This window comes from Micromonospora sp. NPDC047740, from assembly GCF_043204735.1.
Taxonomy (GTDB): domain Bacteria; phylum Actinomycetota; class Actinomycetes; order Mycobacteriales; family Micromonosporaceae; genus Micromonospora.
This window is the reverse complement of sequence record NZ_JBIDCT010000017.1, coordinates 112,249-169,919: the sequence shown is the minus strand read 5'-3', so window position 1 is coordinate 169,919 and position 57,671 is coordinate 112,249. Positions and strand designations below refer to the sequence as shown.

The 57,671-nt window shown below is 73.1% G+C and carries 44 protein-coding genes, 4 pseudogenes and 1 riboswitch (2 of these 49 only partly in view); of the genes and pseudogenes, 25 read left to right on the top strand and 23 right to left on the bottom strand.

Annotation, left to right across the window (positions count from 1 at the left end):
• The 3 genes in view from ACGF4F_RS28315 to ACGF4F_RS28305 are tightly spaced (each overlapping or abutting the next) and all read right to left on the bottom strand, a layout consistent with a single transcriptional unit that may run on beyond the window.
• A protein-coding gene (locus ACGF4F_RS28315; RefSeq protein WP_393081980.1) for an HAD-IIIA family hydrolase crosses the window boundary here: on the bottom strand, positions 1–1,493 show its 5' portion. It extends 154 nt beyond the left edge of the window; 1,493 of the gene's 1,647 nt are visible here — the first part of the coding sequence; its start codon is at positions 1,491–1,493; the stop codon falls past the left edge of the window.
• Entirely contained in the window at positions 1,490–2,521 is a 1,032-nt protein-coding gene (locus ACGF4F_RS28310; protein WP_393081977.1) for a glycosyltransferase family 2 protein, read from the bottom strand. The genes ACGF4F_RS28315 and ACGF4F_RS28310 overlap by 4 nt, the downstream gene beginning before the upstream one ends.
• Positions 2,518–4,170 carry a carbamoyltransferase gene (locus tag ACGF4F_RS28305; protein ID WP_393081974.1) on the bottom strand — a complete coding sequence of 551 codons (1,653 nt, stop codon included), beginning with the start codon at positions 4,168–4,170 and terminating at the stop codon, positions 2,518–2,520. Before ACGF4F_RS28305 ends, ACGF4F_RS28310 begins: the two co-directional genes overlap by 4 nt.
• Positions 4,171–4,375: 205 nt before the next feature.
• Between ACGF4F_RS28305 and ACGF4F_RS28300 the strand changes: the two genes are divergently transcribed.
• Positions 4,376–4,618, top strand: coding sequence for a LuxR family transcriptional regulator (locus ACGF4F_RS28300; protein ID WP_393081971.1), 243 nt, complete (start codon positions 4,376–4,378; stop codon positions 4,616–4,618).
• Positions 4,615–5,387: pseudogene (locus ACGF4F_RS28295) on the top strand (YwiC-like family protein). The gene ACGF4F_RS28300 and the pseudogene ACGF4F_RS28295 overlap by 4 nt, the downstream one beginning before the upstream one ends.
• Positions 5,388–5,782: 395 nt before the next feature.
• On the opposite strand, the gene ACGF4F_RS28290 reads toward ACGF4F_RS28295, so the two are convergent.
• Positions 5,783–6,994, bottom strand: coding sequence for a globin domain-containing protein (locus ACGF4F_RS28290; RefSeq protein ID WP_393081968.1), 1,212 nt, complete (start codon positions 6,992–6,994; stop codon positions 5,783–5,785).
• A gap of 161 nt (positions 6,995–7,155) precedes the next feature.
• Here ACGF4F_RS28290 and ACGF4F_RS28285 point away from each other — a divergent pair, with 161 nt between their 5' ends.
• The 5 genes and pseudogenes from ACGF4F_RS28285 to ACGF4F_RS28265 form a co-directional block, all read left to right on the top strand.
• The gene (locus ACGF4F_RS28285; RefSeq protein WP_393081965.1) at positions 7,156–7,608 is read left to right on the top strand and encodes an RrF2 family transcriptional regulator; all 453 of its coding nucleotides are present in this window, start codon (positions 7,156–7,158) and stop codon (positions 7,606–7,608) included.
• A gap of 276 nt (positions 7,609–7,884) precedes the next feature.
• On the top strand, positions 7,885–9,942 hold the full coding sequence (locus tag ACGF4F_RS28280; protein ID WP_393081962.1) for a type IIA DNA topoisomerase subunit B: 2,058 nt from the start codon (positions 7,885–7,887) through the stop codon (positions 9,940–9,942).
• Between the two features lie 33 nt (positions 9,943–9,975).
• A pseudogene (locus ACGF4F_RS28275) lies at positions 9,976–10,383 on the top strand (DNA gyrase subunit A); the annotation flags it as partial.
• Positions 10,384–10,395: 12 nt separating this feature from the next.
• Positions 10,396–11,277 (top strand): annotated as a pseudogene (locus ACGF4F_RS28270) (LAGLIDADG family homing endonuclease); the annotation flags it as partial.
• Positions 11,278–11,670: 393 nt separating this feature from the next.
• Positions 11,671–13,752: pseudogene (locus ACGF4F_RS28265) on the top strand (DNA gyrase subunit A); the annotation flags it as partial.
• 153 nt (positions 13,753–13,905) lie between these two features.
• On the opposite strand, the gene ACGF4F_RS28260 reads toward ACGF4F_RS28265, so the two are convergent.
• A complete protein-coding gene (locus ACGF4F_RS28260) occupies positions 13,906–15,252 on the bottom strand; it encodes a uracil-xanthine permease family protein (RefSeq protein WP_393081959.1) in 1,347 nt (448 codons plus the stop codon).
• Between the two features lie 144 nt (positions 15,253–15,396).
• Positions 15,397–16,032: an alpha-ketoglutarate-dependent dioxygenase AlkB gene (locus ACGF4F_RS28255; RefSeq protein ID WP_357441411.1), complete on the bottom strand. Its 636-nt coding sequence runs from the start codon at positions 16,030–16,032 to the stop codon at positions 15,397–15,399.
• A 236-nt stretch (positions 16,033–16,268) separates the two neighbouring features.
• Between ACGF4F_RS28255 and ACGF4F_RS28250 the strand changes: the two genes are divergently transcribed.
• From ACGF4F_RS28250 to ACGF4F_RS28230, 5 genes are all read left to right on the top strand, one after another.
• A complete protein-coding gene (locus ACGF4F_RS28250) occupies positions 16,269–17,432 on the top strand; it encodes an acyltransferase family protein (protein WP_393081956.1) in 1,164 nt (387 codons plus the stop codon).
• Between the two features lie 121 nt (positions 17,433–17,553).
• On the top strand, positions 17,554–18,048 hold the full coding sequence (locus tag ACGF4F_RS28245; RefSeq protein ID WP_393081953.1) for a hypothetical protein: 495 nt from the start codon (positions 17,554–17,556) through the stop codon (positions 18,046–18,048).
• Positions 18,049–18,189: 141 nt separating this feature from the next.
• Positions 18,190–18,975 carry a hypothetical protein gene (locus ACGF4F_RS28240; RefSeq protein WP_393081950.1) on the top strand — a complete coding sequence of 262 codons (786 nt, stop codon included), beginning with the start codon at positions 18,190–18,192 and terminating at the stop codon, positions 18,973–18,975.
• Between the two features lie 289 nt (positions 18,976–19,264).
• Positions 19,265–19,406: riboswitch (cyclic di-AMP (ydaO/yuaA leader) on the top strand.
• A 201-nt stretch (positions 19,407–19,607) separates the two neighbouring features.
• On the top strand, positions 19,608–20,465 hold the full coding sequence (locus ACGF4F_RS28235; RefSeq protein ID WP_357441405.1) for a C39 family peptidase: 858 nt from the start codon (positions 19,608–19,610) through the stop codon (positions 20,463–20,465).
• A 103-nt stretch (positions 20,466–20,568) separates the two neighbouring features.
• Positions 20,569–21,336: an alpha/beta hydrolase gene (locus ACGF4F_RS28230; protein WP_357441403.1), complete on the top strand. Its 768-nt coding sequence runs from the start codon at positions 20,569–20,571 to the stop codon at positions 21,334–21,336.
• Positions 21,337–21,384: 48 nt separating this feature from the next.
• On the opposite strand, the gene ACGF4F_RS28225 is transcribed toward ACGF4F_RS28230, so the two are convergent.
• From ACGF4F_RS28225 to ACGF4F_RS28205, 5 genes are all read right to left on the bottom strand, one after another.
• Entirely contained in the window at positions 21,385–22,317 is a 933-nt protein-coding gene (locus tag ACGF4F_RS28225; protein WP_393081946.1) for a peptidoglycan-binding protein, read from the bottom strand.
• 208 nt (positions 22,318–22,525) lie between these two features.
• On the bottom strand, positions 22,526–24,241 hold the full coding sequence (locus tag ACGF4F_RS28220) for a CDP-glycerol glycerophosphotransferase family protein (RefSeq protein WP_393081944.1): 1,716 nt from the start codon (positions 24,239–24,241) through the stop codon (positions 22,526–22,528).
• A gap of 2 nt (positions 24,242–24,243) precedes the next feature.
• Positions 24,244–25,779, bottom strand: a complete 1,536-nt coding sequence (locus ACGF4F_RS28215) for a D-ribitol-5-phosphate cytidylyltransferase (protein WP_393081941.1) — start codon at positions 25,777–25,779, stop codon at positions 24,244–24,246.
• 104 nt (positions 25,780–25,883) lie between these two features.
• Positions 25,884–26,699: an ABC transporter ATP-binding protein gene (locus tag ACGF4F_RS28210; protein ID WP_073839662.1), complete on the bottom strand. Its 816-nt coding sequence runs from the start codon at positions 26,697–26,699 to the stop codon at positions 25,884–25,886.
• Positions 26,692–27,588, bottom strand: a complete 897-nt coding sequence (locus ACGF4F_RS28205) for an ABC transporter permease (RefSeq protein WP_357441394.1) — start codon at positions 27,586–27,588, stop codon at positions 26,692–26,694. The genes ACGF4F_RS28210 and ACGF4F_RS28205 overlap by 8 nt, the downstream gene beginning before the upstream one ends.
• A gap of 193 nt (positions 27,589–27,781) precedes the next feature.
• On the opposite strand from ACGF4F_RS28205, the gene ACGF4F_RS28200 reads away from it, so the two are divergent.
• The 4 genes from ACGF4F_RS28200 (at position 27,782) to ACGF4F_RS28185 (ending at position 33,353) form a co-directional block, all read left to right on the top strand.
• Positions 27,782–28,417, top strand: a complete 636-nt coding sequence (locus tag ACGF4F_RS28200) for a TetR/AcrR family transcriptional regulator (RefSeq protein WP_357441431.1) — start codon at positions 27,782–27,784, stop codon at positions 28,415–28,417.
• Between the two features lie 85 nt (positions 28,418–28,502).
• Positions 28,503–29,612: a DegT/DnrJ/EryC1/StrS family aminotransferase gene (locus ACGF4F_RS28195; protein WP_357441392.1), complete on the top strand. Its 1,110-nt coding sequence runs from the start codon at positions 28,503–28,505 to the stop codon at positions 29,610–29,612.
• Positions 29,609–30,637, top strand: coding sequence for a Gfo/Idh/MocA family oxidoreductase (locus ACGF4F_RS28190; RefSeq protein ID WP_357441391.1), 1,029 nt, complete (start codon positions 29,609–29,611; stop codon positions 30,635–30,637). The genes ACGF4F_RS28195 and ACGF4F_RS28190 overlap by 4 nt, the downstream gene beginning before the upstream one ends.
• A gap of 88 nt (positions 30,638–30,725) precedes the next feature.
• Positions 30,726–33,353 (top strand): glycosyltransferase, encoded by a 2,628-nt coding sequence (locus ACGF4F_RS28185; protein ID WP_393081936.1) that lies wholly within the window; start codon positions 30,726–30,728, stop codon positions 33,351–33,353.
• A gap of 82 nt (positions 33,354–33,435) precedes the next feature.
• On the opposite strand, the gene ACGF4F_RS28180 is transcribed toward ACGF4F_RS28185, so the two are convergent.
• The 6 genes from ACGF4F_RS28180 to ACGF4F_RS28155 form a co-directional block, all read right to left on the bottom strand.
• Entirely contained in the window at positions 33,436–33,972 is a 537-nt protein-coding gene (locus ACGF4F_RS28180; RefSeq protein WP_357441387.1) for a hypothetical protein, read from the bottom strand.
• On the bottom strand, positions 33,965–35,206 hold the full coding sequence (locus ACGF4F_RS28175) for a glycosyltransferase family 4 protein (protein WP_393081932.1): 1,242 nt from the start codon (positions 35,204–35,206) through the stop codon (positions 33,965–33,967). Before ACGF4F_RS28175 ends, ACGF4F_RS28180 begins: the two co-directional genes overlap by 8 nt.
• Before the next feature lie 35 nt (positions 35,207–35,241).
• Positions 35,242–36,327 carry a non-hydrolyzing UDP-N-acetylglucosamine 2-epimerase gene (gene wecB, locus ACGF4F_RS28170; RefSeq protein WP_393081929.1) on the bottom strand — a complete coding sequence of 362 codons (1,086 nt, stop codon included), beginning with the start codon at positions 36,325–36,327 and terminating at the stop codon, positions 35,242–35,244.
• A 109-nt stretch (positions 36,328–36,436) separates the two neighbouring features.
• The gene (locus ACGF4F_RS28165) at positions 36,437–37,210 is read right to left on the bottom strand and encodes a hypothetical protein (RefSeq protein WP_393081926.1); all 774 of its coding nucleotides are present in this window, start codon (positions 37,208–37,210) and stop codon (positions 36,437–36,439) included.
• Between the two features lie 11 nt (positions 37,211–37,221).
• Positions 37,222–37,863 (bottom strand): class I SAM-dependent methyltransferase, encoded by a 642-nt coding sequence (locus tag ACGF4F_RS28160; RefSeq protein WP_393081923.1) that lies wholly within the window; start codon positions 37,861–37,863, stop codon positions 37,222–37,224.
• Between the two features lie 31 nt (positions 37,864–37,894).
• A complete protein-coding gene (locus ACGF4F_RS28155) occupies positions 37,895–39,061 on the bottom strand; it encodes an acyltransferase family protein (protein WP_357441376.1) in 1,167 nt (388 codons plus the stop codon).
• A gap of 153 nt (positions 39,062–39,214) precedes the next feature.
• On the opposite strand from ACGF4F_RS28155, the gene ACGF4F_RS28150 reads away from it, so the two are divergent.
• The 5 genes from ACGF4F_RS28150 (at position 39,215) to ACGF4F_RS28130 (ending at position 47,362) form a co-directional block, all read left to right on the top strand.
• Complete coding sequence (locus ACGF4F_RS28150; protein WP_393081920.1) at positions 39,215–40,843, top strand: glycosyltransferase family 4 protein; 1,629 nt, start codon at positions 39,215–39,217, stop codon at positions 40,841–40,843.
• Positions 40,840–42,399, top strand: coding sequence for a glycosyltransferase family 2 protein (locus ACGF4F_RS28145; RefSeq protein ID WP_393081917.1), 1,560 nt, complete (start codon positions 40,840–40,842; stop codon positions 42,397–42,399). Before ACGF4F_RS28150 ends, ACGF4F_RS28145 begins: the two co-directional genes overlap by 4 nt.
• Before the next feature lie 2 nt (positions 42,400–42,401).
• The gene (locus ACGF4F_RS28140) at positions 42,402–43,685 is read left to right on the top strand and encodes a nucleotide sugar dehydrogenase (RefSeq protein ID WP_357441372.1); all 1,284 of its coding nucleotides are present in this window, start codon (positions 42,402–42,404) and stop codon (positions 43,683–43,685) included.
• A gap of 117 nt (positions 43,686–43,802) precedes the next feature.
• The gene (locus ACGF4F_RS28135) at positions 43,803–45,176 is read left to right on the top strand and encodes a glycosyltransferase (RefSeq protein WP_393081914.1); all 1,374 of its coding nucleotides are present in this window, start codon (positions 43,803–43,805) and stop codon (positions 45,174–45,176) included.
• Positions 45,173–47,362, top strand: coding sequence for a glycosyltransferase (locus ACGF4F_RS28130; protein WP_393081911.1), 2,190 nt, complete (start codon positions 45,173–45,175; stop codon positions 47,360–47,362). The genes ACGF4F_RS28135 and ACGF4F_RS28130 overlap by 4 nt, the downstream gene beginning before the upstream one ends.
• Before the next feature lie 50 nt (positions 47,363–47,412).
• On the opposite strand, the gene ACGF4F_RS28125 is transcribed toward ACGF4F_RS28130, so the two are convergent.
• Both ACGF4F_RS28125 and ACGF4F_RS28120 read right to left on the bottom strand, forming a co-directional pair.
• Positions 47,413–47,955, bottom strand: coding sequence for an acyltransferase (locus tag ACGF4F_RS28125; protein ID WP_393081908.1), 543 nt, complete (start codon positions 47,953–47,955; stop codon positions 47,413–47,415).
• A 241-nt stretch (positions 47,956–48,196) separates the two neighbouring features.
• A complete protein-coding gene (locus ACGF4F_RS28120) occupies positions 48,197–49,462 on the bottom strand; it encodes a glycosyltransferase family 39 protein (RefSeq protein ID WP_393081905.1) in 1,266 nt (421 codons plus the stop codon).
• Between the two features lie 83 nt (positions 49,463–49,545).
• Here ACGF4F_RS28120 and ACGF4F_RS28115 point away from each other — a divergent pair, with 83 nt between their 5' ends.
• Both ACGF4F_RS28115 and ACGF4F_RS28110 read left to right on the top strand, forming a co-directional pair.
• The gene (locus ACGF4F_RS28115; protein ID WP_357441366.1) at positions 49,546–50,238 is read left to right on the top strand and encodes a response regulator transcription factor; all 693 of its coding nucleotides are present in this window, start codon (positions 49,546–49,548) and stop codon (positions 50,236–50,238) included.
• Positions 50,239–50,248: 10 nt separating this feature from the next.
• Complete coding sequence (locus ACGF4F_RS28110; RefSeq protein WP_393081902.1) at positions 50,249–51,697, top strand: sensor histidine kinase; 1,449 nt, start codon at positions 50,249–50,251, stop codon at positions 51,695–51,697.
• A gap of 24 nt (positions 51,698–51,721) precedes the next feature.
• Here ACGF4F_RS28110 and ACGF4F_RS28105 read toward each other — a convergent pair whose 3' ends face one another.
• The 4 genes from ACGF4F_RS28105 to ACGF4F_RS28090 form a co-directional block, all read right to left on the bottom strand.
• Positions 51,722–52,684, bottom strand: coding sequence for a TAXI family TRAP transporter solute-binding subunit (locus tag ACGF4F_RS28105; RefSeq protein ID WP_393081899.1), 963 nt, complete (start codon positions 52,682–52,684; stop codon positions 51,722–51,724).
• A 126-nt stretch (positions 52,685–52,810) separates the two neighbouring features.
• Positions 52,811–53,476 (bottom strand): hypothetical protein, encoded by a 666-nt coding sequence (locus ACGF4F_RS28100; protein WP_387277491.1) that lies wholly within the window; start codon positions 53,474–53,476, stop codon positions 52,811–52,813.
• A 95-nt stretch (positions 53,477–53,571) separates the two neighbouring features.
• Complete coding sequence (gene yaaA / locus ACGF4F_RS28095) at positions 53,572–54,369, bottom strand: peroxide stress protein YaaA (RefSeq protein ID WP_357441360.1); 798 nt, start codon at positions 54,367–54,369, stop codon at positions 53,572–53,574.
• Positions 54,370–54,391: 22 nt separating this feature from the next.
• Positions 54,392–56,002 carry a hypothetical protein gene (locus ACGF4F_RS28090; protein WP_393081895.1) on the bottom strand — a complete coding sequence of 537 codons (1,611 nt, stop codon included), beginning with the start codon at positions 56,000–56,002 and terminating at the stop codon, positions 54,392–54,394.
• A 129-nt stretch (positions 56,003–56,131) separates the two neighbouring features.
• Here ACGF4F_RS28090 and ACGF4F_RS28085 point away from each other — a divergent pair, with 129 nt between their 5' ends.
• Positions 56,132–57,172 carry an App1 family protein gene (locus ACGF4F_RS28085; RefSeq protein WP_393081892.1) on the top strand — a complete coding sequence of 347 codons (1,041 nt, stop codon included), beginning with the start codon at positions 56,132–56,134 and terminating at the stop codon, positions 57,170–57,172.
• A 370-nt stretch (positions 57,173–57,542) separates the two neighbouring features.
• A protein-coding gene (locus tag ACGF4F_RS28080) for an acyltransferase family protein (protein ID WP_393081889.1) crosses the window boundary here: on the top strand, positions 57,543–57,671 show its beginning. Its footprint extends 1,020 nt past the window's final position; 129 of the gene's 1,149 nt are visible here — the first part of the coding sequence; the start codon lies at positions 57,543–57,545; its stop codon lies beyond the right edge, outside the window.

Below are 57,671 nucleotides of genomic sequence, written 5' to 3'. Positions count from 1 at the left end.
GGTCCCCACTGTCCGAACGGGACGGTGGGGGCGAAGAGGCTGACCACCGGGGTACCCACGGCCGCGGCGAGATGAGCCGGCCCGGTGTTGCCGACCACCAGGCAGCGGGCGCCGGCGATGATCCGGACGAGCCCGGTGAGGTCCGTCGTCCCGCCGACGTCCACGCCGCCGGCGGCGGCCACCCGCGCGGTCAGGTCCCGCTCGTCCGGCCCGCCGGTGACGACGACCCGGCGCCCGTCGGCGACCAGGGCGGCCACGATCTCGGCGCAGCGATCCGCCGGGCAGGCCCGGGCCGGCACCGACGAGCCGGGGTGCACCACCACGTAGTCGTCGGTCGGTGCGGGGACCCGGTGGTCCGGCGCGGATTCCGTCCCGGTCGGTGGCTCCAGGTCGTCCCGCAGTCGTAGTCCCGGTTCGTCGTCGGTGGGGAGGGTGTATCCGGCGGCGGCGGCGAGGGAGAGGGCTCGTTCGGGTTCGGGTATGCCGGTGGGGACGTGGTGGCGGATGTTGAGCAGGGTGCCGGGGTAGTCGTCGCTGATGGCGCTGATGTGGGGTATGCCGGCGATGCGTAGGAGCAGGGCGAGGGGTAGGGGGGATTGGTGGAAGGAGGTGAAGATGATTGCTTCGTCGGCGTGGGTGGTGGTGAGTCGGGTGGTGAGGTGGTGCATGTCGTGGGGGTCGACGGGTTGGGGGTTGGCGTCGATCCAGGGCAGTGGCCATTCGATGATTTCGTCGATGCCGGGTAGCAGGTCGGCGGCTGCGCGGCCTTGTGGTCCGCAGAGCAGTACGACGCGGTCGGCGCCGGCTGCGACGGCGCGGATGCCGGGGCCGGTGACCAGCACGTCCCCGGCCGCGTCGCTGCGCACCACGAGGACCGTCCCGGCCCGCCCGGCGCGGGGCGCGACCGGCCGGATCGCCCGCATCCGGCGCAGGATCTCGTCCACCGCGGCGGGCAGGTCCCGGGCCACGGTCGGCGCCTCGGTGACCTCCTCCGGGTGGGTGACCGGGGTGGGGACCAGGATGCCGGTCGCCCCGGCGGCGAGCGCGGCCGTCATGTCCCGGCCGATGTCGCCGACCAGCACGCACCGGGTCGGCGTGGTGCCGAGCGCCCGGGCGGCGGCGTGCACCAGACCCGGCGCCGGCTTGCGGCAGCCGCAGCCGTCGGTGTCCTCGTGCGGGCAGATCTGCCAGTCGTCGAAGGGGCCGAGCAGTTCCTCCACCCGGGCGTTGACGGCGCGCATCTGCCGCTCGGTGAAGTAGCCCCGGGCCAGGCCGGACTGGTTGCTGACCACGGCCAGGCGCAGCCCGGCCCCGCGCAACCGGTCCAGCGCCTCCCGCGCGCCGGGCACCGGGCGGACCTTCTCCGGGTCGCCGTTGTAGGGCACGTCCTCGACGAGCGTGCCGTCCCGATCCAGCAGCACCGCGTCGAACAGGGCGGGACCGGGCGGCGTGTTGGCCGCCCAGTTGCCCGAGGCAAGCGAAGGGAACGTCATCGTCCCGCCTCGGGTCCGTCCGCCGTGACGATCGCTCCGGCGGGCTGCGAGCGGGCGTGCCACCAGCCGCGTACCCAGTGGACGACCGCGAGTGGCGGGATGAGCGCGCTGGTCGCCAGCATGGTGACGACCTCGTTGCGGGCGCGCGGGCCGGGCGCGATGCGGACCCGGGCGAAGTCGGCGGTGCCGGCCGCCCAGGCCAGTCCGGCGACGAGGGCGGCCGCTCCGAGGCCGCGCCGCCGGGCGCCGGGACGGGCCACTGCGTGCAGCACGGTGGCGACCAGCGCGACCGCGCCGGACGTGGCGACCGCGACGTGCCCGGGGCGCCGGCCCGGGGGCAGGTCGAGCGCGGTCCGCCAGTTCGGGCCGTACAACCGGCGCAGCAGCGCGTCGTCGGCGTTGCCGCGCTGGGTGCGCAGGCTCACCCAGCGCCCCTCGGGGCGTACCGGATGGGTGACCCGGCGCTGGCCGCGGACCAGGTCCCGGCCGGCCAGCCGGACCCGGTGGGCCAGTTCGGCGTCCTCCCGATAGGCCCGGGGGAAGCGCTCGTCGAACCCGCCGACGGCCGCGAGGGCGGCCCGGCGGTAGGCCATGTCGGCGGTGATCCACCTGCCCTCGGCCAGGCCGGCGGTGGCGCGTTCCCAGTCGGTGGGGCGGCGGTCCGCGGGCAGCGGCACGGTTACCACGCCCTGCACCCCGCCGATCCGGCCGGGCACCGCGAGGTCGGCGCGCAGCCGCCGGGCCCAGTCCGGGGCCGGCACCACGTCGTCGTCCAGGAAGACCACCCACTCGCCGCGGGCGGCCCGCCAGCCCAGGTTGCGGGCCGCCGCCGGGCCCGCGCCACGACCGGTCAGCACCTTCGTGTACGCCGCCAGCGCCCCCGGCACGGCCAGTTCCCCGGTCTCGTCGCGCCGGTCGTCGACCAGCAGCAGTTCGGCCCCGGGCAGGTCGCCGAGCTGACCGGCGAGGGTGTCCAGCAGCACGGCCAGGCTGGACCGGCCGAGCGTAGGCACCACCACGCTGATCACCGGCCACCGCCCAGCGCCCGGCGGTGCACCGCGAACGGACCGAGGGCGAGCAGGTCCACCGGCGCGGAGCCGAACAGCTCCAGCGCCTCCCGTGGGGTGTCCACCATCGGCCGCCCGGCGGTGTTCAGCGAGGTGTTGACCACCACCGGCAGCCCGGTGCGCCGCTCGAACTCGGCCAGCAGTTCGGCCACCAGTGGCTCGGTGTCGGCGTGCACGGTCTGTACCCGGGCGGTGCCGTCGACGTGGGTGACCGCCGGGATGCGGTCCCGCCACTGCGCCTTCACCCGGTGCACGAAGAGCATGTACGGGCTGGGGTAGACGCCCTCGAAGAGCTCCGCGAAGCGGTCCGCGCGGACCATCGGGGCGATCGGCCGGAACTGTTCCCGGCCTTTGACGTCGTTCATCCGGCGGGTGGTGTCCGGGTCGCCGGGGTGGGCGAGCAGGGACCGGTGGCCCAGCGCCCGCGGGCCGTATTCGCTGCGCCCCTGGTACCAGGCGACGATGCCGTTGTCGGCGAGCACCCGGGCCGCCTCTGCGGCGATCGACGCCGGCCGGCGGTACGGCAGCGCCGCCCGCCGCAGCTCGGCCTCCAGTTCCTCGTCCGACCAGCCGCGGCCCAGGTCCACCCCGGCGATCGGAGTGGACCGGTCGCCCAACTCACCGGCCACGTGCAGGGCCGCGCCCAGCGCGGTGCCCGCGTCGCCGGCCGCCGGCTGCACCCAGACGTCCCGGAACGGCCCCTCGGCGGCGAGCCGGGCGTTGGCCACGCAGTTCAGCGCCACCCCGCCGGCCAGGGCCAGGGTGCCAGCGCCGCCGGCGGCGTCGTACAGCCAGCGGGACAGGTCGAGGACGACCTCCTCCAGCCGGGCCTGCACGCTGGCGGCGAGGTCGGCGTGGTCGTCGGTCATCTCGCCGTCGGCGGTGCGCGCCTTGGCCATGCCGGCCCAGTCGATCCGTTCGACGTGGAACCCGCCGTCGTCGGTGACCCGGACCAGCTCACGGAGCATGCCCAGATGCGTCGGCCGGCCGTACGAGGCGAGCGCCATCACCTTGTACTCGTCGCTGGAGTGCAGGAAGCCGAGGTGCCGGGTCAGGTCCTCGTACAGCAGGCCGAGCGAGTGCGGGAGTTGTTGGGCGTACAGGGATGACAGCCGTCCGTCGCGGTAGACGCCGGCCAGGTGGCTGGCCACCTCGCCGCGCCCGTCGAGCACCAGCACCGCGGTGTCGTCGCCGGCCGGCGGGGCGGCCAGCCCGGCGGAGGCGGCGTGCGCCACGTGGTGCGGCACGAACCGCACCTTCTCCGGGTCGAGCCCGGGCAGGGCGGCGGCGAGGAACTGCGGGGCCTGCTTGGCGTAGTCGACCCGCAGCCAGTCCCACGGGTCGTCGAGGCCCAACTCGGTCGCGTCCCGGCAGAGTCCGGGGTCGAAGGAGTACGCGACCGCGTCGAGGCTGTCGACGTCGATCCCGGCGCTGGTCAGACACCAGGCGGCGGACAGCTCGGGCAGCTCCCAGGCGGCGAAGGGCACCGGGCGCTTGCCGTGCTTACGGCGGCTGAACCGCTCCTCTTCGGCAGCGGCCACCACCCTGCCGTCGACCACGAGGGCAGCTGCGGGGTCGTGGAAGATCGCGTTGATTCCGAGGACGCGCATGGGAAGTCCCCTACCCCCGCGAACACTGCCTAACCTGAGATCATCGACTTCTCCAGGGGAGTTCGATGTCACCTGTGGAGTCTCGGATCAGTGACCAAAGTCCCTGGTTGACGGCGTAGGAGGGGGTCAAACTGGGCAGAGACGTGTGGCCGGCTCCGGTTTGTGGCCCGCCTCGTCCGAACTGACCTTCGGGAGGTGACCGGTTGTGTCGACGTCATCGCTGCCCGCGCTGGCCGAGGAGCAACTCACGCTGGCTCGCGCAACCGGCAGCGGGCGCAGCGCCCGGACGATCCACGGCGGTGCCGACACGCCGCTGCGGCAGACCCTGGTCGCCCAGGACCGGTCCTGGCCCGGCGAGACGGGGGACCTACTGGTGATCCCGGACCCCCGGCACGCGCTGCACGCCGACGAGGATTCCGTGGTGCTGCTCACGGTGGCCCGCGGATGAGCATCGCGCCGCCCGCCGCAGCCAGACCGGGGGCCGCCGGCCGGCAGCGGGGTCGCCGGCACCGCTGGCTGCCGCCGCAGCACGGCGCCTGGGCCATGCTGCTCCTCCCGTACGCCACGGCGGTCTGCGTCACCGGGCTCCGGTGGCCGCACCTGCCGCTGCTCGGCGCCTGGCTGGCCGGCTACCTCTCTCCTACTACGCCCTGCTGGTCGTGAAGACCGGCCGCGCCGACCCGGTACGCCCCTAGCTGCTGCTCTACGGCGCCGCGGCCGCGCTGCTGGTCACGCCGGTACTGCTGGCCCGGCCCGCGGTCCTCGGCTACGCCCCGCTCTACGCCCTGCTCGCGGCCGTCAACATCGGGTACGCCCGGCAGCGTCGCGAGCGGGCCCTGCTCAACGATCTCGCCTCGGTGGCGCAGAGCGTGCTCATGGTGTTCGTGGTGGCCACCGTCGCCGGAGTCCCGCCCGCCGGGCTGGCCGGGGTGGCGGGCGCCGTCGCCGCGTATCTGGTCGGCACGGTGCTCTACGTCAAGACGATGATCCGGGAGCGGGAGAGCGTCGGCTACCGGTGGGCGTCCGGGGCGTACCACCTCGCGGCGGTCGTGGTGGCGGTGGCCTACTGGGGCCCGGCGGTGGCGGGGATCTTCGCGCTGCTGCTGCTTCGCGCGGCGCTGCTGCCGGGCCGGCGGTTGGTCCCGGTCCGGGTCGGGCTGGTCGAGCTGGTCGGCTCGCTGCTGGCGTTCGCCGCCGTGGTCGGGCACTGGGCCTGACGGCCGGCAGGTCGGGCACCCGCCTGGCGTGCTGCCGACAACTGTGGGTGACACGCCTCCGCGGAAACTTGATGTCACCCAGCGTGACCCCAGCGCGTGGCGCCCCCGTGGGCCCTGATCTGGCCGCAATCTCCTGACCAGCGAAAATCCGTGCGCTAGCTCCGGTGCCGAAACATCCCCCACCCGGCTTTGCTCTGCAGCCATAGACGCAGCAGCGAACCATGAGTGACTGCTGCGTCCGTGGCTGCAGAGCAAAGGGCGCGGGCCGGTGGTTGCGGGAGGCCAGCTGTGGTCACTTAGCGTGACCGTGGCCACGCCGGTCGGGGTCGGCATGGCGAGGGGCCGGTGCCGGGCATCGCCCCGGCACCGGCCCCCGGTCTTCGGACCCGTGCGGCTCAGCCGTGCAGCATCCCCGGGCCGAACACCTCGTAGGCGATCCGCTCCGCCGGCACGCCCCGGCGCAGCAGTGCGCCGCGGACCAGGGTCATGAACGGCACCGGCCCGCAGAGATGCACGTACGCCCCGGGGGCCAACGGAATCCGCGCCGGATCGACGAGACCGCTGGCGACCTCCGCCTTCAGCCCGGCCAGCTCACCGTCGGCGGCATCCTCGTACCACAGGCGCACCGACAGGTTCGGCAACTGCTCCTGGAGCCCGGGCAGTTCGTGGCGCAACGCGTGCGCGGCGCCGGCCCGGTCGGCGTGCACCAGCACCACCTCGCGCTCGGGCGCGACGGCGGCCAGATGCGCCAGGGCGGCCATCGAAGGAGTGAGTCCGATGCCGGCGCTGACCAGCAGCAGCGGGGCCTCGTCGCCGACCGCGCTGACCTCGCCGAACGGCGGGCTCAGCCGCAGCGTGTCGCCCGCCTCCACCCGCTCGTGCAGGTAGCTGGACACCATGCCGTCGGGCGCGCCTGCGGTGCCGGACACCCGCTTCACGGTGATCCGCCAGTGCTCGGCGCCGGACCGGCCGGAGAGGCTATATTGCCGGATCTGCTGTCCCCGGCCGCCGTCGAGGTCCACCGCGACCGAGACGTACTGGCCCGGGGTGAAGCCGGGCATCGGGCCGCCGTCGGCCGGGACCAGGGTGAACGAGACCACGTCGGCGGTCTCCCGGGTCGTCTCCGCCACCCGCCACGGCCGCCACACCGAGTCGTGCTCCGTCACCCCGGCGACCGTGTAGAGCCGGGCCTCCCGGGCGATCAGCTCGCAAGCCAGCAGCCAGTAGACCTCGTCCCAGGCCGCCGCGACCTCGGGGGTCACCGCGTCGCCGAGCACCTCGCCGACCGCGGCGAGCAGGTGCCGCCCGACGATCGGGTACTGGGTGGCGGTGATGCCGAGCGCGGCGTGCTTGTGGGCGACCCGGTCCATGATCGGCCCCCACGGCACCGTGCTACCCCCGATCAGGTGCTCGGCGTACGCGACCACGGCGGCGGCGAGCGCGGCCTTCTGCTGCCCGGTGGCCTGGTTGCCTCGGTTGAAGATGTCCAGCAGCTCCGGGTGGGCGTCGAACATCCGCTGGTAGAACCGGCCGGTGATCGCCTCACCGTGGGCCTGCACGGCGGGCAGGGTCGCCGCCACCACCGCTGCTGAGGATTCCGAGAGCACGACTACTCCTTCGGACAGGGATTGGGTCGCGCCCAACTGAACAGGAATCTGGGATTCCGCTTCAGGGTCGAAGGTCCCGGACGGGAAATGATCCAGGTCACCCGCCGGCTCCGGCTGGTCGGCCCGTGCCGGGTCGTCCGGTGGCTGGCTAGGGTCGGGTGGTGAAGCTCAACCGGTCGACGGACATGGCCCTGCGGATCGCCATGCTCACGGCCGCGTCTCCGGCCCGGACGACCGTGGAGGAGCTCGCCACCCGGCTCGCGCTGCCCCGCAGCCACGTCGCCAAGGTCGTGCAGCGGTTGCAGCGGCTCGGGGTGCTGGTGACCACCCGCGGTCGCTCCGGCGGGGTGGCCTTCGCCGAGCAGGCCGGCGAGTTGACCGTCGGGCTGGTGGTCCGGGCTTTCGAGGGGGACGGCGAAGTGGTCTCCTGCGAGCAGCCGGCCTGCCCGCTGGTCGCCGGCTGCCGGCTCCGCGGTGAACTGCGCCGGGCCCAGGCCGCCTTCCTCGCCGTGCTCGACGGGGTACGCCTCGGCGACCTGGTGGACGGCTCCGCCAGCCAGATCCTGCTCAGCCTCGGGGCGCCGCCCGCCCGCAACGCGAGCCTCGGGTCGTAGCTCCCGGTGAGCACCGATCGGCCGGATCGCCCTCGGCCGATCGTTCGGGGAAGACAACCGGCAGGTCAAGCGGTTGTGCTGCACGGACGCCTCCTCGCCTCCGGACGCCCACGCCCGGGCGGTGGCAGAGACCCCGGACGCGGCCAAACCGGACGCCGCACCCACCCGGTGCCACGGCTCTGTCGGATCGCCGGGCTAGGCTCGCTGCGGCGCGCCGCGCGAGGCGATCAAGCCGGTGAGCGGCACCACACCGCCGAGACCTGGGAGTACGACCAGTTGACCGCACAGCCTGAGACCCTGTACGGGGCCGACGACCTGACGCACCTGGAGGGGCTGGACGCTGTCCGCAAGCGCCCCGGCATGTACATCGGCTCGACCGACAGCCGTGGCGTGGGTCACCTCGTCAACGAGATCCTCGACAACTCCACCGACGAGGGTGTCGCGGGTCACGCCACCAAGATCGACGTGATCCTGCACGCCGACGGCTCGGTGCAGGTCGACGACGACGGGCGGGGCATCCCCACCGACGTGCACGCCAAGTCCGGCATCTCCGGCGTCGAGCTGGTGCTGACCCGGCTGCACGCGGGCGGCAAGTTCGGCGGCTCGGGCTACAAGACCTCCGGCGGGCTGCACGGCGTGGGCGCCTCCGCGGTCAACGCGCTCTCCCGGCGGTTCGACGTCACGGTCTGCCGCGGCGGCAAGATCCACTCGATGTCGTTCCGGCACGGCGTACCCGGGATCTTCGACGGGGACGGCCCGGACGCGGCGTTCACGCCCGGCCCCGGCCTGCAGATCGTCGGCGCGATGAAGCGCCGCCAGCCGACCGGCACCTCGATCCGTTGGTGGCACGACCCGCGCTACTTCGAGACCGGCGCGACGCTGGACACCGAGGCGGTCCGGCTCAAGCTGCGCAACACCGCCTTCCTCGTCCCCGGCGTGGCATACCGGCTGCGCGACGAGACGGGGGAGGAGGTCGTCGAGGAGAGCTTCCACTTCCCCAACGGCCTCACCGACATGGTGGAATACCTCGCCCCGGCCGGCGACCGCCCGGTCTCCGGCACGCTGCTGGTCACCGGCGAGGGGACCTACCGGGAGAACGCCGCCGACGCCAACGGCGTGATGCAGTCCAACGTGCAGCGCCGGGCCGAGGTCGAGGTCGCGTTCCGCTGGGGCACCGGCTACGAGCGCACCGTCGAATGCTTCACCAACACCATCCGCAACGCGCACGGCGGCACCCACCGCAAGGGCTTCGAGCGGGCCCTGGCGCGTACCCTCGCCGAGGCCGCCCGCAACACCCGCGGCCTGCTCAAGCCCAAGGAGGACGCGCCCACCCTGGACGACGTCCTGGAGGGCATGACCGCGGTGGTGCACGTGCGGATCCCGGAGCCGCAGTTCACCTCGCAGACCAAGGACGAGCTCTCCACCGCCGGCATCACCAAGGTGCTGCAGGGCCTGGTCGAGCAGCACCTCAAGGCCTGGCTGGAGGACCGGAAGACCAAGGCCGAGGCCCGGACGGTGCTGCAGAAGATCGTCGACGCGGCGCGGGTGCGGCTCACCCAGAAGCAGCAGAAGGACGCCGCCCGGCGTAAGACCGCGCTGGAGGGCGCGTCGATGCCGGCCAAGCTGGTCGATTGCCGGGCCACCGGGGTGGACCGCAGCGAGCTGTTCATCGTGGAGGGCGACAGCGCCCTCGGCACCAGCCGGATGGCCCGCTCCTCCGAATACCAGGCCCTGCTGCCCATCCGCGGCAAGATCCTCAACGTGCAGAAGGCCAACCTCCAGCAGGTGCTGGACAACGCCGAGTGCGCGGCGATCGTGCAGGTGCTCGGCGCCGGCTCCGGGCGTACCTTCGACCTGTCGGCGATGCGTTACGGCCGGGTCCTCATCATGGCCGACGCGGACGTCGACGGCGCGCACATCCGTACCCTGCTGATCACGCTCTTCGCCCGGTACATGCGACCGCTGATCGAGGCCGGGCGGCTCTACGCGGCCATGCCACCCCTGCACAAGATCACTACCAAGGGGCGCAACCCGCAGACCATCTACACCTACACCCAGGCCGAGATGGAGGCGACGGTCCGCAAGCTGGAGAAGGCCGGCAAGCAGATCGTCACCCCGATCCCGCGCTTCAAGGGCCTCGGCGAGATGGACGCCGACGAGCTCTGGGAGACCACCATGAACCCGGCCACCCGAGCGGTCCGCCGGATCACCCTCGACGACGTCGAGGCCGCCGAGCAGATCCTCGAACTGCTCATGGGGGAGAAGGTCGAACCCCGCCGCAACTGGCTCATCGACTCGGCCGACCGGGTCGACCGCGAAGCCATCGACGCCTGACCACCGGGTTCGTTTCGGAAGGAAAGCTGAACCATGGCACGCCGTAGGGACGACCGCGCCCGCGCCGACCTGTCCGCGTTCGACCAGGCCGGTGCGCGGGTCTTCGACAACCCGCTGATCACCGAGGTCTCCGACTCCTACCTGGAGTACGCCTTCTCGGTCATCCACTCCCGCGCCCTGCCCGACGCGCGGGACGGCCTCAAGCCGGTGCACCGGCGCATCCTCTGGTCGATGTACGAGCAGGGCCACCGCCCCGACCGGGGGCATGTGAAGTCTGCCCGAATTGTCGGGGATGTGATGGGTAAGTACCATCCGCACGGCGACGCCGCGATCTACGACGCGATGGTCCGCCTTGCCCAGGACTTCTCGCTCAACGCCCCGCTCATCGATGGGCATGGAAACTTTGGAAGCCCAGACGATGGACCGGCCGCGGCGCGTTACTGCGTCACAGGTGACACTCGTATCCGTCTCGCCGATGGCACCAGTCCCCGCATCGAAGACCTTGTGTCACTTCCGTCGGACAGTGAGGCGGATGCCGACTTCGAGGTAGTTGACAAGGATGGAAAGTCTGTCCATGTCAACAAGGTCTTTAACTCCGGCGTGCATCCGACGATTCGGATTACGACGGAGGCGGGCTTCTCGCTTCGCGGTAGCGAGAATCATCTCGTGCTCTGCCTGGAAGCGCCGATGGGCGTCCCCGTCTTTCAGTGGCGACGCCTCGATGAAGTCGCCGCCGGCACGGTTGTCTGTGTCGCGCGCAACGCCTGGGCCCAGGTGATCCCGGCCGCCCGCGAGTACATGTTGGGTGTTCTCGGTGGCGCGTGGGCCTCTGAAGGCTTCGCAAGCGGCTCTCGCGCCGGCTTCAGCAACACTGACGAGCATTTCTTCGGGGAAGTTCTGCACGCATACGACCAGGTCGTCGGCGGCCGGCGCTATGTGAGCGAGCGGCACACCCGCCGGGATCGTAAGCGTATCCAGGAACTGGATGTCCAGGACTTCGCCGGCGGTATGGAAGCCTTCCGGGCGAGTCCTCTGGCCGAGTTCATCGGCCACCAGGCGCGAGAGAAGTTCGTACCCCAGTTCGTCTGGAACGGCGGATGGGGAGTGAAGCGCGCTTTCCTGATGGCCCTCTTCGAGGGTGACGGCGGGGTCCGGGTCGCGAACAGCAGCTTCACGATTCAGTACACCAGCTATAGCGAACGACTAACTCGGGAAGTTCAGGAGCTGCTGGCGGAGTTCGGCGTCATCGCCTGTCGGCGTCAATACACGCGTCCCAGTGGTTCCGTGGAGCACCGACTGGTTGTTTCCGGTCTTCGAAACATCAAGGCTTTCGCCAACCGGGTCGGCTTCCTCCGCACGAAGCAGGCAGTGTTGAACCAGGTGTTGGGGCATGCGCCGCTGCGTCCACATCGCCTTAGCCAGGATCACGTCCCATTCGTCGCTGACTACGTGCGCAGCGCCCTCGACTTCGACCGCAGAGGCAGCGGACCGAAGTGGCTGACGCAGCACAACTTCGACCGCGTCGAACGGTGGGAGACCGAACGGCTCCGCATCATCGATCGGATCAAGGACACCGAGATCCTCGCGACCATCCTTCCGATCATGGACTCCGGGTATCGATTCGAGCAGATTGCCGAAGTGACGCGTGAGGAGCCAGCAGAGGTCTACTCGGTCCGGGTCGAGTCCGCTGATCACTCCTTCCTGGCCGGTGGCTTCGTCAACCACAACACCGAGGCCCGGATGTCCCGGGAGGCGATGCTGCTCGTCGGCGAGCTGGGCGAGGACACGGTCGACGTCGAGCCCAACTACGACGGCTCGCTCACCCAGCCCACCGTGCTGCCGGCAGCTTTCCCCAACCTGCTGGTCAACGGCGCGTCCGGGATCGCGGTCGGCATGGCCACCAACATGATCCCGCACAACCTGGGCGAGGTCGTCCAGGCGGCCCGTTGGCTGATCAACCACCCGGACGCCACGCTGGACAAACTCATGGAGTTCGTCCCCGGCCCGGACCTGCCGACCGGCGGGCTGCTGCTCGGCCTGGACGAGGTGCGCCGGGCGTACGAGACCGGCCGGGGCGTGGTGCGGATGCGCGGCCGGGTGGAGATCGGCCCGCTCGAGGGCAGCCGCGGCCGGCAGGCCATCACGGTCACCGAGCTGCCCTACGGCGTCGGTGCGGAGAAGGTCATCGCGGCCATCACCAACGAGGTCAACAAGACCAAGCGGCTCTCCGGCATCGCCGACGTCAAGGACCTCACCGACCGGGAGAACGGCACCCGTCTGGTCGTCGAGTGCAAGGTCGGGGTCAACCCGCAGGCGCTGCTCGCCGACCTCTACCGGCTCACCCCGCTGGAACAGTCCTTCGGCGTGAACAACCTGGTCCTGGTGGACGGCCAGCCGCAGACCCTGGGGCTCAAGGAGCTGCTGGACGTCTTCCTCGCCCACCGGTACGAGGTGGTGACCCGGCGCAGCGCGTACCGCAAGCGCAAGCGCGAGGAGCGGCTGCACCTGGTCGACGGTCTGCTGATCGCCCTGCTCGACATCGACAAGGTGGTCAAGCTGATCCGGGCCAGCGAGGACGCCCAGGCCGCCAAGGACGGCCTGATGCAGAAGTTCAAGCTCTCCGAGATCCAGGCGACCTACATCCTGGACACCCCGCTGCGGCGCCTCACCAAGTACGACCGGCTGGAGCTGGAGGCCGAGCAGGAGAAGCTGCGCGCCGAGATCGCCGAGCTGTCGAAGATCCTCGACGACCCGAAGGTGCTGCGGAAGCTCGTCTCCGACGAGCTGGCCGCCGTGGTCAAGCAGTTCGGCGCCGAGCGCCGCACCACCCTGGTCGACGGGGACCTCAAGGAGGTGCTGGCCGCCTCCGTACCGGCCGGGCCGCTGGAGGTCGCCGACGACCCGTGCCAGGTGATCCTCTCCGCCACCGGGCTGGTCGCCCGGACCGCGGCCGAGTCGGAGGAGGCCACCGAGGGGCGCCGGCGCAGCGGCCGGGTCAAGCACGACGCGGTACGCGCCGTCGTCTCTTCCACCGCGCGGGGCCGGGTGCTCCTGGTCACCAGCGCCGGGCGGGCCTTCAAGATCGACGTACTGCCGCTGCCGGTGCTGCCCGAGCAGTCCGGCACGGTGTCGCTGCGCGGCGGCATGTCCGCGGCCGAGCTGGCGCCGCTGGAGCCGGGGGAGACCGTGGTGGGGCTGGCGCCGCTCGGCCCGTCCGCCGAGGGATCGCCCGGCCTGGCGCTGGGCACCCGGCAGGGCGTGATCAAGGTCTGCGCGCCCGAGTGGCCGGTCCGCTCGGACGAGTTCGAGGTGATCTCCCTGCGCGACGGCGACGAGGTGGTCGGGGCGACCTGGCTCACCGACGGCGCCGAGACGCTGGCGTTCGTCTCCTCGGAGGCGTCACTGCTGCGCTTCGCCGCGTCGCTGGTGCGCCCGCAGGGCATCAAGGGCGGCGGCATGGCCGGCATCAACCTGCCGGCCGGGGCGACGGTCGTCTTCTTCGGCGCGGTCCGCACCGACGATCCGGGGCACGGGGAGCCGATGGTGGTCACCTCGACCGGCGCCACGGTGAAGGTGACGCCGCTCAAGGCGTACCCGGCGAAGGGGCGGGCGACCGGCGGGGTGCGCGCGCAGCGGTTCCTCAAGGGCGAGGTGGACCTGGCGGTGGCCTGGGTCGGTCCGCGTCCGGTCGGCGCGACCGCCACCGGCGATCCGGTGGAACTGCCCCCGGCGGACCCCCGCCGCGACGGTTCCGGCTTCGCGGTCATGCTCGGCCCCACCGTCGTCGGCCACCAGATCGAACGCGACTGACCAGGCACCGCGGCAGGGCCGGCGGCTCACGCCGCCGGCCCTGCCGTGTTTCCCCCGTCCCGCGTGTTGATCATGAGGTTGGCGGTCCCGAAACGGACATCTCGCCCAGCCAACCTGATGATCACCGGGGTGGTCTCGGGGGCGGGGGAACGGTCAGAGTTCGGGTTCGGGGGCGGGGCGGGATTCCGGCGTGGTGCCGCGGAGGCGGGCGATGAGGCGCATGCCGTGGTAGATGGCCAGGGCAGCGGCGGTGCCGAGGGCGATGCCGCTGAACGACAGGTCGCCGGCGATGAGGGTGTAGTTGGCCGCCCCGATGATCACCGCAACGGCGGCGGTCATCAGGTTGACCGGGTCGTGGAAGTCGACCCGGTTCTCGATCCAGATCCGCGCGCCGAGGATGGCGATCAGGCCGTAGAGGGCGGTGGTCGCCCCGCCCAGCACCCCGGCCGGCACGGTGAGGATCAGCGCGCCGAACTTCGGGCTCAGCCCGAGCAGCACCGCCGCCACGCCGGCCACCCAGTACGCGGCGGTCGAGTAGACCCGGGTCGCCGCCATCACGCCGATGTTCTCCGCGTACGTGGTGGTGCCGGAGCCACCGCCCGAGCCGGCGAGCACGGTGGCGATGCCGTCACCGAGGAGCGCCCGGCCCATGTCCCGGTCGAGGTTGCGGCCGGTCATCGCGGCGACCGCCTTGACGTGCCCGGCGTTCTCCGCGATCAGCACCAGGATCACCGGGATGACCAGCACCACCGCCCGCAGGCTGAAGCTCGGGGCGTGCAACTGCGGCAGCCCCACCCAGGCGGCCTCCTTCAGCCCGGTGACCGCCTTCGGGTCGAGTTCGCCGAGGACCGCGGCGAGCACCCAGCCGACCACCACGCCGAGCAGGATGGAGAGCCGGGCGAGGAAGCCCCGGAAGAGCACCGTCGCGACCAGGATCGCGACCAGGGTGACCACCGCGATCAGCGGCTGCGCCTTCACGCCGGTGCCGCTGCCCCCGCCGTCCCAGGCCACCGGGGCCAGGTTGAGCCCGATCAGCGCGACGATGGCGCCGGTGACCACGGGCGGCATGAGCGCGTCGATCCAGCGTGCGCCGGCCCACTGCACCACCAGGCCGACCAGGGCCAGCACCGCGCCGACCACCACGATGCCACCCAGCGCCGCCGGGATGCCGCCGCTGGTCTTCGCGGCCAGCACCGGGGCGATGAACGCGAACGACGAGCCCAGGTACGACGGCAGCCGGTTGCCGGTGATCAGCAGGAACAGCAGCGTGCCGAGCCCGGAGAAGAAGAGTGTGGTGGCCGGCGGGAAGCCGGTGATCAGCGGCACCGTGAAGGTGGCGCCGAACATCGCGACGACGTGCTGCACGCCGACGCCGACGGTACGCGGCCAGGACAGCCGCTCGTCGGGATGCACCACGTCGCCGGGGCGGACGGACCGGCCGTCGCCGTGCAGGTGCCACGGGGACCAGCGGGGTCGTGGCTCGGTGGAGGACTGGGACATGCTCCGCCCTTCGCGTCGTCAGGTGACGGGGGCGTGATCGACCCTGAGGGTCGTTTGTAGCACGTCACGGATCCGCGCCCGGGTGCGGTGGGCCGGATCCGGCAGCGCCGGGGGCGTGCGCCGGCGCGGCCGAGCCGGTCGGGGTCAGGCGACGCCGGCCGGACGGAACTGGACGCTGATCCGGGGACCGACCGGGCGGGCGGTCTTGGGGATGGCGTGCTCCCAGGTGCGCTGGCACGACCCGCCCATCACCACCAGGTCGCCGTGGCCGAGCGGAAAGCGCAGGCTCGCCCCGCCGCCGCGGGGACGCAGCAGCAGCGGGCGTGGCGAGCCGAAGGACACGATGGCCACCATGGTGTCGCTGTGCGCGGAGCGGCCCAGGGTGTCGCCGTGCCAGGCGACGCTGTCGCGGCCGTCGCGGTAGAGGCACATGCCGGCGGTGACGAAGGGCTCGCCCAGTTCGTCCGCGTAGTGCCGGGTGAGCGCCGCGCGGGCCTCGGTGAGCACCGGGTGGGGCAGTGGGCGGCCGGCGCCGTACCAGCAGAGCAGGCGGGGCACGTCGACCTCGGTCTCGTACATGGTGCGGCGCTCGGCCCGCCAGGGCACGTCGCGCAGCAGCGTGTCGAGCACCCCGTCGGAGCCCCGCACCCAGCCCGGCAGGTGGTCGACCCACGCTCCGCGGCTCAGCTCGTGCCGGCGCGGCCCGCCGGCGAGCGGGCCCAGGGTCGGCCCCTGCTCGGCGAAGTCGAGCATCGAGGGCTGGTACGCGACGTCGGACACGACGCCGATCCTACCCCTCGATCGAACAGACGTACGAGGACGCTGTCCGCGGCTCGCCGGCGCCCCGATGGCCGGGCGGCCCGACGGCGCGGGAGGCGGTCCGGGGCGCCGGCGGGTAGGGTGCCCGGCGGCGGCGTCGCGGTGGAGCGCTGCCCCGGGTGGTCCCGGTGCCGCCCGTCGCCGACCGCCCGAGGAGGAGACGCGCTGATGATCCTGCTGACGGTCGGGCGTCCGGCATGACCAGTACGCCGACCGTGGCCCAGGCCGTCCGGCTGCCGTCGCTGACCGGGTTGCGGTGGGTCGCCGCCCTGCTGGTCTTCGGCTTCCATGCGGGGACCATGCGGATCGTTGCCGAGCCCGACTACCAGGCCGTGGTGAGCTGGCTGTTCACCCTCGGCCTGTCCGGTGTGGAGTTCTTTTTCATCCTCAGTGGATTCGTGCTGGTGTGGTCGTACCGGGACGGTGAGCCCCGGCGTACCTTCCTGCGTCGCCGGCTCGCCAAGATCTACCCGAACCACCTGGTCACCTTCGTGGCCGCGCTGGTGGTCGCGTTCTGGTTCGCCGACCCGGTCGCTCCCTGGGCCGCGCTGGGCAACCTGGCCCTGGTGCAGGCCTGGAACCCCACCCCCGGCTACTTCTACAGCGTCAACACGGTGAGCTGGTCGCTCTCCTGCGAACTCGCCTTCTATCTCTGCCTGCCGTTCGTGCTGCCCTACCTGCGTCGGTCGCGCACCGGGCTGCTCCGGGCGGTGGTGGTCGCCGCACCGCTGCTCATCCTGGCCCTGTGGCCGGGTCAGCTGCTGGTGCCCGAGGAGGACCGGTGGTGGTTCACCCAGGTATTCCCGGTGGCACGGTCGCTGGAGTTCTGGATGGGCGTGGCCGCGGCGGAACTGATGCGCCGGGGCCGCTGGCGTGGCCCGAACCTCACCGTGGCCAGCCTGCTCTTCGTCGCCACCTGGGTGGTCGCCGCGCAGTGGGTCCGCGCGGAGCTCTGGGCGGCTCTGCTCGCGGTCGCGTACCTCCTGGTCATCACCGCCGCGGCCGACGCCGACGTGCACGGCCGGCGCACCCCGTGGCGCTCTCGTCCGATGGTCTGGCTCGGTGAGGTCTCCTTCGCGTTCTACCTGGTGCACGTGCTGGTGATGCAGGCCGTGCTGCGCCTGACCGGGCACTGGGGCGAGGGGCTGCGCGGCTGGTGGGGCCCGCTCGCGGTGCTCGGCTTCCTGCTGGGCAACCTGCTGCTCGCCGCGGCCCTGCACCGCTGGGTGGAGACGCCGATGATGCGCCGGCTGGGACCGCCCCGCCGGGCCCGCGCGCAGGCCACCCCCGCCGCACCGGTCGAGGTCCGCGTCCCACGGCCCCGGTCGATCGAGTACGCGGGGCGGCGCGACCCGCGCTGAGCGGGCCGCAGGACCACACCCCCGCCGCCGGACCGGTGTCCACGCTGGCCGGTGCGCCTCTGCGGCGGTGCGACACGCCCGTGGACGTGCGATACGGCCGGTTCGACGGTAATTTGGACCGGTGCTTCCGATCGCGCTCACCTGTCCCGTGTGGTGGGTGGCGCGCTGGACCGCGCGAATGCTGGCCAGCCTGGCCGTGGTCGTCGCCTGCTCGCTCGGCGCCGCCACGTTGCCCCTGGGCCCGGCCGCGGCGGCGCACGCGGCTCCCGCGGCGGTCGCCGTCGACACCGCGACCCTTCGGGCCGGGCACCTCGGCGGCACCGAGTCCGCCGGCGCCGACCCCACCCTCCGGGCGCTGATCCGCTGGTCCGGCGGGGCCGCCGACGCGGTGGTCCGGGCCGGGACCGGAGCGCCCGGTCCCGCCGCGCGGATCGGGACCGGATCGGCTGCGGCGGCCGGGTGGACGTCGGACGCGACCGGCGACCGGCAGGCAGTCCTGGCCAGCGCACCGGACTCGTTGGTGCGGGGTGTCGTGGTCGCCCCGGCCGACCGGCACCGCGTTCTGGTCGGGCTGGTCCCGGCGACCGTCGGCTCCCGGGCCCCGCCCGCCCGCTGACGAGCCCGGCGGGCCCGGCCCGCCCACGCCGTACCCGAACCTCACCCCGCACCGGCCGGTGGCGGCGCCCGTACCCGGTCGCGCCCCGCCCCGCCGGCCGTGCGGACCTCTCCACCACGTCGTTCCCGTGAGGTGCCGACCATGAAGCAGACCCTTCTCTACCACTTCCTGACCGAGGTTCCCGTGGCCGCCGCCATCTGGTCGGCCCTGCTCGTGCTCGCCCTGGGCGTGCTCGCCGTCCTGGTCGCCCGGCCCGAGCGGGGGACTCCGCCGGATCCCGCCCCCGACCCGGCCGCCGTGGCGGCCGCCCGCCACGCCGACCTGCGCCGGTACGCCGATGAGGTGGCGGTCGCCGCCGCCGGGGCCCGGCAGACCGCGCGCCGGTGGCGCGAGCAGTGGCTGACCGCGCACGACGAGGTCGACCGGGCCTGGCGGGCGTACGACGAGGCCGAGGCGGCCGCCCGGCGGTTCGCGGGGGCCGCCGTGCTGCCCGAGCCGCGGACGCCCCGGACGCCGGCCGAGTACGCGGCCCGGGAGCGGTGGCTGCACCACGCCGCCATGACGGCGCACTGGCAGGGCGACCTGACTGCCCGGCAGCTCGCGGACGTCCTCGCCGGGCGCAACGGGTGGGACCCGCGCCGGCATCCGGCCGAGCAGGAGATCGCCCTGGCCCGGGTGGTACGCGACGGCCGGCGGGCCCGGTGGCGGGCGGCCGCCGAACGGGAGCGGCGGGCCTGGCGGGACGCCGAAGTGGCCGCCGAGGCGGCCCGGGTGCTGGCCGTGGAGGCGTACGCGGCCGCCGAGGCGGTGCGCCCCGGAGCGGTCCCGGTACGCCCCGCCGAGGCGGTGACCCAGACCCTCGCCCCGGTGTCGGCCGGCGCCGTCGCGGCGCACCCCGCACGGTGGCGTCCGGCGCGGGTCGGCTGAATCGTTATCCGAATTAGGTGAGCCCGGTCACGGCGACCGGGGAAACGGTCAACCGGATCAGGCCGGGCGATCGAGCCCCGCAATTCCCCTTCGATCCCCACCCGGATGTCCGATAGTCACCCGACGGTTCCCGTTAAAACGGTCGTCCCATTGAGTCAGGTCAGTGACCGGCTGTTCCGGTCTCGGTAACGGTGGTTGACGTTTACGCAGGTGGGCACGCTTGGCAGGCGGCGTACCCACCGGTAGTGTCAGCGCGTCCGGTGCGGTTTTCGATCGCAAGTGGCGACGCCGCGCCGACCCGCTCAATCGTGATCTCACGAACCGGGGACCCAGTGCAACACCGGGGTGAATCCGCGAGCCAAGGCCCGCGGTAGGGCCTACTTCCCGCCCGAATCCGTCAGCTAACCCGGTAGGCGGCCACGGAAGGAGTTCCAACCTCGTGCGAACCACCCCCCGATCCTCCCCCCGCCTCCACGGCGCCACGGTGCCGGCGCTCGCCTGACCCGCGAGTCCGTTCCGGTAACCGACCCCCGCTGCCCGGTCCGCCGGGCGCTCTTTTCCCGCGGCCACCCGCCCAGGAACGCGCGTGAGCTACTCCGCGCGTCGGGTCGGCGTGTGCCGCTCCGGCCCCCGTGGAGGAACACGTGAAGCACCACCTGAAGCGTCAGCTGCGGCGCCTCGCGACCGAGCGCCCGTACCAGATCGTCGCCGGCTCCGCCGCGGCCCTCGTGCTGGCCGGCGGCGCCAGCGCGGCACTGGCCAGCACGAACGACGCGCCGGTCCGGCAGGAGACCACCGCCGCCGTCGCCGAACTGGCGCCGCGCCTCGGTGACGTCGCCACCCGGAGCGAGGCCCGGGTCGCCGCCCCGTCCCCGACCGCCTCGCCCAGCGGGTCGCCGAGCGGGTCGCCGTCGGCGAAGGCCAGCTCGGCCAAGCCGGACCCGGACGTCACGAAGACCGCGAAGGCGAAGCCGAAGCCGCCGTCGACGAAGGTCCTCGACTACAACTACGAGGCCCAGACCGCCTACTGGAACTGCGGTCCGGCTGCGGTGCGCAACGCGCTGAGCGCGAGCGGCGTCGAGACCACCCAGGACGCGATGGTCGCCCCGCTGAACGCCGGCGAGAACGGCACCAACTCGGCCGAGGACACCACCCGCGGGCTCAACCAGATGGTCAAGGGCAACCCGTACCGGACCCACATGATCCCCGGCCAGGCCGCGACCCCGGCGCAGATGGACCAGCTCCAGGCCGACGTGGTCAAGGCGATCACCGACGGCCGCGGCGTGGTGGTCAACATCGCCGGCTCCGCCACCGACACCAACGGCGGCTGGCACTCGTTCCCCGGCGGCCACTACATCGCCGTGGTCGGCTACAAGGACGACGGCCGGACGGTGCGGATCGCCGACTCGGCGAACCCGGCGTTGCCCGAGTACTGGATCACCACCATCGATCTGGCGAACTGGGCCGCCACCCGCGGCTACTCCGCCTGATCCCACCCCTGCACGTCGGGCACCGGCTCCTGGAGCCGGTGCCCGACGTGGTGTCCGGGGCCGGTCTCGCGCCTGGTGTCCGTCCGGTGGCACACTGCGCCGTATGGGCGACGAGACGGGTACCCGCCATCTGCTGCTGCTGCACGGCATGGGCGCCACCGGTGAGGTGTGGCTGCCCTGGGCGCCGCTGCTGGAGCGCCGCTGGGCGGGCCGCTGGCTGGCCCCCGACCTGGCCGGGCACGGCTGGTCGCCGCAACTGCCGGCGTACTCCTTCGAGGCGCTCGCGGACCGGGTGGTGGCGGGGCTCGGCCCGGTCGCCGACCGGCTCGGCCCCCGGGACCGGCTGGTGGTGCTCGGGCACTCGCTCGGCGGGGTGGTGGCGCTGGCGCTGGCCGCACGGGCGCGGCAGCTTCCGATCGACGGGGTGGTCGGGCTCGGCATCAAGGTCGCCTGGTCGCCGGCCGAGCTGGACAAGGCCCGCGAGCTCGCCCAGCGGCCGGTGACCTGGTTCGCCAGCCGGGACGAGGCGGCCCGCCGCTACCTGCGGGTGGCCGGGCTGGCCGGGCTGTTCGCCCCCGACCACCCGGTGGTGGACGCCGGGCTGCGCCGCGAGGACGGCCGCTGGCGGCTGGCCATGGACCCGGCCGCGTTCGCGGTCGGGGAGCCCCAGCTGCCCGCCCTGCTCGCCGCGACCGACGTGCCGGTGCTGCTGGCCCGGGGAGAGCAGGACCCGATGGTGTCCGACGGACAGCTCAAGGAGTTGGGCGTGCCGGTGGCGACGCTGCCGGGGCTCGGCCACAACGCGCACGTCGAGGACCCCGCCGTGGTCCTCGACCTGCTCGCGCCGTTCGCGGCGCCCGACGGGCCGTGACGCCGTCGCCCCGCAGGCAGGGCGACGACATCACGACCGCAGGTTGCGTCAGTAGAAGCAGCCGGTGGCGGGCAGGGCGGACGGGGCCGGTGGGGCGACGCCGTCGTAGATGGCCAGCAGCATGTTCTGCGGGCAGCGGTTGGCGCCGTTGACCCGGACCTCCAGGTGCAGGTGCGGCCCGGTCACGTTGCCGGTGGCCCCGGTGTAGCCGAGGACCTGGCCGGCGCTGACCCGGGAGCCGGCGGCGACCGAGCGCGAGTTCAGGTGGCAGTAGAGGTAGTAGGCACCGTCGTCGGCGGTGATGCCGATGCCGAGGCCGCAGCTGCCGCCGACGTGCCCGATCGTCCCGGAGGTGATCGCGTACGTGGTCGTGCCGGTCACGGTGGGCAGGTCGATCGCCGGGTAGTCGTGGTGCGGATCGTCGTACTCGCTGCGGGGCAGCACCGACTTGCCGATGACCAGCCGGTAGTTGCCGGTGCCGCCGCTGCCGCCGGTCAGGTACTGCCAGGTGGTGGTGTCGACCGAGCCGCCGGAGAGGCCACGGGCGGACTTGAAGTTGTTCACGGCGTTGGTCGTGGCCGGGCCCCAGTCGCCGTCCACGGCCAGGCCGTAGCCGTACTTGTTGAGTGCGGTCTGCAGCGCGCGGACCGCGTCGTTGTTGGCCCCGGCGCTCAGGGTGACCACCAGCTTGCCCCAGGTCTGAGCGCCGATTTGGCCGTCCGCGGAGAGGCCGTTGGCTGACTGGAAGGACTTCACGGTCGAGGTGGTGCCGGCGCCGTACTGGCCGTCGACCGTGAGGCTGTAGCCGCGGTGGCGGAGCAGGTACTGGGCGGTGGTGACGTTGGCGCCGGTCGAGCCGTTGCTGAGCAGGGGCCAGGCCGGCGCCGCGGCCTGGGCCGCGGTCGGACCGGTCAGTGCGGCCGCCACGGCGAGCGCGAGCGCGCCGAGCCACATGGCGAGCTGACGGAAAACCGGTTTCATAGGTGCTCCTGTGGACGAGGGGTGGCCGGCGTGCGGACGTGCCGCGTCGCCGGTAACGGGGCCGACTACACCGAGTCGGCTGGGCGCCCGGGAGCAAGTATGATGATGGAGATAAATATTTACAACGGTGAATGTGTGGCGGTGATTTTCGACACGCCGATGACCGCTCCAGCCTTTGGCGACGGAGCGGTCAGGCGGTGGGGGTGGGTCAGGCGGTGGGGGACAGCGGCGAGCCGTCCGGCGCGACCGCGTCGGCGGCGCGCGGGGCCGGCGGGTTCCAGCCGGGTTCGAGCTGCCGGCGGGCGGCGTCGAGGAACGCCTCGGCGTACGAATCGGCGGGGAAGTCGCCCAGGTAGCGGGTGCGAGTGGCCCAGCGGGCCGCGGCCTTCGGGTCGGTGTCGAGCAGCTCGGTCAGCACTTCGTCCACGTTGGACATGTCCCGGCGCAGCACGTAGCCGGAGCCGGCCAGGGGGAACCGGGCGACGAACTCGTCGCCGTCGGCGCCCATGTCGGTCACCGCGTACGGCTTGCCGGAGTAGAGGTAGTCGGAGATCACCCCGGAGACGTCCGAGACCAGCGCGTCGGAGCGGTTGACGCAGTCGGTCAGGGTCAACTCGCGGGTGGCCGCCGCGCCCCACAGGTGCGCCCGGCCGGTCTTCGCCCGGTCTGCGGCGAGCAGCTCGGTGAGCCGGGCCAGCTGCCGCGCCGAGGCCGGGTTCTGCGCCGTGTACGGGTGGTGCCGCAGGATCACCGTGGCGCCCCGGTCCAGCAGCCGGCGGAGCACCGTCTCGGCCACCGGAAGGGAGCAGTAGTTCGCGTCCGCGTGGTGCCCCGTCCAGGTCGGCGTGTAGAGCACCGTCGGGTTGGCCAGGCTGCGGACCGGCTCCCGGCGTACCTCGATCGCCTCCACCTGGGGGCGGCCGACCACGACGAACTTCTCGGCGGGGATCTCCACGCCGGCGCGGGCGTACCGCTCGATCGCGGCCTGCCCGGCCACGAAGATCCGGTCGAAGATCGCCGACACCGGGTTGGCGCTGGGCGCCTTGTCGCTGTCCCCGTGGTGCAGCTGCACGTGGGTCAGGTGGGCGAACCGGATGCAGTGGCTGTTCTTCGCACCATGGTTGACGTAGAACGCCGCCCGCAGGCTGGGCACCAGGGCCTCGTCCATGGCCTTGAGCGTCGGGCAGAACACCACGGGCGCGCTGGTCGCGGCGGCGATCGCCGGCAGGAACTCCGGCTCCCGCAGCATGACCAGGAACGGCCGGCCGATCCGCTCCAGGTAGGGCAGCCACATGGTGACCTGGTACTCCGACCCGGGCGGGGCGGAGAAGTAGAGCACGAACTCGGGCTGGTGGCGGCGCAGCGCCCGGCCCACCGGCCCGCCCCCGGCCGGCGGCCGGAACCGCCGCCGGGCCAGGTCCAGCCCGACCGCGCCGCACCCGGCCCCGACCAGCAGGGCGGCGACCAGCGCGAGCCAGGCCGGCAGGGCGAGGACGGCGGCCACCGCCACCACGGCGAGCAGCACCAGCAGCGCGTCACCGAGCCGCGCGGCCACCAGCGGTGTCCAGGTGCGGACCGGCAGGTTGGCCGCGCGGATCTCCAGCGCCCCGGCCTCGCGCAGCGGCCCGACCAGCAGCACCAGGCCGAGCAGCACCAGCGCGGTGGCGGCCAGCGCCGGATCGAAGCCGGCGTCGAGGCGGCGGGCGTAGCCGACCAGGATCCCGGCGGCGACCAGCACCGACTCGGCGACGCCGTCGGCGGTGGGCCGTACCCGGCGTTCCCATGCGGCGGCGGCCAGGGCGGCGACCGCGATCGCCAGCCCCCAGCCGGTCGCGCCGGTGAGCGCCACGACGAGGAACGCCAGCACCGCCAGCCCGGTGGTCAGTGCCCGGGCGAGCAGCTTCCGGACCAGGTCACCACGCATCGCTACCACCCCGTCCCGCTGGTCGCCCGGCCCGACGTCGGCACCGGGTGCGCGTCCGGCTGGGCGGGCACCACGGCGACCTGCTCGCCGACCGGCTGCTCGCCGGGAGCCCGGCGGACGTCGATGACCTGCCCGGTCAGCTCGGAGACGAGCACGTCGAGGGAGGCCTGCGCGACCGCCTCGGCGGAGAGCAGGGTGTGCTCCGGCTCCTCGCCGAACGCTCTGGTACGCATCGGCGTGGCGGTGCGCTCCGGGTTGACGCAGTTGACCCGTACGCCGAAGTCGGCCCACTCGTCGGCGAGCGCCTGGGTCAGGTTGACCAGGGCCGCCTTGGTGGCCGAGTAGAGCGCGTACTGGGCCCGGCCGCGGGTGTACGAGCTGGAGGTGTAGAGCAGCAGCTGCCCCTTGGTCTGCCGGAGGTACGGCAGCGACTGCCGGGCGACGGTGACCGGGCCGACGAAGTTGACCTGCAGGAGCCGGTCCATCGTCGCGTCGTCCATCTCGGCGAGGGCGCCCTTCTCCAGGATCCCGGCGGTGACCACCACGTGGTCGATCCGGCCGGTCGCCTCGAAGGCGGTCGTCAGCGCTGCGGCCACGTCCTCGGCCCGCTCCACGTGGGTGCCGGTGGTGGAGCGGCTGAACGGGAAGACCTGGGCGCCGTAGCGGCGGGCCAGCTCGGTGAGGTCGTGGCCGATGCCGTAGCTGCCGCCGAAGACCACGATGGTCCGGCCGGTCAGCTCCTCGGTGTAGCTGCGGTGGTCGCTCACCCGGGGCGCCTGCGCGGCGGCGAGCTGGAAGAGCTTGTCCGCCAGGTGCACGTCGACCGGGTGGGTGACCTTGATGTTCTCGTCCGAGCCGTCGATCACCTTGATCGGCGTGCCGGGGAGATAGCGCAGCACCACGCCGCAGTCGTCGGTGGCGGCGAAGTCCGGGTCGCCCTCGGCCCGCCGGTACGCCTCCCGGATCGTGCCGGACCGGAACGCCTGCGGGGTCTGGCCCCGGCGCAGGGTGGCGCGGACCGGGATGTCGGTGATGCAGTCGTCCTCGTCGACCTGGATGATCGTGTCGGCGGACGGGATGGCCACGTCGACCGCCGAGTACGTCCAGAGGGCGTTCACGCACTCGCGCACGATCCGGGCGCTGACCAGCGGGCGGACCGCGTCGTGGAAGAGGACGTTGACATCGCCGGCACCGATCGCGTCGAGCGCGATCCGGGTGGTGTCGTTGCGGGTCTCGCCGCCCTCGATCACCTTGCTGACCTTGTGGAAGCCGGCGTTGGCGACGATCCGCCGGGCTTCCGCCACGTGGCCCGCGGCCATCAGCACGATGATCTCGTCGATCTCCGGCGCGGCCTCGAAGACGGCGAGGGTGTGCTCGACGATCGGCTTGCCCGCGACCTTCAACAGCTGCTTCGGGATGCCCAGCCCGAGGCGGGTCCCGGTCCCCCCGGCGAGGATCACGGCCACCGTCCGCGAGGGGCGCCAGGGTGCCGGGCCGGCCGGCGTGGCATCCGGTGCGGTGGTGCGGTCCTGCGTCATTGCGGTCCTCACTGATCCATGAGCGGTTGGGGTGCGCGGCGTAACGTCCCGACGGCCGGCGTCGCCCGCGAGGGCGGCGCCGGCCGTCGAAACCCGCTGCCGCCTCAGCGGCTGGCCATGTAGTTCTCGTACGCCTTGGTCACCTCGTCGGTGGGGCCGTCCATCCGGATCAACCCCGACTCGAGCCAGATCGACCGCTCGCAGGTGTCCCGGATCGAGCTGATCGAGTGGCTGACCAGGAAAACGGTACCCGCGTCCTCGCGCAGCTGGCGGATGCGCTGCTCGCTGCGCCGGCGGAACCGGGAGTCGCCGGTGGCGAGGGCCTCGTCGATCAGCAGGACGTCGTGCCGCTTGGCGGCGGAGATCGAGAAGCGCAGCCGGGCCTGCATGCCGGAGGAGTACGTCCGCATCGGCAGGGAGGCGAAGTCGTCGCGCTCGTTGATCCCGGAGAAGGCGAGGATCTCGGAGGTGGCCTTCTTGACCTGCTCCGGGCTCATGCCCATGGCCAGGCAGCCGAGCACGACGTTGCGCTCGCCGGACAGGTCGCCGAGCAGCGCGGCGTTGACGCCGAGCAGGGAGGGCTGGCCCTGGGTATAGATCGCGCCCCGGTTGACCGGCATCAGCCCGGCGATGGCCCGCAGCAGGGTCGACTTGCCGGAGCCGTTGCTGCCGATCAGACCGACCGCCTCACCCCGGTAGGCGGTGAAGCTGACGCCCTTGACCGCGTGCACCTCCCGCAGCGTGGGCTTCTGGGGCTGGCGGCGGACGATCCGCCGCAGCGCGGCCGCCGGGGACGCGGCACTACCCGTGCCGGCGCCGTAGATCCGGTAGATGAGGTGGGCGTCGTCCACGATCACCGTGGGGATCCGCTCGCCGACGGCCGTGGTGGCCACGTTGGCGGGTACGTTCAGCTCAGCCACGACCGTACTCCTGTTCGCCGCGCCAGAAGTAGATGAAACCGCCCACGCCCATCACGACCGCCCAGGCGATCGCAAGCAGCCACAGCCTGGGCGCCGACGAGGTGAGGATGGTGTTCTCCAGCAGGGCGTGCCGGACCAGCTCGATGTAGATCAGCAGCGGGTTGACGTTCACCAGGTGGGCCAGCACGGCCGGGAGGTTCTGCTCGAACGCCTTCACGCTGTAGAGCACGCCGGAGCCGTACATCCAGGTCCGCATGACGAACGGCATGATCTGCTTCATGTCGGTCAGCTTGGACCCGAGCCGGGCCAGCACCATGGCCAGGCCGGCGTTGAAGATCGTCATCAGCACCATCGCCGGGATCACCAGCAGCCAGTCCAGGGTGATCGGCTCGCCGGTGACCAGCACGATCACCACCAGCACGGCCATCGCGTAGAGCAGGTTGCGCAGCTGGGTGAGGGTCACCGCGATGGGCAGGCTGGCGCGCGGGAAGTGCAGCGCCCGGATCAGCCCGAGGTTGCCGGTGATCGCCGAGGTGCCGCCGAGGATGACCAGCTGGGCGAAGTTGAAGACGAACACGCCCACGCAGAGGTACGCGATGAAGTTCGGCACGTTCCTGCTCGTGCCGATGATGATGCCGAAGATCAGGTAGTAGACCGCCGCGTTGGTCAGCGGGGTCAACACCTGCCACATCTGGCCCAGTCGGGCCTGACTGAACGCGGAGACCGCCTTGGCGTTGGCGTATGTGGTGATGAAGTGCCGGTAGAACCACACTTGCTTCACATACGCGGCCAGGGTCGGCCGCGCGCCGGCGACGGACAGGCCGTGCCGGGCCGCGAGCTGTGCCCGGGTCAGTCCTGAGTCGGCGTCGGCCACCGCCGTGTTGGCCATGGGTAGGCGCTCCGATCTCTTGTGCGTTGGGAAGATCCGCGACGGCAGAGAGCGGGGGCACGGGGGGTGCGGATCGCCGCTCCGTCGATGCGTGGACGGTAGTTCAAAACACGTCGGGACGCAACCGTACCGTCGCTGCGGTACATTGTCCCACGTGACGACCGAGAAGAGGCGTGCTCCCGCCGGAGCGGCGGTGTTGCGAGATGAGATCACCACGGCCATCCGCGGCGCCGTCATGCAGGAACTCGCCGCGGTCGGCTATGGAAGGCTCTCCATCGAGGCGGTGGCCCGCCGGGCCGGAGTGAGCAAGACCGCCATCTACCGGCGCTGGAGTTCAAAGCTGGAGCTGGTGCTGGAGATCGTCTCGTCGGCGGCGGGGCGAAGCCTGCCGTTGCCGGACACCGGCGACCTCCGCACCGACCTGGAGATGCTGTTCCTGATCATGTCCCGGGCGCTGCGGCACCCGCTCGCGGCGCAGATCATCCCCGACCTGCTGGCCGAGGCCGCCCGCAACCCGCGCATCGCCCAGACCCTGGAGGAGGCTCTCCGGGGCAACCAGCGCGACGTCGGTGGCCAGCTCATCGGCCGGGCGATCGAGCGTGGCGAGCTCGGCCCCGACACCGATCTCGACCTGGCGGTCGACCTCATCGTGGGCCCGCTGTACTGGCGGCTCGCGGTGTCCCGGGCCCCCCTGTCCGCGGAGGATTTGCCCCGACTGGCGGCCGTTGTCGCCACCGCACTGGAGGTAGCATGCCAACCGGCAGTCCGGACAGAACCGGACGTTCACCTATCCCCCATGACCGTGGCCATCGATCCCATCGGGTCATGACCGCTTCCGTACCCCTAAGTCCGGTCTCTGGTGGACCGGCTAGCATCGCGTCCCGAACGAGCTCCCTGTTGACAGGAGGAAGCCCATGTCTGGGCTGAACGCAGAATTCATCCCCCCAGCCCGGCCGGTGATCGGTGAGGCCGAGATCGAGGCGGCTGTCCGGGTGCTGCGCAGCGGCCTGGTGGTGCAGGGGCCGGAGGTCAAGGCGTTCGAAGAGGAGTTCGCCGAGCTGGTCGCCGGTCGGCACTGCGTCGCGGTGAACTCCGGCACCTCGGCGCTCCAGCTGACCCTGATGGCGCTCGGATTCGGCCCCGGTGACGAGATCATCGTTCCCTCGTTCTCTTTCGCCGCCAGCGCGAACGCCGTCCGTCTGGTGGGCGCCGAGCCGGTCTTCGTCGACATCGAGCCCGGCTCCTTCTGCGTCGACCCGGAGGCCGTGGCCGCCGCGGTCACCCCGCGCACTGTGGCGATCATGCCGGTGCACCTCTACGGTCACCCGGCCGCGATGGACCGCATCATGCAGATCGCCGAGCGGCACGGCCTGGCCGTGGTCGAGGACGCCGCCCAGGCGCACGGCGCCGCGCTCGACGGCCAGCCGGTGGGCGCGTTCGGCACCGCGGGTTGCTTCAGCTTCTACCCGACCAAGAACATGCACTCGCTCGAGGGCGGCATGATCACCACCGCCGATCCCGAGCTGGCGCGGACCCTGCGCCTGCTGCGCAACCAGGGCATGGAGCAGCGGTACGCCAACGAGATCGTCGGTGCCAACATGCGGATGACCGACGTGGCGGCGGCCATCGGCCGGGTGCAGCTGCGCCAGCTTCCGGAGTGGACCGAGCAGCGGCGGGCGAACGCGAAGTTCCTCGACACCAACATCACCGGCATGGTGACCCCGCCGGTGGCCGACAACGCGAAGCACGTGTACCACCAGTACACGGTCCGGACCCAGGGCAACCGGGACGCCGCCCAGCGGCGCCTGACCGAGCTCGGCATCGGCAACGCGGTCTACTACCCGACCCCGATCCACCGGCTCAAGCCGTACCTGACCGAGGACGGCAAGCCCGGCCCGTGGGACCTGCCGGAGACCGAGCGGGCCGCCGCCGAGGTGATCTCGCTGCCGGTGCACCCGGCGCTGAGCCCGGCCGACCTCGAGCGCATCGCCGAGGGCGCGAACCTCGCCGGGGGTGCCCGATGAGCGAGGGACGTAAGCTGCGCGCCGGCCTGATTGGCCTCGGCGCGATGGGCCGCAACCACGCCCGGGTCCTGTCCGGCCTGGACGGTGTGGACCTGGTCGGCATCGTCGACCCCGCCGGCGACGTCACCGGTACGCTGCGCGCGCCGGTCGTGCCCGAACTGGGCGACCTGCTGGCCATGGGCATCGACTACGCGGTGGTCGCCTGCCCGACCGCGCTGCACGAGCAGGTCGGCCTGGAGCTGGCCCGCAACGGCGTCGGCGCGCTGATCGAGAAGCCGTTGGCCCAGTCGGTGGAGGCCGCCGGCCGGCTCGTCGAGGCGTTCGAGACCGCTGGCCTGGTGGCCGGGGTCGGCCACATCGAGCGGTACAACCCCGCCCTGCAGAACCTGCGCCTGCGCTTGGAGGCGGGGGAGCTGGGCGAGGTGTTCCAGGTCGTCACCCGGCGGCAGGGCCCGTTCCCGCACCGGATCGCCGACGTCGGCGTGGTGATGGACCTCGCCACCCACGACATCGACCTCACCAGCTGGGTCACCGGGCAGGAGTACGCCTCCGTCTCGGCGCGGACGGTCTCCCGCAGCGGTCGGCTGCACGAGGACATGGTCGCCGTGGTCGGCCAGCTCGCCGACGGCACGATGGTCAACCACCTGGTCAACTGGCTGAGCCCGCTCAAGGAGCGGTCCACTGTGATCACGGGTGACCGGGGCTGCTTCGTGGCCGACACCCTCACCGCGGACCTGACCTTCTACGCCAACGGCGCCATCGACACCGAGTGGGAGGCGCTGCGCGCGTTCCGCGGGGTGGCCGAGGGCGACATGGTGCGGTACGCCATCCCGAAGCGGGAGCCGCTGCTGGTGGAGCACGAGCGCTTCCGGGACGCGGTCGAGGGCAAGGAGAGCGACATCGTGACCCTCCGGCAGGGTCTGCGGACGGTCCAGGTCGCGGCAGCGCTGCTGTCTTCCGCGGCGGACGGCAGCACGGTTGACGTGTCGTCGCGCGACGTTCCGGCCGTGCCGGCCGCTGTCTGACGATCCTGGCAGCGCGGTGGGCGGCCCGGTGGGCGGCCCACCGCGCGGCTCGTACCGACTGAGCCCCACGACTCCTGGAGGACATGGAATGGAACCGTCCGCCCGCCGGCCGCGGCTGGCGGTGATCGTCGGAAACGGCATCACCGGGGACTCCCGCGTGCAGAAGACCGCGCTCGCCGCCGCGCGTGCCGGTTGGGACGTGACTCTCATCGGTGCCGGGGGACGGGTCCGCCCTCAGCGCTCGATGATGGGTCCCGTCGAGGTCGTGCGGCTGCCCGTCGGCAGCCACATGCGGGAGCGCGCGAAGGGCCACCGGATCCGGCGGAAGATCACCCAGTTCGGCATCGCCGACAAGTCCAGCCTGGCTCGCCGCCGGGCGGCCCACCAGGCGTGGGTACGCCAGGTGACCGCGCGGATCGGCTGGCTCCGCGACGACCAGCACCGCCCCCAGGCGATCTCCCCGATCGCCTACCCGGCGAGCCGGGCGCTGGGTGCAATGGTCAAGGCCAGCCGCGCGGTGCACCAGTTCCGGGTGCGGGCGTTCCAGTGGGAGCAGCGGCACACGCCCGCTCCGACCGGCAACTGGCGCCGCGACTACCCGTTCCTGCTCGACCTCGATCTCGCCTTCGGGCCGGTCATCGAGGAGCTCAAGCCGGATCTGATCCACGCCAACGACATCACCATGATCGGCACGGCCGCGCTCAGCGTCGCCCGGATGCGGGCGCGTGGCGAGAAGGTGGCCTGGCTCTACGACGCGCACGAATACGTCAGCGGCGTGGACTGGCCCAAGCCGGAGCAGGCGAGCGCGTACATCGCGTACGAGAAGGAGTTCATCAACTTCGCCGACGCGGTGGTCACCGTCTCCCCGGAGATCGCCGAGCTGATCCGCGACGACTTCCAGCTGCCCGAGACCCCGCTGGTCGTGCGCAACACGCCGATCCGGGAGACCATCGGCATCAGCGCCAACCCGCCCTCCGTACGGCAGGCCTGCGGGCTGGCACCCGAGGTGCCGTTGCTGGTCTACTCCGGCTGGCTCGCCGCCGAGCGCGGCCTCGGCACGGCGGTCACCGCCCTGCCGGAGCTTCCGGAATTCCACCTGGCCATCGTCTCCGGCCGCAACAGCCCGGAGCGGGAACTGCTGCTGGAGCGGGCGCAGACGCTCGGGGTACGGCAGCGCGTGCACGTCGTGCCGTACGTGCCGCAGCATGCGGTCCCGGACTACCTCTCCACCGCCGACCTGGGGCTGATCTGCTCCCAGCGGACCCTCAACTACGAGATCTCGCTGCCCACCAAGCTGGCCGAGTACCTGCACGCCGGTCTGCCGGTCGTCGCCAGCGACGTCAAGACGCTCGGCGCGTACGTCAACCAGCACAAGGTCGGGGCGGTCTTCACCGCCGACGACCCGGTGAGCTTCGCCGCTGCCGTCCGGGACGCCTTCGCCCACCGGTCGGAGCTGGTCGGCAACATCACCGAGCCGATCCTGCACGACCTCTCCTGGGAGCAGCAGTGCGACGGGCTGCTGGAGCTCTACCGCCGGATCTCGCCGGTGGCGCCGCCCGCGGAGGGGCGCTCCGACGTCTCCTGGGCGGTGGACGAGCGTCCGGTCACCGCGGCGGCGACCGTCGACACGAGTGCCCCGCCGACCGCCCTGCCCACCTGGCGCAAGCTGGACGTGACCCGGGTACGGCTCGGCCTCGGCCCGGCGAACTACGCCGGCCAGGCGGCCGCCTTCGCCCAGGCCATCTGCCGGGACAACCCGGACGTGTCGGCCGAGGTCCTGATGCGCAAGACGTCGCCGACTCTGATCTACCCGGCCGACGTCTACCTCGACCCGGAGCGACTGCTGCACGATCTCGACGTGCAGGTCGAACAGCTGCACCGGGTGATCGGCCGGTACACCCATCTGGTGGTGGACGCGTTCCTGCCGATCTTCGGTTCGCTGAACGGCGACAACATCGAGTACGACCTGCCGGCGCTGCGCCGAGCCAAGATCAAGGTGGCCCTGCTCGCGCACGGCAGTGAGGTCCGGCACCCGCTGCGGCACATGGAGCGGCACGAGGACTCGCTCTTCTTCGACGCACCCGCCGGGTACGTCGAGCGATTCACCGCCCGGTCCGAACGTAACCGCAGGGTGGCGGAGGAGTCGGGCCTGCCGCTCTTCGTCACGACCCCGGATCTGCTCGACGACCTGCCCTGGGCCACGTGGGCGCCGCTCGTGGTCGATCTGGAGGCGTGGGCCTGCGACGAACCGGTGATGCAGCGGTCCCGCCCGGTCGTCCTGCACGGCCCCTCGAAGCGGTGGACCAAGGGCACCGACCGCATCCTGCCGGTGCTCAACAGCCTGCACGACTCCGGTGCCATCGAGCTGCGGCTCGCCGAGGGCGTGCCGTGGGCCGAGATGGTGGAGATGGTCAAGGGCGCGGACATCGTGGTGGACCAGATCACCACGGGCAGCTACGGCACCTTCGCCGTCGAGGCGATGGCGGCCGGCAAGCCGGTGGTGGCGTACCTCGCGCCGAGTGTGGAGCACACCGTCGGCGAGCGGCCGCCGATGGCGAACGCCACCGGCAAGACCCTCCAGTCGGTGCTGGAGGGGCTGCTCGCCGACCGGGAGGGCACCGCCGAGCTGGGCCGGCGCGCGGTTGACTATGTGCGCCGGGTGCACGACGGCCGGCGTACCGCCCGGGCCTTCGAGGAGTTCCTCGGCCAGGCCTGACCACAGGAGCCGGAAAAGGCAAACCGGCCGGTGCCCCCTCGGGCACCGGCCGGTCGTGTCGTACGCCCCCGACCGCGGGGGGTCAGCTGGGGGCGGCCGGAGTGAGGTAGGGCAGGCCGTAGCCGACCCGGAGAGCCGGGGACTGCCGGACGATCCGTGCGGCCAGCGGGATCGAGGCCGGGTCGGCGACCACGAGGAGATCCGCCGCGGTCTCGGTGACCACCCGTTCGGCCAGCCGCTGCGGCACCAGGTCGTTGCGCAGCCGCTGGTACGCCGGCAGGAAGACGCGCCGGTGCACCCGGTCGGCGATCCGCCGCTCGTACGCCCGCCCGGCCCGCTTCGTCCACCCGGCCAGGCGACCCCGACCGACCGCCCGGAAGGCGAGCCGGGGAGCGCGGTACAGCACCGCCCGCTCGACCCGCAATGGAAGGCGACGCCCCTCCAACTCGGTCAGGTCGACCACCCGGACGCCCGGCGCGAAGCGCTCCCGGCGCCAGTCCGCCGCCGAGGTGATCAGCACCGTGACCCGGCCGCCGCGTGCGACGACCTCGGCCGCGTCCTCCACGACGGCCCGCTTCCGGGTGGCCCCGAGGGCCAGGATGAGCACCTGCTCAGTCATCGATCCGTCCACCCAGTCCCGCCTGCACCGCATCCGCCACGGAATCCCCCGCCGAGAACCACACCCGGTCATGGGCGCGGGCCACCGCCGGGTAGCTGTACCGGGCGGCCAGCTCCCGCTGGGCGCCCGCCAGGTCGAGCCGGTCGAACCGTTCGCGCAGCCGCCAGTAGCCGGCGATCAGGGCTTCGGAGCCCTCCTCCACATCGACCAGTTCGGCGGCGGCGTCCTCGACCCCGGCCAGAGTCTCCTCCGGGCCGCCGCAGCGGGTCACCAGCACCGGCAGGCCGGCGGCCACCGCCTCGACCACGGTCATCCCGAACGTCTCGAACCGGCTCGGGTGGACCAGCAGGTCGTGCTCGCGCATCAGGGCCAGGGCCCGGTCCGGCGGCACCGCGCCGGTGAAGGTCAGCGCGTCGGCCACGCCGAGTTCCTCGGCGCGCTGCTGGAGCTGGCCGCGTAGCTCACCCTCGCCGACGAAGGTGAGGGTCAGCTCCGGGTCCCGGGCCCGGCAGGACGCGAATGCCTCCAGCAGCCAGCGCACCCCCTTGCGGGGGATCAGTCCGCCGACGAAGAGCCAGCGGCGCAGCGCGGTGACGGGCGCGGCGCGCTGCTGGTCGAAGGAGATCGGATTGGGCAGGTAGCCAACCCGGTCGGCGTGCTGCGGGAAGGCTTCGACCAAGGGCCGCCGAACGGCCTCCCCGACCGCGAACACCCCGGCACACCGCTGCAGCAGCTCGTCGTACATCGCGCGGGCCTCGGGCTGGGCCAGCACCAGATCGAGGAAGGTGGCGTGCTCGGTGACGAACACCCGGGCGTCGGGCCGGGCGTTGCGCAGCGCCGCCCACCCGCCGGGCAGCCCGACGTGGGCGTGCACCACGGGCGCGTCGATCGGCTGGCCGCCGAGCACCGACCGCAGGGTCTCCTCGTGCCGCCGGGCGATGGCGGCGTAGTCGGTGGTGACCGGCAGCGGCACCGGAAGGTGCACCAGCTCCGCCCCGCCCACGGTTCGCCCCGGGTGTACCGCGTGTGCGATCAGTTCCCGGTAGCCCTGATCGACGGCGTCGCTGGTGTCCGGTGGCAGCCGGTGGCCCCACTCCTCGCAGTGGTAGAGCCGTACCCGGTCGTGCCCCGGAGCCGTCGCCTCGACCATCGCCTGCACGAAGGCGCCCAGGAAGGGGCGTTGCCGGGTTGGGTACCAGGGCGTCACGATCGCCACGTTCGCTGGTCCGGACACGGGCTCTCCTCCCGCTCGCTCAGTGCCCGTCACGGTCAGAGATGCTGCTCGAGCAGCTGGACGACCCGCGTCGCGGCGTGGCCGTCACCGTACGGGGTGCCGCGCGGGGCGTCGGGGGCCGGTCGGCTCACCGTCGTCGCCCAGGCGCCGGGCTCCAGCAGGTGCGGGTCGGGCACCAGCCGGTTCCAGTCGCCGGCGAGGGTCTCCACCCACTCCGTCTCGCCGCGCAGCGTGGTGCATGGCCGCCCGAGCAGGTACGCCTCCTTCTGCAGGCCGCCGGAGTCAGTCACCACGCCGGCCGAGCCGAGCACCGCGCTGACCATCCCGGCGTAGCCGAGGGGTCGGCCGGCCCGGATCGCGCCCTGGTCGAGCTTCAGCCCGTACGCCTCCGCGCGGGACACCAGCCGCGGGTGGGCCAGCAGCGCGACCGGCACGGGGGCCGCGGCCAGGGCCCCGAGCAGGGCGGCCAGCCGCTGCGGATCGTCGGTGTTCTCCGCGCGGTGCAGCGTGGCCAGCAGGTACGGCTCCGCGGGGTCGATCCCCTCGGGCAGCTCCGGGGCCGTCCGCCCGCCGGCCAGCACGGCATCCCGGATGCGCAGGCAGACATCGACCATCACGTCGCCGGCCAGCACCGACCGCGCGGCGAGGCCCTCCGCCGCGAGGTGCCGCATGGCCTCCTCGGTCGGCGCGAGCAGCAGGTCCGCCGCGTGGTCGGTGAGCACCCGGTTGTGCTCCTCCGGCATCCGCCGGTTGAACGAGCGCAGCCCCGCCTCCAGGTGGGCCACCCGCAGGTGCTGCTTGACGGCCGCGACGGCGCCGGCAAGGGTCGAGTTCGTGTCGCCGTACACGAGCACCCAGTCCGGGTTCTCCTCGGCGAGCACCGGGTCGATCGCGGCCAGCACCCCGCCGGTCTGGGCGCCGTGGCTGCCCGAACCGATCCCGAGGTGGACGTCCGGATCCGGGATGCCCAGCCCGGAGAAGAACACGTCGGACAGGTCGGCATCGTAGTGCTGGCCGGTGTGCACGATGACGTGCTGGTGCCCGGTGTCCCGGAACGCGGCCGCAATTGGTGCGAGCTTCACCAGCTGAGGGCGGGCACCGACGACACTGACTACCTTCACGGCATGTTCTCCCGATTCTTCTGACCTGCTGCGACGGCTGTGGGAACGCGGTGCCCGGCACGGGCGGCGAAACCGGGCCCGATTCGCCCCGGCCTGGGCTCTGGACACCTTACTTCGAGCCGGGCCCGGATCCGAAGAATCCCTCGTCCGGCTCCGGCGGCGCCCCTTCGCCCGAATGCCGGTCCGTGCCTTCCGCCGGGGCCCCGGCGGTCGCCCGGCGGGCCAGTTCGCGTTCCAGCTCCGCCAGCCGGGCGTCGCGCTCGTCGAGCCGCTGCCGTTGGCGCTCGACCTGCTCCTCCAGCTCGCGCAAGCGCCGTCGCACCGCCCGGGTCACCAGGCCGGTGAGCCGGTGCTCGTTGCCCATGCGCAGCACCGTCCGCAGGTCGTCGGCCGGCTCGGGGACGGGATGCGCGGCCCGCCGGGCGACCGTCATGTCGACAAGGTGCCCACGCGGCGGCAGCGGACGGTCGACCCGCTGCACGACGACGGCGGCGGAAACCCCGCGGATCCCCGCGGCGCCCAGCGGTATCGCGTCCACGACCTGGCATCGGGCCGCCACCATCGGCCCGACCAGCAGGTGGACCGGCAGCTCGTCGACCGGCCAGGCGAGCAGCAGGACTCCCCGGGTTCCGGCGGCCGCCCCGGCCAGCGCCGCCGCCACCGCTGCTGGCTGGAGGTGCACCGCCGGCTCCGGCCCGAGCAGGCCGACCAGGAGCCGGTCCGGGGTGCGGACCAGTTCGGCGGCGTCGGTGACCGGGCACCGGCGGTGGCTGACGTCGTCGGGAAGGGCGTACCGCGCCGCCAGGTCGACCCCCTCGCGGCTGACGTCGACGACCTCCCGGACGCCGCTGAGATGCAGCGCCAGGACCTCGGGCAGACGCATGGTCGATCCCCTCAGTGCTCTCGGGTGAAGACGTGGAACCCGATCGGGTTCTGCCGGAACGCGTACGGCCGCCAGCCGTCGGAGCGCAGGCCGCACTCGCTCAGCAGCGGCAGGTAGCGGTTGGTGCCCCGGACCACCTGGTAGTCGCCGTACACCCGGTCGTCCGGTTCCCCCCAGTCGCTGACCACCAGCCGTCCGCCCAGCCCCACCAGCGAGGCGAGGTTACGCACCGATCGTTCCCACTCGTCATCGGCGAGAACATGGAACAGCACGTCGACCGCCAGGACCACGTCGTAGAACCAGGGGCTGCGCCACTGGGACAGCGGGGAGACGTGGAACCGGGCCGGGCCGCCCCGGTCCCGGCAGTACGCGATCGCGCTCTCGCTGGCGTCGATGCCGTCGACCTGGTGGCCGAACTGGGCGAGCTGCCGGCTGAACCAGCCCTTCCCGCAGCCGGCGTCGAGCAGGTACAGCGGTGCCACCGGATCGGCGTTGTGCCCGATGATGTCCAGCAGCAGCCCGAGCCGCAGGATGTAGAACATCCGGTTCGTGCCCTCGTCGTACGACATGTCGCCGCCCGAGCGCAGGTAGCCCTCGGTGAGGTGCCGCCGGTTCCAGTAGGCGGCGTTCTCCTCTGGCGACAGCAGCGTCATCGCGTCGTACCGCCCACCATCGTGGCCCGCCTCAGAAGACGGCCCGGATGTACGGGATCCGGGCCGCCCCGAGCGAGATCGCGAACGAGGTCACCAGCACCACCGCGAAGGTGCCCAGCATCAGCGGCAGGGACGCGCCCGCGGCGATGGCCGGCACGCTGAACCGGAGCACCTCGAAGACGAGCAGGTGGACAAGGAACACGCCGAAGGACGCCTCGGAGAGCCGGACCAGCCACCGGCCGACGCGGGGGGAGGGCGTCCGCTGGTCGCCGAGGGTCACGCCGACCAGGAAGATGCAGATGGTGGCCGCGGCGACGCTCGCCCCCAGGTAACCGATCGGCATCAGGGTCTGCAGCAGTGGTCGCTCCGCCCGGGTGCCCCACTGCCACACCCCCTCGGCGAGCAGGGCGAGCCCGGCGACGGACGCCAGCACGAGGCCGCGGCGGCCCAGCCGGACCGTGCGCAGCGCCCATCCGGCGACGAAGTAGCCCACGTACGGCCACCACAGGGTGAGCGCGCCGAGGTGGATCGGCCGGGGCGCGCCCAGCCGGGCGGCGATCGCGGACCCCAGGAAGGCGATCACGGTGAACCCGAGTGCCACGCCCGCGAGGATCAGCGCCCGCCGCCGGCCGCCGTCGCGCAGGAAGGCGACGAGCACCGGCGCGACCAGATACAGCCCGGCGATCAACCAGAGGAAATAGAGCGCGGTGAAGACCCGGGCATCGAACAGCAGGACGCCCAGGCCCTCGATGGTGAGCCGTTCACCGCGCAGCCCCATCCGGGCCACCACCAGGTAGACAACGTGCCAGACCACCAGCGCGGGGAGGATCCGGACGAAACGCTTGCGATAGAAGGCGCCGGGTCCGGCGGCGTGTGCCCGCGGGGAGAGGGTGAGCGCACCGCTGATCATGACAAACAGGGGCACGGTCCAGATCGCCCCGATGTCGATGCCGGCCGCCAGCCACCACTCGACCGTGCCCCGCAGCTCGTCGTGGCCCAGCACCATCCCGACCGTGTGGATCGCGACCACACCAGAGATCGCCAGGATCCGGAGCACGTCGAGGGAGTACTGGCGGGTGGGGCGGCCGGCCTCGACCGGCGGGGTCCCGGCGGAGCCGGTCGAGGGGGCGGGGGATCGAGGGTCGCGCTCGAGAACGCTACGAGGAGCCGCCGTGGCGGCCTGCGCGGGAACACTCACCCGGCCCATCGTAGTGATGGGCCGAGGTGCCCCGTTACGACGCCTAACTGTCCGATCGTCCGATGTCCGCGAGGCATCCTCGGCCCTTGCCGTACACTCGCCGGGGTTCCGTGGCAGGAGACGGGGCCCGACAGGGGAGGCGGGAGAAGCATCATGAGGTTCGACGGCGTTGCCGACCCGACCGCCCGGGGCCGGGTCGTGATGCTGGTGGACAACGCCGTCAACGGGGACTCGCGGGTGCAGAAGGCCGCCCGATCCGCGGCGGAGGCCGGGTGGGAGGTCATCCTCCTGGGTCGATCGCCGGTCCTGGAGGCACGCAGCTGGTCCCTCGGCGACGCCCAGGTGCGGCTGCTGCCCATGCCCGATCCGCTCGCCCGCCGCCGGCACGAGTTCCGCCGCGCCTGGCTGCGGTGGCCGCTGGCGTACCCGCCCAGCGGGATCGCCGCGCACCGGGCCCAGGCGGTCAAGGCCTGGCAGGCCGATCTCGCGGTCCGGGCCGCTCAGCTCAAGCTGGCCGACCCCGACACCCCCCGCCTGGCCTTGCGCCGCCGCCTGCTGGCCGCCGAGCGGCTCGCCGCCCAGGCGACCCGGAAATGGGTCTCGTTTCGATACTGGCAGCTCACCCGGGCCCGCACCCGACGCCGGTTCCGCAATCCGTGGGACCGTGCCTACACCCTGTTCTGGCAGGCGGTGAAGGGCGACGGCGCCTGGCGACGGCTGGAGCCGGGGCTGTGGGACTACGAACTGGCCTACGGGCCGGTGCTCGACGAACTGCGGCCGGACCTGATCCACGCCAACGACTTCCGCATGCTCGGGGTGGGCGCCCGCGCCAAGATCCGCGCCGCCGCCGCGGGGCGCGAGATCAAGCTGGTCTGGGACGCCCACGAGTTCCTGCCCGGGCTCCGACCCTGGCAGGACAATGCCCGCTGGCTGCCCGCGCACATGGCGCACGAGCGGGAGTACGCCCGGTACGCCGACGCGGTGATGACCGTCTCCGACGGCCTGGCCGAGCTGCTCCAGCGCCAGCACGGGCTGGCCACCCTGCCCGACGTGGTGCTCAACGCCCCGGCCGCCGACCACGGCGAGGACCTGGTTCCGGACGCTCCCGCGCCGGATCTGCGGGCGCTCTGCGGCATCGGCGCCGACACTCCGCTGCTGGTCTACAGCGGGGCCGCCGCCCGGCAGCGCGGGCTGGACGTCATGGTCGACGCGCTGCCGCAACTGCCCGGGGTGCACGTCGCGCTGGTGGTCAACAAGCCCACCGGCCCGTACGTCTCCGGTCTCCTCGCCCGGGCGGCCAAGCTCGGGGTGGCCGACCGGGTGCACGCCCTGCCGTACGTGGCCCACTGGCAGGTGGTGCCCTTCCTGTCGGCGGCGGACGCCGGCGTGATCCCGATCCACCACTGGCCCAACCACGAGATCGCGCTGATCACCAAGTTCTTCGAGTACTCGCACGCGCGGCTGCCGCTGATCGTCAGCGACGTGCGGACGATGGCGGGCACCGTACGGTCGACCGGCCAGGGCGAGGTGTTCCGAGCCGAGGACGTGGCCGACTACGTGCGCGCCGTCCGGGCGGTGCTGGCCGACCCGGCCCGCTACCGCACGGCGTACGACCGGCCCGGTCTGCTGGAGAGCTGGACCTGGGAGGCCCAGGCCAAGGTCCTGGACGTCGTCTACCGGCGGCTGCTGCCCGGGCGGCCCCGACCGGTCGGTGACGCGGCGGCGGGGGAGCCGGTGGCGCGGACGACCGACGCGCAGCCACCCGCGGGGGTCAGCGGGTGAACCGACCCGACGTGACCGTCATCACCGCCGTCTACAACACCATGCCCTACCTGACGCGGTGCCTGACCTCACTGGTCGAGCAGACCATCGGCGCGGACCGGTTGGAGGTCATCGCGGTGGACGATGGCTCCACCGACGGCAGCGGCCGGGAGCTGGACCGGTTCGCCCGGCTCCACCCGGGCACGGTCAAGGTGATCCACCAGCCCAACTCCGGCGGGCCCGCCGCGCCCAGCAACCGCGGCCTGGAGCACGCCACCGGCCGGTACGTCTTCTTCATCGGCTCCGACGACTACCTCGGCCCGGAGGCGCTGGAGCGGCTCGTCGCGGCGGCGGACCGCTACGACTCCGACGTGGTGCTGGGCCGGACCGTCGGGGTCAACAGCCGCTACATCCACCAGGCGGTCTTCGCCCGGACCGAGCCCGACCTGGACCTGTTCGACTCGGCGCTGCCCTGGTCCCTGTCGAACACGAAGCTGTTCCGGCGGGATCTGATCGAGCGGTACGGGCTGCGGTACCCGGAGGACATGCCGGTCGGCAGCGACCAGCCGTTCACCATCGAGGCCTGCGTGCGGGCCCGCCGGATCTCCGTGCTGGCCGACTACGACTACTACTACGCGGTGCGCCGGCTCAACGCCCGCAACATCACCTACCGCAGCCGCCACCTGGAGCGGCTGCGCTGCGCCGAGTCGCTGGTGGAGTTCGTCGCCGGTCTGGTCGAGGCGGGCAAGCGCCGCGACGCGATCCTGCTGCGGCACTTCACCTGGGAAGTCGCCAAGCTGCTGGAGAACGACTTCCTGGCGCTGGACCGGGGCGTGCAGGAGCAGGTCCGGGCCGGCGTACGCACGCTGGTCGAGCGCTACCTGACCGACGAGATCCGCGACCAGTTGCCGATCCAGGCGCGGGTGCGCCTGGGCACCGCCCGGTACGGGGAGTTGGACGACCTGCTCGCCGTCATCCGACAGGACGCCGAGGAGGGCATCCCGCCGGCCGTGGTCGACGGAGAGCACTGGTACGCCGGCTACCCCGGCTTCCGCGACCCGCGACTCGGCATGGCCGACCGCTGGTTCGAGGTCACCGACCGGGTCGCCGACTGGATCGCCCGGCTGGACACCGTCTCCGTGTCGTTCCTGGGCAACCGGACGCTGGCGGTGACGGCCCGCAGCCCGCGCGGGGATCTGCCCCGGCTGGCCGCCGCGATCCGGCTCCGTGCCGGCGAGACCGTCAGCGCCGACGCGACGCTCGAGGCGGACGGCAACGGGACCCTGGTGCGGGCGCAGCTTCCGCTGGCCGGGCTGCTCGCCGGCGTCGCCCCCGGTGGCGAGCTCCGGGTGGTCCGGGCGGAGGCCGAGGCGTTCGGTACCGTTGGTGAGACGGCCCTGCGCGGACCGGCGCGGCCCGTGCCACAGCGCACGGTGCGGCGGCGGGGAGGCCACCTGCACGTCCTTACCGCCACGACGAACCACAAGGGTGAGCTGGTGATCGCCGTAGCACCGCTGACGCCGCGCCGGCTGCTGGCCCGCCTGCGGCACAGGCTTCCACTAGGAGGAAAGAAGTAGCCATGAACATCTGCGTCGTCGCCCTAGGCAAGATCGGGCTGCCGCTCGCCGTGCAGTTCGCGTCCAAGGGCCACCGGGTGATCGGAGCGGACGTCTCCGAGCGGGTCGTGCAGCTGGTCAACGACGGCGCGGTGCCGTTCCCCGGTGAGACCGACCTGGACACCAAGCTCAAGGAGGCGGTGTCCGCCGGGCTGCTCAGCGCGACCACCGACACGGCCGCCGCGGTCGCCGAGTCCGAGGCCGTCGTCGTGGTCGTCCCCCTCTTCGTGGACGCCGAGGGCGTGCCGGACTTCGGCTGGATGGACGACGCCACCCGGGCCATCGCCCGCGGCCTCAAGCCGGGCACCCTGGTCAGCTACGAGACCACCCTGCCGGTCGGCACCACCCGCAACCGCTGGGCGCCGATGCTGGAGGAGGGCTCCGGCCTCACCGCCGGCCAGGACTTCCACCTGGTGTTCAGCCCGGAGCGGGTGCTCACCGGCCGGGTCTTCGCCGACCTGCGCCGCTACCCGAAGCTGGTCGGCGGCATCGACGAGGCGTCCGCCGCGCACGGCGTGCGCTTCTACGAGGCGGTGCTGGACTTCGACGAGCGCGCCGACCTCAACCGCCCGAACGGCGTCTGGGACCTGGGCTCGGCCGAGGCGTCCGAGCTGGCGAAGCTCGCCGAGACCACCTACCGCGACGTGAACATCGGCCTGGCGAACCAGTTCGCCCGGTTCGCCGACACCGTGGGCGTCGACGTCACCAAGGTCATCGAGGCCTGCAACACCCAGCCGTACAGCCACATCCACCAGCCCGGCATCGCGGTCGGCGGACACTGCATCCCGATCTATCCGCGGATGTACCTGTGGAACGACCCGGCCGCCACGGTGGTCCGCTCGGCCCGCGAGGCCAACGCCGCCATGCCGCAGTACGCCGTCGACCTGCTGGCCGCCGCGTACGGTGACCTGACCGACGTGGCGGTGCTGGTGCTCGGCGCCGCCTACCGCGGCGGCGTGAAGGAGACCGCCTTCTCCGGCGTCTTCCCGACGGTCGAGGCGCTGCGGGCCCGGGGCGCCACGCCGTACGTCTCCGACCCGATGTACACCACCGAGGAGCTGACCGCGCACGGGCTGCCGGCGTACGAGGGCCAGCCGGTCACCGCAGCGGTCGTCCAGGCCGACCACGCCGAGTACCGGACGCTCGGCCAGAGCGACCTGCCCGGCGTGACGGTGCTGGTGGACGGGCGCCGGGTGACCGACCCGGCCCGTTGGCCCGGCGTTCGCCGCGTCGTCATCGGCGGATGATCTGATCCCGGGCGGGTCCGTCCCGCCCGGGTCACCTCCATGGGACCTGATCCGAACCCGAACGCCCGGACCTCCGGGGCCGGTCGCGGTGCCACCGCGGCCAGCGCGGGGGGTCCGGTGAGTCGGGGCCAGACGAGGAGTGACAGCGCCATCGACGCGGCAACCGGTGCGACGGAAACGCGCCCCCGGATTCTCTACCTGTCCTTCTACTTCCCGCCGAGCCGGGCCAGCGGCGTGTTCCGCGCCCGCGCCACCGCCAACCACCTGGCCCAGGCCGGCTGGGATGTGACGGTGCTGACGGCACCGAGGGAATTCTTCACCCACTATCTGTCCGACGCCAGCGACGAGACGCTGGAGGCGACGGTCGACCCGCGGGTACGGGTCGAGCGCCCCGCGATGAACATGCGTCACTGGGAGACGGACCTGCGCAAGTTCGGCCGGCTGCGGGCGAACTTCCCGATGCTCTCCGACCGGCTGCACGCGGCGCTGCAGAAGGCCATCTTCCCCGAGCCGTATCTCGGCTGGATGCCCGGCGTCTTCCGGGCCGCGCGGCGGCTGCACAGCGAGCAGCGGTTCGACCTTGTCCTGGCGACCGGCAACCCGTTCGTCTCGTTCGCCGCCGCCCGGCTGCTCGGCCGCGCCTTCCGGGTGCCCTACGTGGTCGACTACCGGGATGCCTGGACCTTCAACCAGTTCACCGAGGAGCTCTCGGTGCCCGAGGGCGGCAAGGCGATGCGGTGGGAGGCCCGGATCCTGCGGGACGCGGCCGAGATCGTCTTCGTCAACGACGGGATGCGGCGCTGGCACGCCGAGCGCTACCCGTTCGCGGCGGACCGGATGCAGGTGGTGCCGAACGGCTGGGAGCCGGAGATCCTCGGCCGGCCGGAGCACACCGTGCCGGACCCGAACAAGCCGCTGCGGTTCGCCTATGTGGGCACCGTTACCTCGTACCTCCCCCTCGACATGCTCTTCGCCGGGTGGCGGCAGGCCCGGCAGCATCCGCTGCTCGCCGATGCCGAGCTGGACATCCACGGCCACCTGGGATTCTTCCCCGACAACGCACCGCCCCTGCGGCAGCGGATCGCCGAGGAGGAGGACATGGGCGTGCGCTACCGGGGCGCCTTCGGCAAGGCCGAGGCGGCCGGGGTGTACGCGCAGACCGACGGCCTGGTCTTCTGTGTGCCCGGCGCCCGCTACGTCACCTCCGGAAAGGTTTTCGAGTACATGGCTTCCGGCAAGCCGATCGTGTCGGTGCACGAGCCGGAGATCGCGGCGGTCGAGGTGCTGGAGGGCTATCCGCTCTGGTTCGCCGGTCCACGGCTCGACGCCGACTGCGTCGCCCACTCGTTCGTGGCAGCTGCGAAGGCCGCCCGGGACGTCGACCGGGACACCCATGAGGCCGCGCTTCGGCATGCGCACACCTACACCCGGGCGGCCACGCTCGGTCCCTGGGAGGCACGGCTGCGCCGGCTCGCGGAGGGATCCCGGTGACGACTGCCGAGCACAACGTCGTCTACCTGGCGCTCGGTAGCACCCGCGTGAGTGCCGCCGCCGCTCACCTCACCCGGCTGGTCGACCAGGGGCACCAGGTGCTGGCCGTCGTGGCCGACGTGCCGGAGTGGACCGGCGTCGACCTGCCCGCCGCCGCCACCGTGCATCGGGTCCCCCGGGACCCCCGGCAGGCGGTGCAGGCCGCCCGCCGCCTCGTGCTGGGCCAGCGCGGTCTGCTGGCCGGAATCGATCTCCTGGTCGCCGGCGATCCGGAGGCCGTGCCGGTGGCGTACGCGGCGCGCCGCCGCCGGCGGGACCTGCCGGTCCGGTTCGAGCCGGTCGTGGACGAGGCGCGCCGGCCGGCTGCTGCCGACCTCGCCGTCGTCACTCCCTGGTATCCGTCACCGGCGGATCCGCTCGCCGGCACGTTCGTCCGTGCCGCGGTGGCCGCGCTCGGGCAGCGGTACGACCGGGTGTCCGTGCTGCACACGGAGGAGTGGCCGACGTCCTCCTCCTCGTCGGCGGCGCCGCTGGTCACCGTGACGCTGGAGCGGCTGGCCCGGCTCGTCGACGCCGCGGCGGTGCTCGACGAACCCGAGGCCGAACTGACCCGGATGGCCGTACCCCTGCTGGCCCGGCCCCGGGAGTTCGTCGCCCGGGCCGACGCGCACCTCGACGCGGTGCGCGCCGCGCTGCCCACCGGCCGGATCGAGGCGCCGGTGGTGCACGCGCACGGCGGCATGTTCGGCGGGGTGGTGGCGACCGCCCTGGCCCGGCCCGACGCCCGCGTCGTGGTGATCGAGTCCTCGCCGCTGCTGGCGCAGATGCTGGCCCAGCCGGCGACGCGGGAACGCTACGAGCGGGTGCTGGAGCGGGCCGACGAGGTGGTCTGCACCAGCCCGTTCCTGTCCGAGCTCCTCGGCGCGAACTTCCCCGCGCACCTGGACAAGCTCCGGGTCGTGCCGAAGATCGTCGACTTCGACGTCCTGCCCGCGCGGTCCACGCCGCCGGCGGAGTTGCGCCGCTGGCTGCACGTCGGGCCGCTCCTTCAGCGGCGGGGTCTCTCGGTGGCCCTGGAGGCGTTCGCCGAGGTCGCCGCGGCGGATCCGGGGGTGACGCTGACCCTCGTCGACGCCGCCACGACGGGGCGCCGGGTGACGGACCGCATCAAGGAGCTCAAGCTACGCGACCGGGTCACCTTCGTACCCCCGGTGCCGCACACCGCCTTTGCCGACCTGCTGCACGGGCATGACCTCCTGGTGCACGCCGGCCAGCCGGAGGGGTTCGGCGAACTCCTGGTCGAGGCCGTCGCCACCGGCACGCCCGTGCTGGCGGCCGTTGAGGCGCCCACCGAGCCCATGCTGGCCGTGCTGTCCGAAGTGGCCGGGACGCTGGTCGAGACGGCGCAGGACGCCTCGGGGATGGTGGACGGCTACCGCCGCCTGGGCGCGCGCCTCGGCAGGGCCGACGTGAGCGCCGCCCGGGCGGCGCTCCAGGCGCGGTACGAGGCGCCGGCCGTACTGCCGCAGTTGACCGGCGAACAGGTCCCGGAGGCCCCCGTGACGGCCCCGGCTCGCCCGGGTGGCCGGGCGGCGGCCGGTCCCGAACCGGCTGCGACTGCCGCCCCGGCGACGGTCGCGGGGGAACGGATCGTCCTCGTCGCGATCAACGCGCCCCGGTTCTACCCGGCCCGGGACTTCGCACTGCGTGCCGCCGCGGCGGGCTTCGGCGTCGACGTCATCACCCACGACGCGAACCTGTGGCGGGAGGCGGCGCGGGATCCCCGGCTGCGTGTCCACCCGATCGACGTGGCGGAGTCCCGCCGCCCGATGCTCCGCGTCGAGCAGGCGATCGTCTACCGGGTGCCCGGCAAGGTGCTGTCCGCGGCCCGGAACCGCACCCGCCGGCAGGAGTCCATCTGGCCCGAACTCGGCGTCCTGAACGCACAGCGGGCGCACCGGAAGCTGGCGAGGCTGGTGCACGACTCCGGCTTCGAGCGGGGTTACCGGATCGTGCGGCCGAGAATCATGTGGCGGGTCGTTCGACGTGACGTGCTGCCCAAGCTGGACCTGACCCGCACCCGCCGGGTCGTGGTGGCGGGCACCTACGGGGTGACGGTCGGTTGGCAGCTCGCCCGCCGGCACCCCGATCTCGTCGTCACCACCTCGCTGCACGGCTTCGAGTAGCGGTGGGGCCGGTGGCCGGCGCGGGGGTTCCCGGCCGGCCACCGGTGCCGTCAGTGCTGCGCCGGGGGGGTGTCGACGTCCCGGGAGACGACGTCGCCCTTCTCGTCGACCCAGCCCTTCGGGCGCGCCGGGTTGCCGGCCACCAGCTGGTACGGCTTGACGTCCTTGGTGACCACGGAACCGGCGGCGATCATGGCGTACTCGCCGACCTCGATGCCGCAGACCAGGGTGGCGTTGGCGCCGATCGAGGCGCCCCGGTGGACCAGGGTCGGGGTGATCGTCCAGTCCGGGTTCTGGGCGCGCGGGCGGAAGTCGTTGGTGAACACCGCGGACGGGCCGACGAAGACCTCGTCCTCGATGGTGACGCCCTGGTAGACCGAGACGTTGTTCTGGATCTTGACGCGGTCGCCGACGGTGACGTTCGCGTCGACGTACACGTTGCGCCCGATCACGCAACCGGCACCGACCTGGGCGCTCGACCGGATGTGGGCCAGGTGCCAGACCTTGGTGCCGTCGCCGACCTGGGCGCCGTCCTCCACCTCGGCCGTCGGGTGGACGAACACGGACGGGGAACGGTCGTTGGTGTCAGTCATCCTTCAACTCGCATCGTCGCAGGGCGCGCCGTCGCGCCATCGGAGCCGTGCGTCGGACCGCGCCCGGGGGACCGAGGCGACCGCGCGGGCCGGGACCAGCCGACACCCGGCGGCGTCGGCCGGCCGGTGATCGGGCTCGGCGTAGCATACCGAGCCGGCAGTCGAGCAACGCCGACCGCACGTCGGCGCCCGGTGGTCCGTCAGCGGCTGCGGGCGGCGGCACCCGCCGAAGCGCCAGCGGTCAGGGCGACCACTTCCAGATCAGGCTCAGGTAGACGCCGTAACCCGCGGAGACGACCACGAGAAACGCGAACACGGCCAGCATGGTGCTCCGCCGCGCCTTCGCCAGCCCCACGGCGACCGGCAGGAGCAGCGTGAAGGCGGGCACCAGATAACGGCCCTTCGCCCAGTAGTAGTTCTCCGTGCCGATGCTGAGCAGGAAGAACATGACCGAGTAAATCACCAGCGGCAGCGGGTAGCGGTGCAGCACGAGCAGCGCGATCAGCACCACCGCGACACCCAGCAGCAGGGTGGACACGTACATGGGCAGCGAGGCCGGCTCGACCAGCACCTTCTTCAGCGTCCTGGCCGTCGAGACGCCGCCGTCGAAGCCGATCCGCCAGTACTTCTCCTGCATCTCGAAGTAGGCGTCGACCCGGCCGAGGCGATGCCCGATCCAGGCCAGGTAACCCAGGTAGCCGAGTGGGGCGAGCAGCCCCGCCACCCACGGCCGCCAGCCGTCCTGGCGGCGGACGATCGCCACCAGTGCGGCCACCCCGACCGCCGCGACCAGGGTTGTGGCGGTCGGCCGGGAGAGTCCGGCGACCAGGCAGAGCAGGCCGGCGGTCAGCCACTGCCGGCGCAGCAGCGCGTAGAGCGTCCACGCGACGAGCGCGGTGAACACCGTCTCCGTGTAGGCCATGTTCTGCACGACGGCGTGCGGCAGGACCGCCCAGAGGGCCACCAGGATCAGGCCCACCTTGCGCGAGCTGAGGTGCGCGCCGACGGCGTAGATGCCCCACGCGGCGGCCAGGCCGGCCGCCCAGGAGACGATCAGCGCGGCGATCTGGGTGGAGAACGGGGTGACGGCGGCGACCGCCGCGATCAGCCCCGGGTAGAGCGGGAAGAACGGCAGGTTCGGCAGCGTGCTGTGGGACTTCGGGTGGTTGCCGACCATCCCGGTGTCGTATCCGTCGTCGGCGATCCCCACGTACCAGATGCCGTCGAACCGGCTGTGCAGCAGCGACCAGAAGTCCGCGCCGGACCGGTGGGCGAAGAGCCCGAGGACGACCAGCCCGCTGAGCCGCAGCAGGGCGTAGAGCGCGACCGGCGCCACCGCCGGGTGCCGGTGCCAGGGCCGCCCCGGACGTTCCTCGGCCACGGCATCCGACCGGCCCTCCGCGTCGGCGCGGGATCCCGGGTCCCCGGAGCGTTGCCGAAGGGCGGTCGGGGCGTCGACGTCGGGAGCGAACGCCGGCTCGTCGTGCGCGGGGGCGGGAGCGGACACAAGGCAGAACCATAGCCCACCGGCCCGGCCCGCCGTACCCACGACGTGCCTGGGGCTCCCGTCGCGCGCGCACGTCTGCCACGATGCGTGGGCAGCAGGTAGAGGGAACGGAGGCACGGGTGCGGATCCTCCTGGTCGAGGACGATCGTCGGGTGGCCGGCGCCCTGTCCTCCGCGCTGATCCGGCGGGGCTACGAGGTGGAGCACGCCGCCACCGTGGAAGCCGCCCTCTCCGCCGCCCCCTGCGATCTGGTGCTGCTCGACCTGACCCTGCCCGACGGCGACGGCACCGACCTGTGCCGGGAACTGCGCCGGCGCAGCAGCCAGCTCGGCATCATCGCGGTGACCGCCCGGGGCGAGGAACGCGACCGGGTGCTCGGCCTCCGGCTGGGCGCCGACGACTACGTGGTCAAGCCGTTCTCGATGGTGGAGCTCCAGGCGCGCATCGAGGCGGTGCTGCGGCGGGCGGCGCACACCGTGCCGGAGCGCAACCTGATCGAGGCGGGCGCGGTCCGCATCGACGTGGGCGGCCGGACGGTCAGTGTGGCCGGCCGAGCGGTCGCGCTCACCCGCAAGGAGTTCGACATCCTGCTCTCCCTGGCCCGGCAGCCCGGCGTGGCCGTGCCGCGGGACCGGATCCTGCTCGACGTCTGGGGCACCACCTGGGCGGACCGGCACACGGTCGAGGTGCACGTCGGCTCGCTGCGGGGCAAGCTCGGCGACCCGAAGCTGGTGGAGACCGTACGCGGGGTCGGCTACCGGCTCCGCGGCGAGTGAGGGGGCCGGGGTGCGCCGCCGGCTGGTGATCAGCTATCTGCTGCTGATGGTGCTGGTCCTGCTGGCCCTGGAGACGCCGCTGGCGGTCACCCTGGCCACCCGGGAGACCGACCGGGTCCGCGCCGACCGGCTCGCCGACGCCAGCCGGTTCGCCTCGCTGGGCGGCCCGGCGCTGCGCGGCGGCGGGCCCGGCCCGCTCGACAGCGAGCTGGCCGCCTACGACGACCTGTACGGCATCGCGGCCGCGCTGGTCGACCGGGAGGGCGGTACCGTGACCGCCTCGGTGAGCTGGGAGCCCGGCCCGGGCACCGTCGTCGCCCTGGACACCGCGCTGGCGGGCCAGCAGTTCAGCGGGCCCGACTCGGTGTGGCCCTGGGTGGACGAACCGGTCGTGGTGGCGGTCCCGGTCACCGACGGCGGCGAGGTGCTCGGCGCGGTGGTCACCGCGACCCCGGCCGGCAAGGTCCGACGTACCGTGGCCTCCTGGTGGGCGCTGCTCACCGCGATCGGCGTGCTCGTGGTGCTGGCCTGCATCTCCACCGCGTTCGGGCTGGCCGGCTGGGTGCTGCGTCCGGTCACCGAGCTGGACGCGGTGACCCACGAGATCGCCGAGGGCGACCGCACCGCCCGGGTACGCCCGCGGCTCGGCCCGCCCGAGCTGCGCCGACTGGCGGCGAGCTTCAACAACATGGCCGACGCGGTCTCCGACGTGATGGACCGGCAGCGGGCGTTCGTGGCGCACGCCAGCCACCAGCTGCGCAACCCGCTGACCGCGCTGCGGCTGCGGGTGGAGGAGCTGGGACCGAGCCTGACCGACGACGACGGCCGCGCCGAGCACCGGCTGGCGCTGGAGGAGACCGACCGACTGGCCACCCTGCTCGACGCCCTGCTCACCCTGGCCCGGGCCGAACGGGCGGAGAACCAGCGGGTCACCGTGGACGCCGCCGAGGTCGCGGCCTCCCGGCTGGCGGCCTGGCTGCCGCTGGCCCGGCACCGGTCGGTCACCCTCCGGCTGGACGCGGCCGCGGCGCCCGCGTACGCCCGGACCGTGCCGACCGCGATCGACCAGGCGCTCGACGCGCTGATCGACAACGCGGTCAAGTTCAGCGGTACCGGGGCAGAGGTGACCGTGGCGGTACGCTCCGCCGACGGTGGAATCGCGCTGCAGGTGCGGGACACCGGCCCGGGCATGACGGCCAGCCAGCTCGACCAGGCCACCGAGCGGTTCTGGCGGGCGCCCGACGTGCAGAACGTGGACGGGGCCGGGCTGGGGCTGACCATCGTGGCGGTGCTGGTCGACGCCTCCGACGGCCGGTTGACGATGCGCCAGGGCCGGCCCCGGGGGCTGGTCGCCGAGCTGTGGTTCCCGAGCCCGGAGGACCCCGTCACGGGCCCGGCGAGCGGCGACGGCGCGGACGGCATCGGCCCTGCCGAGCGGGTCGGCTCCGCCGCCGGCTGAGCCCGCGCCGCGGATCCTTCGGGGTCAGGGTTTGGTCGACCGGTACCAGCCCGCCGCCCCCGGATGCAACGGGAGCGGGGTGGTGACGATCGCGGACCGGGGACTCATCCGGCCGGCCGCCGGATGGGCCGCGGCCAGCTCCTCCCGGCGGTCCATCAGCAGCCGGGTCAGCTCCCGCACCAACGCCTCTGGTAGGTCGGCGCGGACGATCAGGTAGTTCGGGTTGGCCACCGTGCTGATCGGGTCCACACCGTACACCGAGCGGGGAATGTCCCGGGTCACGTACACCTGCCCGTACCGGCGGCGCAGCGGCTCGGTCCACTCACCCAGGTCGACCAGCCGCATCGCGGTGCTTCCGGCCAGGTCGGCGACGCCGCGTACCGGCAGGCCGCCGGAGAAGAAGAACGCGTCGATCCGGCCGGCCCGCAGCGCCGCCAGCGAGTCGTCCAGGCCCAGGTGCTCCTGCCAGACCTGGTCGCCGCCGAGCTGCGCCACCTCCAGCAGGCGAATGGCGGTGACCTCGGTGCCGGAGCCGTAGGCGCCTACCGACACCCGCCGCCCGCGCAGGTCGGCGAGCGTGCGTACCGGGCCGCCGGCGGTGGTGACCAGGTGCAGCAGGTCGTCGTAGACCCGGGCCACGGCGAGTACGGCGGGGTGGTCCGGGGACCGGGGTGGCAGCACGTCGGCCTGGGTGAAGCCCAGCTCCGCCTCCCCGGAGCCGACCAGCCGGACGTTCTGCGCGGACGCCGCGGTGACCACCACGCTGGCCTGCACCCCGGGCAGCTCCCGGTTGAGGATGGCGGCCAGCGACTGGCCGAAGGCGTGGTAGACGGCGGTCGGGCTGCCCGTGGCGATCCGGATCCGCACGGCCGGGGTCGGCGCGTCCCGGCAGCCGGCGAGCCCGCCGAGGGTCGACACCAACAGCAGCACCAGGGCCGCCGGCGCCGAGGTCGGCCGCCGGCCGCGCACAGACCAGCGTCGGCTCACGCGCTGCACTCTGCGCTGTGCACCCGCCGCCGCGCAAGCCCGGACGCGGCGCCGGTGGTCCCGCCCGGCGCGGTGCGGACGGTTCGACCCGGCGGCGCCGCGCGGCGGCTGGGCCGGGCGGACGGCTCAGCAGGCCTGCGCCGGGGCGAGGGTGGCGCTGTCCACGATCCGCGCGCGGTGCGGGCCGTTGGGCACGCTCACCAGGAAGCAGCCGCCGCCGGGCCGGAGCACCGCCGGGACGTCCAGCAGCGCCGCGCTGCGGACCAGGACCGCGGCCAGGTCCCGGTCGGTCAGCCGGACGCCGAGACAATGCCGGCGGACGTGCCGCCCGCCGGCCAGCAGCGCCGCGCGCCAGGCCGCCGCGGCCAACCGGGGCCGCCACACCCGCCGGGCCGGGGAGGCGCCGGGGACGGGCCCCCCGAGCAGCTCCCGGCGGCCCTGCCGCCAGCCGGTCTCCAGCAGGATCGCGTACGCCGACCAGTGCTCCCGGGGCACGGACAACCGGTGCAGCTCGTAGCGGCGGCGCAGGCCGCCGGTGGTCAGCTCGTGCTCCACCGGTACGTCCAGGCGGCCGAGCAGCTGCCGCATCCGGTGCGCCGCGGCCTCGTGGTTGAACTCGGCGACCCCGCCCCGGTACGTGCCGGTGTCGACCCGGCGGCCGTCGGTGGCCGGGGGTGGGGTGCAGCGCATCAGGCAGGCGACCTCGAACGCGTCGGCCAGGGTCAGCCAGTCCAGCGGTGGGAGCGGCAGCGACCGGTGTGGCCGGTCGAGCAGCGTGGAGTCGGAGGCCATGGCAGGAACTCCTTGTCGGCGTGGGGTTCCCTTACCGTGGCCCCCTGGCCGGCACGACGAAACCGCTGCGCCCGAGCCTTGAGGAAAAATTGCGGCTACAACTCCGTCACGACGACGTCAACCTGGCGTGGCCGGCCGGCGGGCGCGGGCTGCTCCTCGACCGTGTACTTCAGGTCCCGCAGCGCTCCCACCAGGGCGGCGGTGGTGCGCGGCCGGACGCCGGCCGTGAGCAGGTCGCGGACCAGCCGGCCCTTGGTGGCCTTGTTGAAGTGGCTCACCACCGACCGGGTCGGCACCCCATCGACGTCGCGCTCGTGCAGCACCCGCACCGTCACCGTGCGCTCCGCGACCTCCCCGCGCGGCGCCCAGGTGGCCGCGTACGCGCCGGAACGCAGGTCCAGCACCGGCCCCCGGCCGGCCGCCGCCGCCATCGCCGGGACCAGCGCCTGCCGCCAGTACGCCGACAGCGCCCCGATCCCCGGCAGCTTCGCCCCCACGGGGCAGCGGTACGGCGGGATCCGGTCGGTGAGGCGTACCGCGCCCCACAGGCCGGAGCTGACCAGCACCGAGCGGCGGGCCAGCCGGGCCGCGGCGGGCGGCAGCGAGGCCAGGTCGAGCGCCTCGTAGAGCACCCCGGTGTAGATCCGGTCGGCCGGCGCGGTCGCCGCCACACGCAGCCGGGCATTGCGGCGCAGTTCGCCGCCCTGCCCCTCGCTGAGGCCCAGCGCGGCCCGGGCCGCCGCCTCGTCCGGCCCGGCGCAGAGCGCGACGAGCGCGGCCAGCACCTCCTCCCGGGCCGGGGTCAGCTCCGGCAGCGAGAGCCGGGACAGGTCCAGCCGGCGACCGGTGCCGGCCTCGGCCTTCCCCTCGGACGGGGGCAGCAGGATGAGCATCGGCTCAGCGTACGACCCAACCTCAGCGCCAGGGCCGTACGGCGCTCTCCGGGTGGTACACGCGATAGCCGCCGACCTCGGCGACCACGGCGGCGTCGGCCCCGTCGCCGAGCCACCAGCGCAGCGTGCGCTCCGCCGACGACCCGGCCTTGAGCACGTACCCGGGCCGGGCCGCCCGCCCCACCTGCCGCCAGTACGGCGGGTAGCGGTTCTGCCCCGGGGTCAGGTTGCCGTCGAGCACCCCGCAGACCACCGCCTCGCCGGTGTTGAAGATCAGCCGGTTGCAGGTCCAGTAGTCCCCGTACACCTCGTGCAGCCCGGCCCCACGGACCGCGCCGGCCAGCTCGCGGGTCTGCCGCTCCTCGGCCCGCACCGAGGGGGCGTCCGCGACGAACGCCACGGTGGCCGTCACCGTCGCCGCGGCCACCGCGGCCAGCGCCAGGCCGGCCACCGCCCCGCCGACCCGGGCCGCCACTCCCGCCGTGCCCCGCCAGGCTCGCGCGGCGGCCAGCCAGAGCGGCCACAGCACCGCCGGCAGCGAGATCTGCAGCACCGACAGGTAGCGGGCGTTGCCCAGCGGATCGGTCGCGGCGAGCGGGCTGCGCACGTACCCGAGCAGGGTCAGCACGGCCCCGACGACCAGGGCGAGGTGCGCGACCACCCGGACCCGTCCGGCGGCGTCGGCGGCCCGCCGGAGGGCGACCAGCCCCAGCACGGCGGCGGCCACCAGCAGCACCGGGTAGAGCAGCCCGAACCACTCCTGCCACCGGGCGCAGCCGGCCGCGCGGCAGAGCCCGCCGGCCAGCGGCACCCCCTCCAGCAGGCCGCCGTGCACCCGGTCCGACCAGGACGGCGCCGCGCCCGCCTTCGTGCTGATCTGCTGGAACACCGACAGCGAGTCCTGCCCGGGCGGGGCATCGAGATTGTCCTTGATCATCGGGGCGACCCCGACCACGAAGCCGGCGATCAGCAGCACACCGGGCCAGCCGATCAGGTCCCGGGGCGCCGCCCAGAGCAGCACGATCCCGGCCACCGCCAGGTAGGGCACGATCAGCCAGTCCGACCAGAGCGCCAGCCCGGCGAGCAGGCCGAACACGCCGGTGGCCAGCCAGCGGTGCCGCACCCGGCGTTCGCCGAGGGCCACCGCGATCAGCAGCATCGCCAGCACCGCCGGCTTCACCTCCGGCCGGCCGCCCACCACGGTGAGCTGGTCCCGGACCACCCGCTCCGAACCGAGCGCCAGCAGCCCCACCACGAAGGTGGCCAGCCAGGGGGAGTAGAGGCGGCGGGTCAGCCGGTACGCCAGCCAGAGGAAGACCGCGTAGAGCACCAGCAGTGGCAGCCGCAGCACCGGCCAGCTCGGCCCGGCCCAGCCGACCAACGGGGCCGCCAGGTAGGACTCCAGCACGCCCATGTAGTGCTGGCCGTACAGGAAGACCGGCCGCTCGCGGCCGGCGGCGATGTGCAGGGCGGCGAGGCCGAACGTCGCCTCGTCGCTGTTCGAGCCGGGCAGGGTCAGCAGCGTCAGGACCAGCCGGTAGCCGACCCCGGCCGCCCCGAGCAGCAGGGCGACGAGCGCCGGTCGGTCGAGTGTGGGGTGCCACCACCCGCGGTGCTGCACAGCTGTCGACACGACCAACGCCCCCGTCGTCGTCCCGACCGCAGTTTTTCACGGTGCCACCCGGTGGCGGGGCGGATCGGCGGAGTCGGGGCCGGCCGCACTCGCGTGGCCGCCGTCGCCTGCGTGTGGCAGGGTGACAGCGTGCCCGCCACACCTGCCGGAGAACTCGCCGTACCGCGGCTGCACCGGGCCGCACGGATCGAGGACGCCGTCCACGGCCTGGTCGAGCGTCGGCTGCGGCGCACGGGTTGGAAGGTCAACATCATCGCGTACGCCGGGTACGGCGCGCCGGGCTGGGCGCGGGTGCTCTGCCGGGTGCTGCTCGGCCGGCCGGACGTCCGCCAGCGGGCCCGACCGGAGAAGGTCCGCGGCTGGCGCAGCTTCGCCACCCTGCCCGCCAAGCACGCCACGGTGACTATCGAGGCCGGCGACGTACGCCACGAGACGACGGCGGACCGCAGCGGCTTCGTCGACACCGTCATCGAGGCCGACTTCACCCCCGGCTGGGGCAGCGTACGCCTCAGCGTCCCCGACGCCGAGCCGGTCGAAGCCCTGGTCCGCGTGCTCGACCCGAACGTCCGGTTCGGCATCCTCTCCGACATCGACGACTCGGTCATGGTCACCGCGCTGCCCCGGCCGCTGCTCGCCGCCTGGAACACCTTCGTCCTCGACGAGCACGCCCGGGCCGCCGTGCCCGGCATGGCGGTGCTCTACGAGCGGCTGGTCACCGCCCACCCCGGCGCCCCCGTCTTCTACCTGTCCACGGGCGCCTGGAACGTCGCGCCGACGCTCACCCGTTTTCTCTCCCGGCACCTCTACCCGGCGGGGCCGCTGCTGCTCACCGACTGGGGGCCGACGGCCGACCGGTGGTTCCGCAGCGGCAAGGAGCACAAGCGGGCCACCCTGGCCCGGCTGGCCCGGGAGTTCCCGGACGTCCGGTGGCTGCTGATCGGCGACGACGGGCAGCACGACCAGGAGATCTACCGCGAGTTCGCCGCCGCGCACCCGGACAACGTGGCCGGGGTGGCGATCCGCCGGTTGTCGCCCACCCAGTCGGTGCTCGCCGGTAGCCTGCCCGCCCCGCCCGGCCGCCCGTCCGCCGGCCCGGTCGGGCAGAAGTGGCTCGCCGCGCCGGACGGCGCCGGCCTCTGGAAGCTGCTGCGGGAAGCCGGCCTGGTCTGACGTATGCCGGTCCCACACGCAAGGAACGCGAGAAGGAGTTATGAGCGACACAACCGCTCCCGGCTTCGACCGCGTACGAGGTCAGCGTCGTAGCTGCGGTCATGCGCGCGGCGGCGTTGCGGCGCAGCTCCCGGCTAATCGTCGCCGGCGACAGTCCCGGTGCCGCAGATCCGGGCCACTGCCAGCGGGCCGTCTTTGACCGCCGCCAAATGGGCGGACACCGCGATGCCCATCTGGGAGCCGAGCCAACGGCGCCGTACGGTCGCTCATTCTGGGTAGGGGCCCAGCGGTGCCCAAGCTGTGCTGGAGAACCGGCGCGTGACGGTGTGGCGCCTCATGCCCGAATGCTGACCGGATGTACGCTTTCGCCATGCTTGCGGAGGATCTGACGCGGCGTGTGAACGCCTACGACTTCATTCGGCTGATCGCTGCTGTTGAGGTTCTGCTGGAGCACACATCGAACCACCTCGGCGTTCCGTTTCTGTGGCACCGGTCAGGC

What these genes read in the sequence shown, in the direction of transcription:
- ACGF4F_RS28220 (WP_393081944.1), bottom strand. Translation starts at nt 24,241, where the DNA reads ATGCGTGGTGACCTGGTCCGGAAGCTGCTCGCCCGGGCACTGACCACC.
- ACGF4F_RS28100 (WP_387277491.1), bottom strand. Translation starts at nt 53,476, where the DNA reads ATGGCCTCCGACTCCACGCTGCTCGACCGGCCACACCGGTCGCTGCCG.
- ACGF4F_RS28180 (WP_357441387.1), bottom strand. Translation starts at nt 33,972, where the DNA reads ATGACTGAGCAGGTGCTCATCCTGGCCCTCGGGGCCACCCGGAAGCGG.
- ACGF4F_RS28260 (WP_393081959.1), bottom strand. Translation starts at nt 15,252, where the DNA reads ATGTCCCAGTCCTCCACCGAGCCACGACCCCGCTGGTCCCCGTGGCAC.
- ACGF4F_RS28125 (WP_393081908.1), bottom strand. Translation starts at nt 47,955, where the DNA reads ATGACTGACACCAACGACCGTTCCCCGTCCGTGTTCGTCCACCCGACG.
- ACGF4F_RS28240 (WP_393081950.1), top strand. Translation starts at nt 18,190, where the DNA reads ATGAAGCAGACCCTTCTCTACCACTTCCTGACCGAGGTTCCCGTGGCC.
- ACGF4F_RS28195 (WP_357441392.1), top strand. Translation starts at nt 28,503, where the DNA reads ATGTCTGGGCTGAACGCAGAATTCATCCCCCCAGCCCGGCCGGTGATC.
- ACGF4F_RS28190 (WP_357441391.1), top strand. Translation starts at nt 29,609, where the DNA reads ATGAGCGAGGGACGTAAGCTGCGCGCCGGCCTGATTGGCCTCGGCGCG.
- ACGF4F_RS28205 (WP_357441394.1), bottom strand. Translation starts at nt 27,588, where the DNA reads ATGGCCAACACGGCGGTGGCCGACGCCGACTCAGGACTGACCCGGGCA.
- ACGF4F_RS28250 (WP_393081956.1), top strand. Translation starts at nt 16,269, where the DNA reads ATGACCAGTACGCCGACCGTGGCCCAGGCCGTCCGGCTGCCGTCGCTG.
- yaaA (WP_357441360.1), bottom strand. Translation starts at nt 54,369, where the DNA reads ATGCTCATCCTGCTGCCCCCGTCCGAGGGGAAGGCCGAGGCCGGCACC.
- ACGF4F_RS28150 (WP_393081920.1), top strand. Translation starts at nt 39,215, where the DNA reads ATGAGGTTCGACGGCGTTGCCGACCCGACCGCCCGGGGCCGGGTCGTG.
- ACGF4F_RS28115 (WP_357441366.1), top strand. Translation starts at nt 49,546, where the DNA reads ATGCGTGGGCAGCAGGTAGAGGGAACGGAGGCACGGGTGCGGATCCTC.
- ACGF4F_RS28230 (WP_357441403.1), top strand. Translation starts at nt 20,569, where the DNA reads ATGGGCGACGAGACGGGTACCCGCCATCTGCTGCTGCTGCACGGCATG.
- ACGF4F_RS28305 (WP_393081974.1), bottom strand. Translation starts at nt 4,170, where the DNA reads ATGCGCGTCCTCGGAATCAACGCGATCTTCCACGACCCCGCAGCTGCC.
- ACGF4F_RS28160 (WP_393081923.1), bottom strand. Translation starts at nt 37,863, where the DNA reads ATGACGCTGCTGTCGCCAGAGGAGAACGCCGCCTACTGGAACCGGCGG.
- ACGF4F_RS28165 (WP_393081926.1), bottom strand. Translation starts at nt 37,210, where the DNA reads ATGCGTCTGCCCGAGGTCCTGGCGCTGCATCTCAGCGGCGTCCGGGAG.
- ACGF4F_RS28225 (WP_393081946.1), bottom strand. Translation starts at nt 22,317, where the DNA reads ATGAAACCGGTTTTCCGTCAGCTCGCCATGTGGCTCGGCGCGCTCGCG.
- ACGF4F_RS28140 (WP_357441372.1), top strand. Translation starts at nt 42,402, where the DNA reads ATGAACATCTGCGTCGTCGCCCTAGGCAAGATCGGGCTGCCGCTCGCC.
- ACGF4F_RS28185 (WP_393081936.1), top strand. Translation starts at nt 30,726, where the DNA reads ATGGAACCGTCCGCCCGCCGGCCGCGGCTGGCGGTGATCGTCGGAAAC.
- ACGF4F_RS28215 (WP_393081941.1), bottom strand. Translation starts at nt 25,779, where the DNA reads ATGACGCAGGACCGCACCACCGCACCGGATGCCACGCCGGCCGGCCCG.